47 protein-coding genes and 3 tRNA genes are annotated in these 57,671 nt (G+C 73.0%); 28 read left to right on the forward strand and 22 right to left on the reverse strand.

Annotated elements, in window-relative coordinates; translation table 11 throughout:
* Positions 1-86: 86 nt before the first annotated feature.
* The 3 genes from ABZY91_RS16055 to ABZY91_RS16065 all read right to left on the reverse strand — a co-directional run bounded on the left by ABZY91_RS16055 (position 87) and on the right by ABZY91_RS16065 (position 5,042).
* Complete coding sequence (locus ABZY91_RS16055; RefSeq protein ID WP_355402860.1) at positions 87-992, reverse strand: HAD family hydrolase; 906 nt, start codon at positions 990-992, stop codon at positions 87-89.
* 4 nt (positions 993-996) lie between these two features.
* Positions 997-3,597 (reverse strand): phosphoribosyltransferase, encoded by a 2,601-nt coding sequence (locus tag ABZY91_RS16060; RefSeq protein WP_355402862.1) that lies wholly within the window; start codon positions 3,595-3,597, stop codon positions 997-999.
* A 233-nt stretch (positions 3,598-3,830) separates the two neighbouring features.
* A complete protein-coding gene (locus tag ABZY91_RS16065) occupies positions 3,831-5,042 on the reverse strand; it encodes an HpcH/HpaI aldolase/citrate lyase family protein (RefSeq protein WP_355402864.1) in 1,212 nt (403 codons plus the stop codon).
* A gap of 343 nt (positions 5,043-5,385) precedes the next feature.
* Here ABZY91_RS16065 and ABZY91_RS16070 point away from each other — a divergent pair, with 343 nt between their 5' ends.
* The gene (locus ABZY91_RS16070) at positions 5,386-6,519 is read left to right on the forward strand and encodes a TerD family protein (protein ID WP_355402866.1); all 1,134 of its coding nucleotides are present in this window, start codon (positions 5,386-5,388) and stop codon (positions 6,517-6,519) included.
* Between the two features lie 186 nt (positions 6,520-6,705).
* Here ABZY91_RS16070 and ABZY91_RS16075 read toward each other — a convergent pair whose 3' ends face one another.
* Complete coding sequence (locus ABZY91_RS16075) at positions 6,706-7,446, reverse strand: Tellurium resistance (RefSeq protein ID WP_355402868.1); 741 nt, start codon at positions 7,444-7,446, stop codon at positions 6,706-6,708.
* 717 nt (positions 7,447-8,163) lie between these two features.
* On the opposite strand from ABZY91_RS16075, the gene ABZY91_RS16080 reads away from it, so the two are divergent.
* Positions 8,164-9,303, forward strand: coding sequence for a DUF2637 domain-containing protein (locus ABZY91_RS16080; RefSeq protein ID WP_355402870.1), 1,140 nt, complete (start codon positions 8,164-8,166; stop codon positions 9,301-9,303).
* 112 nt (positions 9,304-9,415) lie between these two features.
* Here the strand turns inward: ABZY91_RS16080 and ABZY91_RS16085 are convergent, their stop codons facing one another.
* The 5 genes from ABZY91_RS16085 to ABZY91_RS16105 form a co-directional block, all read right to left on the reverse strand.
* Positions 9,416-10,537 (reverse strand): DUF475 domain-containing protein, encoded by a 1,122-nt coding sequence (locus ABZY91_RS16085; protein ID WP_329878961.1) that lies wholly within the window; start codon positions 10,535-10,537, stop codon positions 9,416-9,418.
* 88 nt (positions 10,538-10,625) lie between these two features.
* Positions 10,626-11,201 (reverse strand): TerD family protein, encoded by a 576-nt coding sequence (locus ABZY91_RS16090; protein WP_329878962.1) that lies wholly within the window; start codon positions 11,199-11,201, stop codon positions 10,626-10,628.
* Between the two features lie 320 nt (positions 11,202-11,521).
* Positions 11,522-12,097: a TerD family protein gene (locus ABZY91_RS16095; protein ID WP_329878963.1), complete on the reverse strand. Its 576-nt coding sequence runs from the start codon at positions 12,095-12,097 to the stop codon at positions 11,522-11,524.
* A 335-nt stretch (positions 12,098-12,432) separates the two neighbouring features.
* On the reverse strand, positions 12,433-12,891 hold the full coding sequence (locus ABZY91_RS16100) for a peroxiredoxin (protein WP_355402872.1): 459 nt from the start codon (positions 12,889-12,891) through the stop codon (positions 12,433-12,435).
* A 231-nt stretch (positions 12,892-13,122) separates the two neighbouring features.
* Complete coding sequence (locus tag ABZY91_RS16105) at positions 13,123-13,560, reverse strand: DUF3052 domain-containing protein (RefSeq protein ID WP_329878965.1); 438 nt, start codon at positions 13,558-13,560, stop codon at positions 13,123-13,125.
* A gap of 516 nt (positions 13,561-14,076) precedes the next feature.
* On the opposite strand from ABZY91_RS16105, the gene aceE reads away from it, so the two are divergent.
* The 3 genes from aceE to ABZY91_RS16120 all read left to right on the forward strand — a co-directional run bounded on the left by aceE (position 14,077) and on the right by ABZY91_RS16120 (position 18,276).
* The gene (gene aceE, locus ABZY91_RS16110; protein WP_329878966.1) at positions 14,077-16,827 is read left to right on the forward strand and encodes a pyruvate dehydrogenase (acetyl-transferring), homodimeric type; all 2,751 of its coding nucleotides are present in this window, start codon (positions 14,077-14,079) and stop codon (positions 16,825-16,827) included.
* 156 nt (positions 16,828-16,983) lie between these two features.
* Entirely contained in the window at positions 16,984-17,424 is a 441-nt protein-coding gene (locus tag ABZY91_RS16115; protein WP_329878967.1) for a nitroreductase family deazaflavin-dependent oxidoreductase, read from the forward strand.
* 84 nt (positions 17,425-17,508) lie between these two features.
* Positions 17,509-18,276 (forward strand): hypothetical protein, encoded by a 768-nt coding sequence (locus ABZY91_RS16120; protein WP_355402874.1) that lies wholly within the window; start codon positions 17,509-17,511, stop codon positions 18,274-18,276.
* 68 nt (positions 18,277-18,344) lie between these two features.
* Here the strand turns inward: ABZY91_RS16120 and ABZY91_RS16125 are convergent, their stop codons facing one another.
* The 3 genes from ABZY91_RS16125 to ABZY91_RS16135 form a co-directional block, all read right to left on the reverse strand.
* A complete protein-coding gene (locus ABZY91_RS16125) occupies positions 18,345-18,803 on the reverse strand; it encodes a DNA-binding protein (protein ID WP_329951547.1) in 459 nt (152 codons plus the stop codon).
* Positions 18,785-19,033, reverse strand: a complete 249-nt coding sequence (locus ABZY91_RS16130; protein WP_329878970.1) for a hypothetical protein — start codon at positions 19,031-19,033, stop codon at positions 18,785-18,787. The genes ABZY91_RS16125 and ABZY91_RS16130 overlap by 19 nt, the downstream gene beginning before the upstream one ends.
* A gap of 119 nt (positions 19,034-19,152) precedes the next feature.
* On the reverse strand, positions 19,153-20,754 hold the full coding sequence (locus ABZY91_RS16135) for an MFS transporter (protein ID WP_355402876.1): 1,602 nt from the start codon (positions 20,752-20,754) through the stop codon (positions 19,153-19,155).
* Between the two features lie 217 nt (positions 20,755-20,971).
* Between ABZY91_RS16135 and ABZY91_RS16140 the strand changes: the two genes are divergently transcribed.
* The 9 genes from ABZY91_RS16140 (at position 20,972) to ABZY91_RS16180 (ending at position 33,156) form a co-directional block, all read left to right on the forward strand.
* Positions 20,972-21,673: a TetR family transcriptional regulator gene (locus ABZY91_RS16140; protein WP_355402878.1), complete on the forward strand. Its 702-nt coding sequence runs from the start codon at positions 20,972-20,974 to the stop codon at positions 21,671-21,673.
* Between the two features lie 152 nt (positions 21,674-21,825).
* Positions 21,826-23,154: a sensor histidine kinase gene (locus tag ABZY91_RS16145; RefSeq protein ID WP_355402880.1), complete on the forward strand. Its 1,329-nt coding sequence runs from the start codon at positions 21,826-21,828 to the stop codon at positions 23,152-23,154.
* A gap of 32 nt (positions 23,155-23,186) precedes the next feature.
* Entirely contained in the window at positions 23,187-23,861 is a 675-nt protein-coding gene (locus tag ABZY91_RS16150) for a response regulator transcription factor (RefSeq protein ID WP_329878974.1), read from the forward strand.
* A gap of 145 nt (positions 23,862-24,006) precedes the next feature.
* Positions 24,007-25,200: an alpha/beta hydrolase gene (locus ABZY91_RS16155; protein WP_355402882.1), complete on the forward strand. Its 1,194-nt coding sequence runs from the start codon at positions 24,007-24,009 to the stop codon at positions 25,198-25,200.
* Positions 25,201-25,358: 158 nt separating this feature from the next.
* Positions 25,359-26,594: an acyltransferase gene (locus ABZY91_RS16160; RefSeq protein ID WP_355402884.1), complete on the forward strand. Its 1,236-nt coding sequence runs from the start codon at positions 25,359-25,361 to the stop codon at positions 26,592-26,594.
* A gap of 335 nt (positions 26,595-26,929) precedes the next feature.
* A complete protein-coding gene (locus tag ABZY91_RS16165) occupies positions 26,930-28,867 on the forward strand; it encodes a galactose oxidase early set domain-containing protein (protein WP_355402886.1) in 1,938 nt (645 codons plus the stop codon).
* 39 nt (positions 28,868-28,906) lie between these two features.
* Complete coding sequence (locus tag ABZY91_RS16170; protein ID WP_355402888.1) at positions 28,907-31,267, forward strand: Dyp-type peroxidase; 2,361 nt, start codon at positions 28,907-28,909, stop codon at positions 31,265-31,267.
* A gap of 97 nt (positions 31,268-31,364) precedes the next feature.
* Positions 31,365-31,772 (forward strand): MmcQ/YjbR family DNA-binding protein, encoded by a 408-nt coding sequence (locus ABZY91_RS16175; protein ID WP_329878979.1) that lies wholly within the window; start codon positions 31,365-31,367, stop codon positions 31,770-31,772.
* Positions 31,773-31,944: 172 nt separating this feature from the next.
* On the forward strand, positions 31,945-33,156 hold the full coding sequence (locus tag ABZY91_RS16180) for an alpha/beta hydrolase (RefSeq protein ID WP_355402890.1): 1,212 nt from the start codon (positions 31,945-31,947) through the stop codon (positions 33,154-33,156).
* A 50-nt stretch (positions 33,157-33,206) separates the two neighbouring features.
* Here ABZY91_RS16180 and ABZY91_RS16185 read toward each other — a convergent pair whose 3' ends face one another.
* Positions 33,207-34,184 carry a WYL domain-containing protein gene (locus ABZY91_RS16185; RefSeq protein ID WP_329878981.1) on the reverse strand — a complete coding sequence of 326 codons (978 nt, stop codon included), beginning with the start codon at positions 34,182-34,184 and terminating at the stop codon, positions 33,207-33,209.
* 99 nt (positions 34,185-34,283) lie between these two features.
* Here ABZY91_RS16185 and ABZY91_RS16190 point away from each other — a divergent pair, with 99 nt between their 5' ends.
* The gene (locus ABZY91_RS16190) at positions 34,284-34,859 is read left to right on the forward strand and encodes a TIGR03086 family metal-binding protein (RefSeq protein ID WP_355402892.1); all 576 of its coding nucleotides are present in this window, start codon (positions 34,284-34,286) and stop codon (positions 34,857-34,859) included.
* An 85-nt stretch (positions 34,860-34,944) separates the two neighbouring features.
* Here the strand turns inward: ABZY91_RS16190 and ABZY91_RS16195 are convergent, their stop codons facing one another.
* Positions 34,945-35,406 (reverse strand): MerR family transcriptional regulator, encoded by a 462-nt coding sequence (locus ABZY91_RS16195; protein WP_355402894.1) that lies wholly within the window; start codon positions 35,404-35,406, stop codon positions 34,945-34,947.
* Positions 35,407-35,514: 108 nt separating this feature from the next.
* Between ABZY91_RS16195 and ABZY91_RS16200 the strand changes: the two genes are divergently transcribed.
* Complete coding sequence (locus ABZY91_RS16200; RefSeq protein ID WP_329951537.1) at positions 35,515-36,342, forward strand: serine hydrolase domain-containing protein; 828 nt, start codon at positions 35,515-35,517, stop codon at positions 36,340-36,342.
* Between the two features lie 59 nt (positions 36,343-36,401).
* Here the strand turns inward: ABZY91_RS16200 and ABZY91_RS16205 are convergent, their stop codons facing one another.
* The gene (locus tag ABZY91_RS16205; protein ID WP_329878985.1) at positions 36,402-37,178 is read right to left on the reverse strand and encodes a pirin family protein; all 777 of its coding nucleotides are present in this window, start codon (positions 37,176-37,178) and stop codon (positions 36,402-36,404) included.
* A gap of 264 nt (positions 37,179-37,442) precedes the next feature.
* Here ABZY91_RS16205 and ABZY91_RS16210 point away from each other — a divergent pair, with 264 nt between their 5' ends.
* From ABZY91_RS16210 to fabF, 5 genes are all read left to right on the forward strand, one after another.
* Complete coding sequence (locus ABZY91_RS16210; protein ID WP_329879032.1) at positions 37,443-38,639, forward strand: helix-turn-helix domain-containing protein; 1,197 nt, start codon at positions 37,443-37,445, stop codon at positions 38,637-38,639.
* Positions 38,640-38,729: 90 nt separating this feature from the next.
* Entirely contained in the window at positions 38,730-39,701 is a 972-nt protein-coding gene (locus tag ABZY91_RS16215) for an ACP S-malonyltransferase (RefSeq protein WP_329878986.1), read from the forward strand.
* Positions 39,698-40,732, forward strand: a complete 1,035-nt coding sequence (locus tag ABZY91_RS16220; RefSeq protein WP_355402897.1) for a beta-ketoacyl-ACP synthase III — start codon at positions 39,698-39,700, stop codon at positions 40,730-40,732. The genes ABZY91_RS16215 and ABZY91_RS16220 overlap by 4 nt, the downstream gene beginning before the upstream one ends.
* A 79-nt stretch (positions 40,733-40,811) precedes the next feature.
* On the forward strand, positions 40,812-41,054 hold the full coding sequence (locus tag ABZY91_RS16225; protein WP_030310143.1) for an acyl carrier protein: 243 nt from the start codon (positions 40,812-40,814) through the stop codon (positions 41,052-41,054).
* Between the two features lie 147 nt (positions 41,055-41,201).
* Positions 41,202-42,464: a beta-ketoacyl-ACP synthase II gene (gene fabF, locus ABZY91_RS16230; protein ID WP_329878988.1), complete on the forward strand. Its 1,263-nt coding sequence runs from the start codon at positions 41,202-41,204 to the stop codon at positions 42,462-42,464.
* 98 nt (positions 42,465-42,562) lie between these two features.
* Here the strand turns inward: fabF and ABZY91_RS16235 are convergent, their stop codons facing one another.
* Positions 42,563-43,057 carry a DUF3145 domain-containing protein gene (locus ABZY91_RS16235; protein ID WP_329878989.1) on the reverse strand — a complete coding sequence of 165 codons (495 nt, stop codon included), beginning with the start codon at positions 43,055-43,057 and terminating at the stop codon, positions 42,563-42,565.
* Positions 43,058-43,450: 393 nt separating this feature from the next.
* Positions 43,451-44,479: an NADP-dependent oxidoreductase gene (locus ABZY91_RS16240; protein WP_355402900.1), complete on the reverse strand. Its 1,029-nt coding sequence runs from the start codon at positions 44,477-44,479 to the stop codon at positions 43,451-43,453.
* A 90-nt stretch (positions 44,480-44,569) separates the two neighbouring features.
* Between ABZY91_RS16240 and ABZY91_RS16245 the strand changes: the two genes are divergently transcribed.
* Together ABZY91_RS16245 and ABZY91_RS16250 are read left to right on the forward strand one after the other, a co-directional pair.
* Positions 44,570-45,034, forward strand: a complete 465-nt coding sequence (locus ABZY91_RS16245) for a MarR family transcriptional regulator (protein ID WP_355402902.1) — start codon at positions 44,570-44,572, stop codon at positions 45,032-45,034.
* A 159-nt stretch (positions 45,035-45,193) separates the two neighbouring features.
* The gene (locus ABZY91_RS16250) at positions 45,194-46,744 is read left to right on the forward strand and encodes an LCP family protein (RefSeq protein ID WP_355402904.1); all 1,551 of its coding nucleotides are present in this window, start codon (positions 45,194-45,196) and stop codon (positions 46,742-46,744) included.
* A 12-nt stretch (positions 46,745-46,756) separates the two neighbouring features.
* On the opposite strand, the gene ABZY91_RS16255 is transcribed toward ABZY91_RS16250, so the two are convergent.
* Entirely contained in the window at positions 46,757-47,680 is a 924-nt protein-coding gene (locus ABZY91_RS16255) for a pyridoxal-phosphate dependent enzyme (RefSeq protein WP_355402906.1), read from the reverse strand.
* 320 nt (positions 47,681-48,000) lie between these two features.
* On the opposite strand from ABZY91_RS16255, the gene ABZY91_RS16260 reads away from it, so the two are divergent.
* Entirely contained in the window at positions 48,001-49,962 is a 1,962-nt protein-coding gene (locus ABZY91_RS16260) for a hypothetical protein (RefSeq protein ID WP_355402908.1), read from the forward strand.
* A gap of 59 nt (positions 49,963-50,021) precedes the next feature.
* On the opposite strand, the gene ABZY91_RS16265 is transcribed toward ABZY91_RS16260, so the two are convergent.
* The gene (locus tag ABZY91_RS16265) at positions 50,022-51,689 is read right to left on the reverse strand and encodes an IS1182 family transposase (protein WP_355402910.1); all 1,668 of its coding nucleotides are present in this window, start codon (positions 51,687-51,689) and stop codon (positions 50,022-50,024) included.
* A 391-nt stretch (positions 51,690-52,080) separates the two neighbouring features.
* Positions 52,081-52,154, reverse strand: a tRNA-Ile gene (locus ABZY91_RS16270).
* A gap of 333 nt (positions 52,155-52,487) precedes the next feature.
* On the opposite strand from ABZY91_RS16270, the gene ABZY91_RS16275 reads away from it, so the two are divergent.
* Positions 52,488-53,234 (forward strand): trypsin-like peptidase domain-containing protein, encoded by a 747-nt coding sequence (locus tag ABZY91_RS16275; RefSeq protein WP_329878995.1) that lies wholly within the window; start codon positions 52,488-52,490, stop codon positions 53,232-53,234.
* A 119-nt stretch (positions 53,235-53,353) separates the two neighbouring features.
* Here the strand turns inward: ABZY91_RS16275 and ABZY91_RS16280 are convergent.
* Positions 53,354-53,426: transfer RNA gene (locus ABZY91_RS16280), tRNA-Asn, on the reverse strand.
* A 56-nt stretch (positions 53,427-53,482) separates the two neighbouring features.
* Positions 53,483-53,555, reverse strand: a tRNA-Asn gene (locus ABZY91_RS16285).
* Positions 53,556-53,800: 245 nt separating this feature from the next.
* Here ABZY91_RS16285 and ABZY91_RS16290 point away from each other — a divergent pair.
* The 3 genes from ABZY91_RS16290 (at position 53,801) to ABZY91_RS16300 (ending at position 57,198) form a co-directional block, all read left to right on the forward strand.
* Positions 53,801-54,097 (forward strand): hypothetical protein, encoded by a 297-nt coding sequence (locus ABZY91_RS16290; protein ID WP_329879033.1) that lies wholly within the window; start codon positions 53,801-53,803, stop codon positions 54,095-54,097.
* A 156-nt stretch (positions 54,098-54,253) separates the two neighbouring features.
* Positions 54,254-55,687 (forward strand): FGGY family carbohydrate kinase, encoded by a 1,434-nt coding sequence (locus ABZY91_RS16295; protein ID WP_355402913.1) that lies wholly within the window; start codon positions 54,254-54,256, stop codon positions 55,685-55,687.
* A 107-nt stretch (positions 55,688-55,794) separates the two neighbouring features.
* Complete coding sequence (locus ABZY91_RS16300) at positions 55,795-57,198, forward strand: glutamate decarboxylase (RefSeq protein ID WP_355402915.1); 1,404 nt, start codon at positions 55,795-55,797, stop codon at positions 57,196-57,198.
* The last annotated feature ends 473 nt before the right edge of the window (positions 57,199-57,671 follow it).

Consider the following 57,671-nt stretch of genomic DNA (forward strand, 5'->3'; position numbering starts at 1 on the left):
GAACACCGCCTCTGACGCGCCCGGCGCCCCGGCGGCCCCTACGGTCGTAGGGGCCGCCGGGCCACCGGGCCGCCGGGGCGCCTCCGCTAGCGGACGGCGACCGGGACGAGGTCGTCCGCCTCGCCCCGGACGCGGGCCAGGAACCGTCGGACGATCTCCTCGCCGGCGGCCACCCCGACCTCGTCGAGGGCGGTGACACCGGGGGCCGTCCAACCGCTGTCGGCCAGCTCGCCGTGCCCGGGGCGCCAGGCGGCGTCGGCGGCGAGCAGCAGGTCGGCGTCCAGCAGGGAGTCACCGGCGGCGAGCACGGCGGGCCCGCCGTCCACACCGTCCACGCCGTCGACACCGGCCCGGCGCCGGACCTCGGCCAGGGCGGCGCTCTTGCTCAGCGGCACCGGCACCGCGTACACCTTGCGGCCCTGGAGCGAGACGCTCCAGCCGCGCTCGGCACACCAGCCGGTGAGCTCTTCCAGCCAGCCGACCGGCAGCTCGGCCCGCTCGACCACCAGGTACGCGAAGAGCTCGTCGGCGACCCGGCGCTTGTGCGTCCACTCCGGGTCGGCGCAGAGGGCCAGGTGCTCGACCACCTCGGCCAGCGGCGCCGCCCCGGCGGCCAGCCGGCCGGCCATCTCGGCCTCCCAGTCCTCGTCCGGCACGCCGTCGACGAGCAGCCGTCCGCCGTTGCTGCAGATCGCGTACGACGGGACCCAACCGGGCGTCGGGCCGGGCAGGTTGACCCGCTCGTACTGGGCCCGGGTGCGGGTGGTGGCGGGGACGAACAGGGCCTCCTGGGCCAGCTCCACCAGCAGTGCGGCGGCCTGCTCGGTCATGAAGGAGAGCGCCTTGCCGTCGTGCACCTCGACGGAGAGCAGGCGTGGCGCGAGCCGGTCGGGCACGTCCAGGGCGAGGGCGCGGTTGGAGTAGATCAGGGTGCGGTCGAGGTCGCTCGCGACCAGGAAGCCGCGGGGCAGCGAACCACGGGGGCTGCTCATCGGTTCAGGACTCCTTCACCAGGACGGCCGTGCCGGAGGCGCCGGTCGCTCCCCGGCTGTAGCGGGGGTGGATCAGGCCGACGCACGAGTACGGCAGGTCGTCGACCTCCTCGACGGGGACGCCGCGCTGGGCGGCGAGCAGGCGGACGTGGTCGAGGTCCGCGCCTGCGCCGCGGCGGGCCAGGACCCGCCAGGGGACGCGGCGCAGCATGACCCGGGTGGTCTCGCCGACGCCGGGCTTGACGAGGTTGATGTCGTCGATGCCGTACTCGGCGCTGATCCGTTCGACGGCGGCCCAGCCGGCCCAGTCGGGCGTGCGGTCCGCGGCGCGGTCGGTGTCGAGGAACCGGCCGGCCGCGGCGACGGCCTCGGCCCGGACGGCGTCGAAGTGGTCGGCGACGGTGTCCAGGAAGGCACCCGAGACGTCGGCGCCGGCCAGGTCGGTGTAGTGCTTGGCGCCGTGGAAGTCGTCCGGGCCGATCAGGTCGGTGCGCAGTACGGTGCGCGAGACGAGGCCGGAGACGGTCGAGTTGAGGCAGGCGGAGGGGATCAGGAAGTCGTCCCGGGTGCCGAAGGTGCGCACGCAGCGGCCGGGGTCGGCGAGGACGGCCAGCCCGGAGTCGAAGCCGCTGCCCGCCAGGGCCTCGTCGAGTTCGCGGGTGATCGCGCCCTTGCCGGTCCAGCCGTCGACGAAGACCACGTCGGAGGCCCGGTGGTGGGCGGCCAGGTACCGCAGGGCGACCGGGTCGATGCCGCGGCCCCGGACGATGGAGACGGCGTAGTGCGGGGCTTCGACGCCGTGTCCGGCGGCCAGCCAGCGGCGGATCAGGACGCCGACGGGCGTCCCGGCGCGGGCCAGGGAGGCGAGCACCAGACCCCGGCCGCGTTCGGCGACGAGCGTCTCGGCGACGGTGCCGACGGCGAGCGCGATCCGCCGGGCGGAGACCCGCAGCGCCTGGTGGAACAGCTCCTGGTACTCGGGGCTCGGCTGGTACTCGACCGGCAGTGACTCTGCGTAGTGGGCCCCGCCGCTCTGCACGGCCTCCTCCCGCTCCTCGGTGGGCGCCTCCAGCGCGACGCCGGAGAGGTCCTTGAGCAGCCAGGCCACCTCGTCGGCGCGGTAGGAGGAGAACGCCGGACCGTACAGCGGGCGCGGCAGCCGGGACTCCGGGGCGCCCGCCAGAGCACCCGCCACCGTGCAGCCCTCCGCCGCGCCGCCCTCCGCCGTGTCGCCCGGCCGGTGCGTGGGCAGGACGGCGAGCACCACCCGGTCGGTGACCCGTCGCAGCTGGCCGATCAGGGCGCGCTCGCCCTCGTGCAGTGCGGGGGTGTCGGCGACGTCGTCGACCACCAGGACGACGGTGGCGAAGCGGCGGGCCGGGTCGGCGCCGGGGGCGACGTTGTAGGCGTACCGCTCGCGCGAGGCGTCGTCGGCGGGGTCGTCGTGGGCGGGGAAGGCGAGCCGGGTGCGGATGGCGTAGCCGGGGTCGTCGACCGCGAGGACGGGCGAGCGGGTGGTGGTGGAGAAGTGGACCCGCCCGGCGCCGCCGGGGAGCCGTTCGGCGAGGGCGCCGGCCAGCCGCAGCGGCGTGTACATCAGCTCCTCGAAGCCGAGCACCAGCACCCGCCCGCCGCCGTCACCGGACGCACCGGCGCTGTCACCGTCACCGGACGCACCGGCGCTGTCACCGTCACCGGACCCACCGCCGTCGGACGCGCCGCCGCCGTCACCGGCCACGACGGCCGCCAGCTGCCGGCCCAGCTCCGGGAGCGCGGCGTCGAACCGGGCCCGGTGCTCGCGGGTGAAGCCGTGCCGGCCGCCCTCCGGCAGGCCGGCCGGCCAGGCGAGCTCGGCGCGGACCAGCGGGGCCGCGGGGGCGGGCGGCGGCTCGGGCGCCGGTCCGGCGTCGGCGATCAGCCGCTCGGCGCGGTCCAGGATGTCCTCGGGGAGCTCGACGCCGCCGCCGGCCAGGGCCACCAGGTCGAGCCGGGCACCGAGTTCGGCGGCGACGGAGGCGAGCCGCTGCCGGTCGGCGGCACCCCGCAGGTCGACCAGCGCGACCACCACGTAGTGGTCGCGCCGGTGGTGGGCGTGGAGCGCGCGGATGGTGTTGAGCGCGGTGGTGCCGGTGGAGAACTCGTCGTCCACCAGCACCAGCGGCCCGTCCCCGGCGAGCAACCGGGGGTCGGTGGGCAGCAGCAGGTGGGAGGTGGCGTGCGAGTGTTCCTCCTCGAAGCCGCCGACCGGATCGACGCCGGGCACCGGGCGGCGGGTGGAGTGCAGGTAGGGGGCGTCCAGGCCGTCGGCGACGCTGTGGCCGAGGCCCGTGGCGGTCTCGGCGTAGCCGAGCACGACGGCGCGCGCCGCGGCCTCGTCGCCGAGCAGCTCGCGGACCCGGCGGCCGAGGTCGAGCCCGGCGCCGTGGACCACGGCGGGAAGCTGCGGGACGTGCTTGCCGAGCACGGTGGAGACCAGCAGATGGGCCCGCTTGCGGTTCTCCCGCAGGGCGAGGCCGACCAGTTCGGGGAGCCGCTCGGAGCCGGTCAGGCCGACACCGGCCCGTTCGGCCACCCATCGGCCGGTCCACTCCTGCGGTGCTGCCACGAGACGTCCTGTCACTACGGGTCCTGCTTTCGGTGGTGCGGTTCACATCTGGACGAACGGCGACGGACTACGACGGACTACAGCGATCTAAGACGTTCTACGACGCTCCGCGACGCTCCACGAACGAGCAACGACGGACACCCGGGACGCGCCCCGGGGGCGAGCCGCCGCCGGAACGGGCGCGCACGACGGACGGGCCGCCCGAAGACGGCCCCGGCCCCGGGCGGCGGTCCTCACCGGCAGAGGCAGGCCGAGAGCAGCTCCGCGAAGCTGACGTCCTCCCGGGCCACGCCGAACACCTCCGCCCGAAGCAGCACCCGCTCGGCCCAGGCCCGGTGGGGCTTGGCCTCGTTCATCTTGTTGGTGTACGCCGAGCGCATCACCCCGCCCCCGCCGCGCTCCTGGTCGAGGATGTCCCGGGCGTCGCTGTACTCCTCGTGCGTGACCACCGAGAGGGCGTGCACGGCGGGCACGTGGCTGGGGTGGATGCAGGTCTTGCCGAGCAGGCCGTTGGCGCGGTCGAGCTCGATCTCGCGGATCAGCCCGTCGAGGTCGTGCTCGATGATCCGCTGCCGCACCGCCACCCCGGAGGGCTCGGCCTCGACGAACGGGGTGCGGCGCAACTGCGGCTTGAACATCCGTTCCTGGACGGGGAAGTACTCCCAGACCGGGCCGGTGACGGTGAACCCGGTGCCGTCGGCCCGGCCGAGCACGTTGACCACGTCCCCGATCACGGCGGCGACCAGGGCCACGTCGTACGCGGTCAGGTCGGGCGAGCGGCGCAGGCCGTACGCGGAGCAGAGGTCGGTGACTCCGAGCCGGACGGCGAGGACGCGCTCGCGGTACTTGTCGAGGAGCCGGGCTATGCCGAACAGCTGCTCCCGGCGGGTCTCCAGGTGGGCCAGTTCGGGCGACTCCAGGACCGGCATGGCGAACAGCCGCCGGCCGGTGGTCGCCTCGGCGGCGGCGAGCGCCTCCAGGAAGTCCCCGCCGGTCTCCTCGGTGAACTTCGGCAGGACGAATCCGGTGAGCAGGCCGACGGCCGGGCCGAGTCGGCCGACGAGGTCGGTGATCTGGGCGGGGGTTCGCACCCTGATGAAGAGGAGGGGCAGATCATGTGCGCAATCCGTGGAGATTTCACGGCCCGAAGCGGCCGCGGACACCTCCTCGAAGAGCTCCCCGAACCGGGCCACCAGGTTCGCCTCGGCGGCCGGCACCTCGTGGTCGGCGATCGCGTCCTCCAGGCAGAGGACCATCGAGACGACGCCCTGCGCGGCCTGCTTGCGGATGTCGGTCCGCAGCGTCGGCCGGGTCGCCGGACTGTAGAGCGTGGCGCCGAGTGCGGTCGCCAGGACGGCCGCGTCACTGTCCGGGGTGAACACCCTCGGCGATTCGAGAAAGAGCCGGTCGCGTACGTCGTCCGCGAGGTGGCCGAAGTGGCGCAAGGTGCTCTCCTCAGGGTTCGGCCGCCGGTCCGGCGGATGCGAGAACAGAACGCGGGACGGGACACGGGAGCAGTGGGCGGGGCGGTGCCGACACCCGGATGAACCGGCCCGGCAGCCGCGATGGTTCCCGGACGGGAACCGGCCCGATCCCCCTTGACCGGACCTCCGGACCCCTCGATCGTCCATCGTACGGACGCCGCCCGGTCGAATGCACTTCCGAAACATCGAATTCTCGGAAGGTTACCTTCCGCTTCACAAAGCGCAAGCGTTGGCAAAGTCCCACCGATCCGCCACCTCCGGTCACGTTGTCCGAAGGGGTGGCGAACAGGCAGGATGGTCGGCTATGACGCACGTGATGGCCAAGGGCGCCAACATCGCACTGCCGGTGGCGGCGGTCCGCGCCGTGCTGCGCTGGAGCGCCACGCCCGGTGCGCCGGACGTGGACGCCTCCGCACTCCTGCTCGGTACCGACGGCAAGGTCCGTTCGGACGCCGACTTCGTCTTCTACAACCAGCCGCGCCACCCGTCCGGCCTGGTGCGCCACCTGCCCAAGCAGCAGACCTCGGGCGGCACCGAGATCGCGGACACCGTCGAGGCCGACCTCGGCAAGCTGCCCGCCGAGGTCGAGCGGGTGGTGCTCGCCGGCTCCTCCGAGGGCGGGTCGTTCCGCTCGGTGAGCGGGCTGCGCCTGCTGCTCTTCGACGCGGGCGCCGGTGAGGGCGCGACCGCCATCGCCGAGTTCGCCATGGCCGACGGCGACGAGGTCACGGCGCTCGTCGCGGGCGAGCTGTACCGCCGGGGCGGCGTCTGGAAGTTCCGCGCCGTCGGGCAGGGCTACTCCACCGGGCTGATCGGTCTGGCCACCGACTTCGGCATCACCGTCGAGGACGAGGGCGACACCCAGGCCCCGGCCGGCGCGCCGGCGGCGGCCTCCCAGCCGCCCTCCCCGGTCGCCCCCGCCGTCGACCCGCGCGCCGCGCTGCCCGACCCCCGCCCTGCCCCGCGCCCCGAACCGGGCACGTTCACGCTGGCTCCCGCCGTGCCGCAGCCGTCGGCCGCAGCCGCTTCGGCGCCCACCGGCGTCCCGGCGAACACGCCCCCTCCGCCGGTCGCCCCGCCCACGGTGCCGCCGACGGCCCCGCCCGCCCCGACGGCGCCCCCGGCGCAGCAGCCGGGCGGTTACGGCTACCCGCAGCAGGCGGGCGGCTACGGCTACCCCCAGCCCGCCCAGCGCCCGGGGTACGGCTATCCGCAGCAGCAGCCGTACCCGCAGCAGCAGGCCGCCGGGTACGGCTACCCGCAGCAGGCCCAGCCCCCGCAGCAGGGCGGCTACGGCTACCCGCAGCCCAACACCGGCGCTCCGCAGTCCCAGCAGCAGCCGGCCCAGCAACAGCCTACCCAGCAGCCGGTGCAGCCGCAGGCCGCCCCCGAGGAGTTCGCGCTGCCGCCGCAGGGCCCGCAGTTCCAGCCCCGCTGACCCACCCCCCGCACGAGCACCCCGCCGCGCAACCACCCCGCCCGACCGCCGCACCGCCCGACCGCCGCACCGCGGCATCCGTCCGGCCGACCGGCAGGCCGCCCGCCCGACCGCCGCAGCACACCGGCTGCGGCGTCCGGGAGCGCACGGGCCCTCCAGGCGCCGCCCTACCGACCCCCGCGCCCCTCAGTCCGCCGTCGCCGACCCCTTGTACCCGCGCTGCCACTGCATCCCGAAGCCGTACAGCCGGTCGATGTCGGCCTGGAACCCGTTGACGTACCGCACCTCGCGGCGGACCGTCAGCGTATTGTCCCCGGTGTTCTCGATCAGCACCACCGCGCACGACCGCGCCGCCGAGGCCCGCTCCTCCAAGTGGATCTCGATCCGCGGCCCGGACTGCGGCACGATCGTCACCACCGCGTTGGCCTGTTCGAACGCCGGCGTGCCGTCGTAGATGTAGACGAAGATCAGCAGCCGCTTGAACTGGTCCTTCTTCTCCAGGTTGACGTACAGCGTCTCGCCGGACGGCGCCCCGTACTGGTCGTCGCCGCTGAGCTTGACGAACGGCGGGTGCTGGAGGTCCCCGAAGTAGCCGCCCAGCGGCTGCACCACGCCCCGGCTGCCGTCGGTCAGCTCGTACATGCAGGCCAGGTCGAGGTCCACGTTGACCTGCGTGTTCTGCGCCGTGTCCGGCTCCATCGGGCGGAGGATGCGCGGGTTCAGGAGCCTCCGGAGGGCGTCCCGGCCGGACGCCCGCGAAGCTCCTATCCGGGTGGTCCAGTGCAGGTTGACGTAGAGGTAGCCGGTGGTGGCAGCCGCACCGGTGATCGCGTGGTTCGGCTGCGACTTGGTGAGGGTGATCTTGTACTGCCCGCTCGTGTCGAGGCTGTTCCGCTCCCCGCGCAGGTACTCCCAAATCGAGGCCATGCCGTCCTCCCCCAGCCCCGTCAGTCGATCTGACGGGCCGCCGCTCCATGATCGGGCATCAGCCCGCCCCCGGGTACCTGAACTCCCTACCCACCGCCGGTTACCGGACACCGTCCGGACAGCGACCGGACGCCACCCGGACCCCGCCGGCCCGGCACCGGGCAGCCCACCGCCGCCGCGTCACCTCCCGTGGCCCGCAGCCGCCCCCACAGCCACCCCGAAGCCCCTTCGTGCACCATCGAGACAGCCCCCGGACCGCCCCCGGTCCGGCCCCCGACCGACTTCCGGGCCACCTCCCGAAACATCCTCCGACGCACATTCCGCCGCACTTTCCGAGGCACCTCCCGACGCACCCCGACCACCTTCCGCAACGCCTTCCGAACCACCTCCGCAGCCTCCACCGGGGCGCACGACCGGCCGTCACCCGGCGCTCCACGGCACGCCGAGGCACCACCGGAACGGCGTCCGACGGCCGCCGGAGGGCCACCCGACGGGCACCGGCGGGTCGATTGGCGGGGCGAAGCCACCCTCCCGTACCATGCGGCCACTTCGGACGCGATATCGTCTAGCCGCACAGGTGTCCCGCCCGTCCCTGCCCGGGCACGGCGGACGCCCGTCGACAACGACGCACCGTCAGGCCCGGTCCCGGGGACGAGCCCTGACCGCCTGTGTCGCACCGTGACCTGTCCCCTGCGGAAACCTGAGGCCCGACCCGCAATGAACCTGACCTCCATACAGCTGGTCTGGACCGTCATCGGCGGCGCAGCCCTGCTGTTCACAGCCATCCTGGTGGCGACGCTGCGCTTCAAGAACAACACCAAGAAGCAGGACTCGGGCGACTCCTGGGAGCGCAGCGAGGAGCGCCGCCGGCGCAAGGAGATGATCTACGGGATCTCCTCCTACGTCCTGCTGTTCTGCTGCGCCGGCGTCGCGGCCGCGCTCTCCTTCCACGGCCTGGTCGGCTTCGGCAAGGAGAACCTCGGCCTGTCGAACGGGTGGGAGTACCTCGTCCCGTTCGGCCTCGACGGTGCCGCGATGTTCTGCTCGGTGCTCGCCGTCCGCGAGGCCAGCCACGGTGACGCGGCGCTCGGCTCGCGTCTGCTGGTCTGGGTGTTCGCGATCGCCTCGGCCTGGTTCAACTGGGTGCACGCCCCGCGCGGCATCTCCCACGACGGCGCCCCGGAGTTCTTCTCCGGCATGTCGATCTCGGCCGCGATCCTCTTCGACCGCGCGCTGAAGCAGACCCGCAAGGCCGCGCTGCGCGAGCAGGGCCTGGTGCCGCGCCCGCTGCCGCAGATCCGGATCGTCCGCTGGCTGCGCGCGCCCCGCGAGACCTACGCCGCCTGGTCGCTGATGCTGCTGGAGAACGTCCGCAGCCTGGACGAGGCCGTCGAGGAGGTGCGCGAGGAGCGCCAGGCGAAGCTGGACGCCAAGGTGCGTGCCCGCAGCGCCGACCGTCGCGAGCGCGCCGAGCTGAAGGCCATCTCCCGCCAGGGCGGGATGCTCTCCCGGGGCCGCAGTGGCCGTCAGGTTCCCGCGCTCGCCGCTGCCGGAGACGGCCCGAGCACTACGGAGCCTGCCCTAGCCGCCGAGGCAGACGCTCTCTCCAAGTCCACCTCCTCCGCGCTGGAGCCCGCCTCGCTGAGCTCCTTCGACACCGGCCGCCGGACGCGCGCCGCCGTCGGCTCCTCGGCCTCGGCGTCGACGTCGTCCTCCGCCTCGCTGTCCTCCTCGTCCTCCTCGTCCTCCTACCGCAGCTCGACCATCGACCTGACGGCGGACGACGACACCCTGTCGATGCCCAAGCTGGACTCGCTGGAGCGCAAGCTGCGCGCCATCGAGCAGCAGCTCGGCTGAGACACCGCACCCGAGGGCCTGAGGGCCCGAGCCCCGGCCCGGGGCCTGAAGCCCGAAACGCCGGAACGGCCGCCCCCACTCCAGGGGGGCGGCCGTTCCGGCGTTTCGCGGGCTACTTGCCCGTACTCACGAGTTCCCGTTCCCCGTCGCTCCCGCCCCCGTCGCTCCCGCCCCCGGCGGACTCGCGGCGGTTGCGCAGGATGGACGACCCCAGGGCGAGGCCGATGAAGGCGACACCGATCAGGCCGGTGACGATCTCCGGGATGTGGTACTCGATGCCGACCATCAGGATCACGGCCAGCGCGCCGATCGCGTAGTGCGCGCCGTGCTCCAGGTAGACGTAGTCGTCCAGGGTGCCCTTGCGGACCAGGAAGACGGTCAGCGAGCGGATGTACATCGCGCCGATACCGAGGCCCAGGGTGATCTGGAAGATGTCGCTGGAGATGGCGAACGCACCGACCACGCCGTCGAAGGAGAACGACGCGTCGAGCACCTCCAGGTACATGAAGAGGAAGAACGCGGCCCTGCCGCCCACCTGGACGATGGACTTGCCGCCCTTCTCGGCGGCCTCCTCCTTCTCGACCTCCTCCTCCAGGCCCGACTCGAAGACCGAGGAGAGCCCGTTGACGGAGAGGTAGGTGACCAGGCCGAGCACCCCGGCGAGCAGCACCGTCTCGGCGTGCTCCCCGGCGAAGAAGTTGGACGCCAGCAGCAGGGTGACCAGGGCGACGACGGTGGAGAAGGCCTCCAGCTTGCCGACCTTCTCCAGCGGACGCTCGATCCAGGCCAGCCAGTTGTAGTCCTTCTCCTCGAAGATGAAGTCGAGGAAGATCATCAGCAGGAAGACGCCACCGAAGGCCGCGATGGCCGGGTTGGCCATTTCCAGGTACTGGGCGTAGGTGTGGCCCTCGTAGGTCTTGTCACTGTGCAGCGCGAGGTCGATGACCGTCGCCGGGTTGAGGTGCGCGGTGAGACCGACGACCAGCAGCGGGAAGATCAGCCGCATACCGAAGACGGCGATCAGCACGCCGATGGTGAGGAAGATCTTCTGCCAGTACGGGTTCATCCGCTTCAACACCGTGGCGTTGACCACCGCGTTGTCGAACGAGAGGGAGATCTCCAGGATGGAGAGGATCAGCACGATGCCGAATCCCTCGGCTCCCCAGAGCAGGCCGGCGGCGATCAGGCCTGCGATGGTGATCGCGAATGACCAGCCGAATGTGCGGAGGAACACGGGACTTGGTTACCTTTCGGGTTCATGGCGTCAAGGACGTCGGGTACGTCCGACACGGCGAATGCGTCGAACGCGACGATCGCGGCCTTTACTGTACGTTTACGCCGAAATCGAGGGCAATGCCCCGCAGGCCCGAGGCGTAGCCCTGACCCACCGCGCGGAACTTCCACTCGCCGGCGTACCGGTACAGCTCACCGAAGATCATCGCGGTCTCGCTGGACGCGTCCTCGGAGAGGTCGTAGCGGGCGATCTCCTGCCCGTCCAGGGAGTTGACCACCCGGATGTAGGCGTTGCGCACCTGGCCGAAGTTCTGCAGGCGCGAGTCGGCGTCGTAGATCGAGACCGGGAAGACCACCTTGTCGATCTGCGGCGGCACGAGGTCCAGATTGACCAGCACGACCTCGTCGTCGCCGTCGCCGTCACCGGTGAGGTTGTCACCGGTGTGCTCGACCGAGCCCTCGGGGCTCTTCAGGTTGTTGTAGAAGACGAAGTACTCGTCACCGACCACCCGACCGCCCGAGCAGAGCAGCGCGCTCGCGTCGAGGTCGAACGGCGCGCCGGTCGTGGACCGGGCGTCCCAGCCGAGACCGATCTGCACCTGTGTCAGATTCGGCGCGGCCTTCGTGAGCGAGACATTCCCACCCTTGGCGAGCGTGACACTCATGACTTGTCGTTCCTCCCTTGCCTCCCGGGGCGCATCTCAGGTCTATTCCCCCGCGACCCCGGCCGGCCCCTTCCGGCCGGCTGAACTTTCCTGAACTCCCATCCTTCCAGTGCGGCGGACCGGTTCGAAGCCGGGGCGCACGAAGCAGTCCGCGCGGCACCGGACACGGAACGCGCGCGGCTCCGGGAACGGAACGCGCGCGGCTTCGGACACGGAACGGCCCCGAACGCGAACGGCCGGGGCGGCCGCCGGTGCCCTCGCACCCGCGGCCGCCCCGGCCTGCGCTGTCCCGTCGGGGCCGTCACCGGCCCCGCCCCGGCTCAGACGTTGACGCCGAAGTCCTGGGCGATCCCGCGCAGGCCGGAGGCGTAGCCCTGGCCGATGGCGCGGAACTTCCACTCGACGCCGTTGCGGTAGAGCTCGCCGAAGACCATCGCCGTCTCGGTGGAGGCGTCCTCGGAGAGGTCGTACCGGGCCAGCTCCTTGTTGTCCGCCTGGTTCACCACGCGGATGAAGGCGTTGCGGACCTGGCCGAAGTTCTGCGTACGGTTCTCGGCGTCGTAGATCGAGACCGGGAAGACGATCTTCTCCACGTCGGCCGGCACGGTGGCCAGGTTGACCTTGATCTGCTCGTCGTCGCCCTCGCCCTCACCGGTGAGGTTGTCACCGGTGTGCTCGACGGAGCCGTCGGGGCTCTTCAGGTTGTTGAAGAAGACGAAGTTGCCGTCCAGGCCGACCCTGCCCTGGTCGTTGCAGAGCAGCGCACTGGCGTCCAGGTCGAAATCCGTGCCCGTGGTGGTGCGGACGTCCCAGCCAAGGCCGACGATCACGGCGGTCAGGCCCGGGGCCTCCTTGGTGAGCGAGACATTGCCGCCCTTGCTCAGGCTGACACCCACTTGTCCTCCAAGAGTCGGGAGGCACGCCCTGGTGCCCCCGTGGTGCGGTTCAAGGCTCCGGGGCGATTCACCGCCGGGCCTCTGACCAGCCAACGGACCGATCGTAGTGCCGGGTTCCCGTCCGCGTGAGCGAACGGGTCCGACATGGCCACCGAACCGCATCCGAGTCCGGTCCGCATCGCACGCGAAGCGCACCCGAAGCGGACCGCATCCGCGCCCCGAACCGGACCGGAACCGCCCCGGCCCCGCCCGAACCGCGCCCCCGAACCGCGCCGCACCTGCACCGCACCCGCACCGTGGCCCCGTCCGGCCCCGTCCGGCCCCGTCCGAGGGGCTCAGAGCGCGCCGAGGACCTTCAGGTACTCCTGCTCGTCACGGGCGTCCGGCAGGCCGTTCACGACGCTCCAGCGGACGACGCCGGCCTTGTCGATCACGAAGGTGCCCCGGACGGCGCAGCCCTTCTCCTCGTCGAAGACGCCGTAGGCGCGCGAGACCTCGCCGTGCGGCCAGAAGTCGGAGAGCAGCGGGAAGTCCAGACCCTCCTGGTCGGCGAAGATCCGCTGGCTGAACGGCGAGTCGTTGGAGAGGCCGAGGACCTGCACCTCGTCGTTCTGCAGGCGCGGCAGCTCCTTCTGGATCGCGCAGACCTCGCCGGTGCAGACGCCGGTGAAGGCGAACGGGTAGAACACCAGGACGACGTTCTTCTCGCCCCGGAAGTCGGAGAGCCGGACCAGCTCGCCGTGCTGGTTCTTCAGCTCGAAGTCCGGAGCCTCGGTGCCGATCTCGATGGCCATGGTGGGACCTTTCTGACGCGAAGGGGCCGCGCCCCGCGGGCGCGACGAGCGCCATCCTCGCATTCGTCGGTACCGGTTCGGCCGGACGGGTGACGGCCGCGCCGTCCGGGGCCACCGCTTTCGCCCTGGGCGAACAACCTGCTGGTCAGGGCCTCCGGCCGGAACGCCAAAAGGACCGGGCCCCGCCGGAGGATGCTCCGGCGGGGCCCGGTCGGGCCCGTCAGGGGGTGCTCAGCGCTTGCCAGGCCTGGCCGTGGACTTGGTTGCCAGGCGGGTCGCCGCCCAGTCCTTGGCGACCGCGATCGAGCTGGTCTGGGAAAGGCCTGCGGTCTTGGCCGCGTCGGCGATGTCCGAGGCCTCGATGTGGCCGTCCCGACCGGTCTTCGGGGTCAACAGCCAGATCAGGCCGCCCTCGGCCAGGTATTCCAGGGCGTCGACGAGGGAGTCGGTGAGGTCCCCGTCGTCGTCGCGGTGCCACAGCAGGACGGCGTCGGCGACGTCGTCGTAGTCCTCGTCGACGAGATCCGTACCGGTGATCTCCTCGATGCCCTCTCGGAGATCCTGGTCAGTGTCTTCGTCGAACCCCAGCTCCTGGATGATCTGGCCCTCATCGAAGCCAAGACGAGCTGCCGGGTTGGACTTGTCCGCGGGGTCCGCGGTCGCGCTCACGGGAATAACCTCCAGTATTCGGCTCGGCATCCATGCCGAGGCTGTGGCCGTAGTCCACACGGGAGCGGCGGTTCGCGCAAGTACCCGACCCCCGATCCCCTCCAAAGGTTGACGTGTCGCATGGGGACACGCCGTGCGATGTGTCGGGAATCACACCGATTTGCCCTTCTCTGCGTAGGACAAGGATGCTTCGGGTGGTCCCGGTCCACAGGCCGTACGCACGCCCGAGATGCGAACGGCATTCGGGTCCGCGCGTGCGCGGGCGTAGAGTCTCCTGTTGGCCCTCACCCCGGCCGTCCGCCATCGGACGGACGGGCAACCAGGTCGGACCACCTCTTTTCGTAACACCCGGAGGCGCGCGGCCCGGACGATGCTGTCCGAACCGCACACCTCCAGACCGCTCCTTCTGTCAGGGAGAGCGGTTACCGATCGGTAGAGATGACGGATCTCCGAGCGCGGTAGCACGATGGAGGCGGCGCGACACACCTCAGTTTCGACCGACAGTGAAGGAACAGCGTGGCTTCCGGATCCGATCGCAACCCGATCATCATTGGCGGCCTTCCGAGTCAGGTCCCGGACTTCGATCCCGAGGAGACCGCGGAATGGCTGGAGTCGCTCGATGCGGCCATCGACGAGCGGGGGCGCGAGCGTGCGCGCTACCTGATGCTGCGGCTGATCGAGCGCGCCCGCGAGAAGCGTGTCGCCGTGCCCGAGATGCGCAGCACGGACTACGTCAACACCATCGCCACCAAGGACGAGCCGTTCTTCCCCGGTAACGAGGAGATCGAGCGCAAGATCCTCAACGCGACCCGCTGGAACGCCGCGGTGATGGTCTCCCGGGCGCAGCGCCCGGGCATCGGCGTCGGTGGCCACATCGCCACCTTCGCCTCCTCCGCGTCGCTCTACGACGTCGGCTTCAACTACTTCTTCCGCGGCAAGGACGCCGAGGGCGAGTCGGGCGACCAGATCTTCTTCCAGGGCCACGCCTCCCCCGGCATCTACGCCCGGGCGTTCCTGCTGGACCGGCTCACCGAGCAGCAGCTCGACGCCTTCCGCCAGGAGAAGTCGAAGGCCCCGTACGGCCTCTCCAGCTACCCGCACCCGCGGCTGATGCCGGACTTCTGGGAGTTCCCGACCGTCTCGATGGGCCTCGGCCCGCTCGGCGCGATCTACCAGGCCCGGATGAACCGCTACCTGGAGCACCGCGGGATCAAGGACACCTCCGACTCGCAGGTCTACGCCTTCCTCGGCGACGGCGAGATGGACGAGCCCGAGTCGCTCGGTCAGCTGTCCCTGGCCGCCCGCGAGGGCCTGGACAACCTGACCTTCGTGGTCAACTGCAACCTGCAGCGCCTCGACGGCCCGGTCCGCGGCAACGGCAAGATCATCCAGGAGCTGGAGTCGCAGTTCCGCGGTGCCGGCTGGAACGTGATCAAGCTCGTCTGGGACCGCAGCTGGGACCCGCTGCTCGCGCAGGACCGCGACGGCGTCCTGGTCAACAAGCTGAACACCACGGTGGACGGCCAGTTCCAGACCTACGCGACCGAGTCCGGCGCGTACATCCGCGACAGCTTCTTCGGCGGCGACCTGCGGCTGCGCAAGATGGTCGAGTCGATGACCGACCAGCAGATCCAGCACCTGGGCCGTGGCGGCCACGACCACCGCAAGATCTACGCGGCGTTCAAGGCGGCCCGCGAGCACAAGGGCCAGCCGACGGTCATCCTCGCCCAGACCGTCAAGGGCTGGACGCTGGGCCCCAACTTCGAGGGCCGCAACGCCACCCACCAGATGAAGAAGCTGACGGTCGAGGACCTGAAGCGCTTCCGCGACCGGCTGCACCTGCCGATCACCGACAAGCAGCTCGAAGAGGGCTACCCGCCCTACTACCACCCGGGCCGCGACTCCGAAGAGATCCAGTACATGCACGACCGCCGCCAGGAGCTGGGCGGCTACGTGCCGACCCGCAAGGTGCGGCCGCGCAAGCTGGAGCTGCCGGGCGACGACGCGTACAAGGCGGTCAAGAAGGGCTCGGGCAACCAGACCATCGCCACCACCATGGCGTTCGTCCGGGTGCTCAAGGACCTCATGCGGGACAAGGGCATCGGCAACCGCTTCGTGCCGATCGCGCCCGACGAGTACCGCACCTTCGGCATGGACTCGCTGTTCCCGTCGGCGAAGATCTACAACCCGCTGGGCCAGACCTACGAGTCGGTCGACCGCGACCTGCTGCTCGCGTACAAGGAGTCGCCGACCGGGCAGATGCTGCACGACGGCATCTCCGAGGCCGGCTGCACCGCCTCGCTGATCGCCGCGGGTTCGGCCTACGCCACCCACGGCGAGCCGCTGATCCCGGTGTACGTCTTCTACTCGATGTTCGGGTTCCAGCGCACCGGCGACCAGTTCTGGCAGATGGCCGACCAGCTGGCCCGCGGCTTCGTGATCGGCGCCACCGCCGGCCGCACCACCCTGACCGGTGAGGGCCTGCAGCACGCCGACGGCCACTCGCACCTGCTGGCCTCGACCAACCCCGGCGTCGTCGCGTACGACCCGGCGTACGGCTTCGAGATCGCGCACATCGTCCAGGACGGTCTTCGTCGGATGTACGGCTCCAGCGCCGAACACCCGAACGGCGAGGACGTGTTCTACTACATGACCGTCTACAACGAGCCGATCAAGATGCCGGCCGAGCCGGAGAACGTCGACGTCGACGGCATCCTCAAGGGTCTGCACCGGTACGCGCCCGGCACCGCCGGCCAGATCCCGGCCCAGATCCTCGCCTCCGGCGTGGCCGTGCCGTGGGCCCTGGAGGCCCAGCGCATCCTCGCCGAGGAGTGGAACGTCAAGGCCGACGTCTGGTCCGCGACCTCCTGGAACGAGCTGCGCCGCGACGCGGTGGAGGCCGAGGAGTTCAACCTGCTGCACCCCGAGGAGCAGCAGCGCGTCCCGTACGTGACCCAGAAGCTCCAGGGCGCCGAGGGCCCGTTCGTCGCCGTGTCCGACTGGATGCGCGCGGTGCCGGACCAGATCGCCCGCTGGGTTCCGGGCCAGTACCAGTCGCTGGGCGCCGACGGCTTCGGCTTCGCCGACACCCGTGGCGCGGCCCGTCGCTTCTTCCACATCGACGCGCAGTCGGTCGTGCTGAGCGTGCTCACCGAGCTCGCCAAGCAGGGCAAGGTCGACCGCAGCGCGCTGAAGGACGCGATCGACCGCTACCAGCTGCTGGACGTGGCGGCGGCGGACCCGGGCGCCGCCGGCGGCGAGGCCTGAGTGCCTGACCGGTCCTGAGGGGCCGGCCCTCCCCACCCGGGGAGGGCCGGCCCCTCACGCTTTCCGCGTGATGCCGGTCACATCCGCTTGAACCTCACACCGGTGTCAGCTCCTAGGCTCGTCACGACGAACCGGACCAGTCCAGGAGGGTCTCCGATGAACGCCGTCCACCCCGAGCCCGCCGCCGGCGGCAACGACTACAACCGCCAGGTGATCGACGAGTTCCGCACTTCGGCGGGTACGGTCGGCGGCGACTTCGCCGGCAAGAACCTGCTGCTGCTCACCACGCGCGGCCGGCAGAGCGGCGAGCCGCGCACCACCCCGCTGGTCTACCTGCGCGACGGCGGGCGGGTGGTCGTCTTCGCCCTGAACGGCGGCGCCCCCGCCGACCCGCTCTGGTACCGCAACCTCGCGGCCGCCCCCGAGGTCACGGTCGAACTCGGCGCCGACCGCTTCGCGGCGCACGCCGTCCCGGTCGATCCGGACGATCACGAGGACCTCTGGGCCCGGCAGATCTCCGTCGAACCGCTCTTCGCCGACTTCCGGGCCCGCACCAGCCGCACCGTCCCCCTGGTGGAGCTCCGCCCCGCCGCCTGAGTTCCGGCCCCGGCTCCCTCTTAACCTTCCCGAGAGTCCCGCTTAAGGTGGGACCGCGGGAGGCAAGGGGAGGGGGCCGGTTCCGTGCGCACACCGAGGACGGGGGCCTTCCCCCTCGCGGTCCTGGTCGGGCTGACGGCGGGGGGCCTGGTCTGGCAGCTCTTACCGACCCCGGACGAACTCGGGCGGCCGTCGGTGGCCCTGCCCGCCCCGGACCGGCCGCCGACCGGTCTGCTGCCCGTTCCCGTTCCCGTGCCCGTGCCTTCGCCGGCGCCCGCGCCCGGCCCCGGGTCCGTGCCCCTGCCGCAGGATCCGGCGGGCCCGGTGGTCCCGGTGGGCCCGGTGGAACAAGCGCCGGAACCGCCCGGGTCCGACGGGGCCGGCAAGTCCGCCTCGACCGCTGCGCCCACCCGCCCGCTGAGCGCGGGCCTCGCCGACGCGCCGGCCGCCGCAGCGACCGCGACGCCGCCCGCCGCCCTCCCGAACACCTCGCCGACCGCTCCGGCCCCGCAGGCGCCGCGGGTCCCCGCGGCACCGACCGCCCCTCCGGCACCCCCGCCGCCCCCGGAGGCCCCGGCCACGGAGCCCGACACCGGGGCCTCCGGTCCGGAGGAGGCGTTCACCGTCGGGTCCTCCCCCGGGGTTCCCCCGCCCGCGGCCGTCCTCCCCCCGCCCGCACCGGCCCCCGGGGGCGGCGGCCATCACCTGGCGCCCGCCCCGCCGTCACTCGCTCCCGGCATCGCGCAGGTGCCCGAGGGCCAGGCCGAGGAGGAGTACTGGCGCGCCCAGGAGGAGGTCTGGGCGAAGGCCGAGGAGGCCTGGCGCCAGGCCGAGGCCGAACCGCCCTCCTGACCCCCGCCCCGGACACCCGAGCGGCCCCGGACTCGACGGAGTCCGGGGCCGCTCGTCGAGGGACGACGTCAGACGGTGATCACACGCGGCTCGTCGAGTCCGTCCACCTGGCCGGCGGCCTGGCACAGCTTGGGGATGTGCGAGGCGTCCGAGGTCACCAGCCGCACCGGAGGCTCGGACAGCGCGGCGGTGGCCACCACGAGCGCGTCGACCAGGCACTCATGCCCGTCCAGTCCGGAGGTGTCGAGCAGTTCACCGGCCGCCTCGATCACCCGCTCCGACACCGGGGCGATCGTGTACCGGGCCAGGAGGAACCTCAGCCGGTCACCCACGCGCCCGGTTCGGCGAACCTCCAGTGGCGTGACGGCACTGACGACCACCGGGGCCGAGTCCCGCTCGGCCGCGCCGATCAGCGCGGCCACGCGACTGTCGCGCTCGGCGTCCAGCGAAAGCGCCTGGGCGTCGAGCACTACCGTCCCGCAACGGCGCGGGGAGGCCTTGGCCCTGGTCAGGCGCTGGCGGCCCATGCTTCCTCCGCCCATTGCCGGTCGGCGTCGGTGATGTGGCCGTGGGCCTCGTTGTCCTCCACGACCTCACGCAACTTGGCCATCGCCACCCAGTGTTCAAGAGCCTCCGCCACCACTGCGGAGAACCCGTTCCTGTCCGTGCGCTGTTCCACCTCGGCGGCGAGATCGGCCGGGAGCGAGATCGACCGTCTGACGGCGAGGGGCGTTTCCGGAGTCAGTTCAGCAACCATGGGCGAAGGGTAACACCGCGCGTGTCAATAACTCAAAGTGTTCATGTGATCGCATGTAGTACACGTAAGCGACCCCGGGCTCGACGGAGTCCGGGGTCGCTCGGGCGTGCGGGGGTGGGTCAGATGTGCACGGCGGGGCCGGCGTCGGTGGAGCCGCGGCGGGTCAGGAGGCCCAGGAGCGCGGCGGCGAAGGCGACCACGGCCGCGACCGCGAAGGCGAGCGACATGCCGCTGACGAACGAGTCGTGGACGGCGCCGGCCATCGCGTCGACCGCCTGCTGGGGGGTGCCGGCCGGAGCGGGCGGGGCGATGCCGAGCTGGGCGGCCTGGTTGAGGCCCTCGGACTGGGCGGGGTCGACCGGGGGCAGCCCCGCCTTCGCCCAGTTGCCCGGCAGCACGTCGGTGACCTTGGCGGCCATCAGCGCGCCCAGCACCGCGGTGCCGAGACTTCCGCCGACCTGCATCGCGGACTGCTGGAGACCGCCGGCCACGCCGGAGAGCTCCATCGGGGCGTTGCCGACGATGACCTCGGTGGCGCCCACCATGACCGGGCTGATGCCCAGGCCCATCAGGACGAACCAGAGCGCCATCGCACCGTTGCCGGAGCCCGCGTCCAGGGTGGACATGCCGATCATCGCGGTGGTGGTGATCAGCATGCCGGCCACGATCGGGATGCGCGGTCCGAGCTTGCCGATCGCCACGCCGGCCACCGGCGAACCGATGATCATCATGCCGGTCATCGGCAGCAGGTGGACGCCGGCCTCGACGGGCGACATGCCGTGCACGTTCTGCAGGTAGAAGGTGACGAAGAAGATCGCACCGAAGAACGCGAAGGCCATCAGCACCATCAGCAGGGTGCCGGCCGACAGCGGCAGCGAGCGGAACAGGCTGAGCGGGATCAGCGGCTCCCGGGCCACCCGCTGCCAGAGCGCGAACAGCGTCATCAGCACGACGGCGCCGCCCAGGAAGAGCACGGTGGAGAGGTCGCCCCAGCCCCACTCGGGGGCCTTGATGATGCCGAAGACCAGCGCGAACATCGCCACCGAGAGCAGCACGATGCCGGGGACGTCGAAGGACCTGGCGGCGTTCTCGGCGCGGACGTCCTTGAGGATCCACAGGCCGAGGGCCAGCGCGATCAGGCCGACCGGGATGTTGATGAAGAACACCGACTCCCAGTTGACGTGCTCGACCAGCAGGCCGCCGACGATCGGGCCGGCCGCGGTGGAGGCGCCGATCACCCCGCCCCAGATGCCGATGGCCATGTTGAGCTTCTCGGCCGGGAAGGCCCCGCGCAGCAGGCCGAGCGCGGCCGGCTGGAGCAGCGCGCCGAACAGGCCCTGGAGGACGCGGAAGGCGATCACCGTCTGGATGTTCCCGGCGAATCCGATCGCCGCCGAGGTGGCGGCGAAGCCGACCGCGCCGACCAGGAAGGTGTTCTTGTGGCCGAACCGGTCACCGATCTTGCCTGCGGTGATCAGGAAGACCGCGAGGGCGAGCAGGTAACCGCTGGTGACCCACTGGATCTCGGAGGGGGCGGCCTTGAGGTCGGCCTGGATCACCGGGTTGGCGATCGCCACGATGGTGCCGTCCAGGGCGACCATCATCACGCCGACGGCGACGGTGAGCAGGGTCAGCCAGGGGTGCCCCTGGAGGCCCTTCCCGGCGGACGGCACGGGCGGCGGCGCGTCGGCCTTCGTGCTCTTGACGGCGGACTGGCTCATCTGGGCCCTCCGTGGGCTGGCTGGGGGCGGACGTGGGCGTGGCGCCCCGGCCCAACCCGTCCCCACGAGTGCCCGGCCCGACGGACGCCACTCCGGCAGATTATGTCAGCGACTGACATTCGGCAAACACTGACTTCTGGCTTCGGCTGACATTTGTCAGACCGATAGAGTTGGGCTTTACACCCCAGCCGCGTCACCGTCCGGAGGACACCCCGCCATGGCCGCTCAGCCCGCACTCCCCGCCACCGCCCGGGCCGGCCGGGCTCCCGGCGACCCGGAGCCGGAGCCCGGCCCGGGACTGCGCGAGCGCAAGAAACGGCGCACCCGGGACGCACTGATCGAGGCGGCCCACCAGCTCTTCCTCAGCCAGGGCTTCGCCCGGACCACCGTCGACGAGATCGCCGCCGCCGTCGACGTCTCGCAGCGCACCTTCTTCCGGTACTTCGCCAACAAGGACGAGGTCGCCCTCGCCGTCCTCGCCGACGCCGAGGACTACTTCATCGACCGGCTCCGGAACCGGCCCGCCGACGAGAACCCGCTGCAGGCACTGCGCGCCGCGATCGTCGAGTCCTGGCGCGAGCTCGGCTCCCCGGACCGCACCGGACCCGGCTCGGTGACCAGCGCGCTGGAGCTGATCCGGATGATCGAGGACACCCCCACCCTGCTCGCCGCGCACCTGCGCCGGGTCACCGACCAGGAACGGGTGGTCACCCGGGTGATCGCCGAGCGCGAGAACCTCGACCCCGCCGAGGACCTGCGGCCCGCCGTGATGGCAGCCGTCTTCGGCAGCGTGCTGCGCGCCGCCCACCTGTCCTGGACCGCCGACCAGGAGGTCGACGGCCCGGAGGGCATGATCGCCCTGATCGGCCGCCACTTCGACCAGCTCGGCCCCGCCCTGGCCGGCGACTGGCGGCACTGAGAACCGGCCCCGGCCGCACCGGGACCGCACCGGGACCGCACCGGGGTCGCACCTGGTCATACCGGGGTACTACTCCCGGCCCCGGCAGGGCCCGAAAGGTCTGCCCACGGTCCGACGACGGGCGGGTGGCGCGACTCCTAGGCTGGCCCGCGATGAAGACGCTCAGCAAGGCCTCCGCCCGGGCCCACGCCCTCCGCCTGCTCGGAACACTCCGGCACAACCTCAGCACGCCCACCGGCGGGCACACCCCCCTGCTCGGGGAATCCCCGCGCGCCTGGGTGCGACGGCTGCCGTACGTGGTCGCCCTCCTCCTCCAGGCCTCGCTGATCCCCACCGGCATCACCGTCCTGACCGGCTCCTACGACCTGGTCCTGCCCGTCGCCGCCGCACTCACCGTCGCCCAGACCGCCCCGCTGGTGCTGGCGGTCGCCCGGCCGCTGCCCGCCTGGTGGATCAGCGCGGGCGCCCTCGTCGCCACCGCCGCCGTCACCGCGCGCCACGACCACACCGGCGGCACCTGGCCGTGGACGGCGCCGATGATCCTGGCCTACCTCTTCCTGCTGATCGCGCTCGCCCTGCGGGAGAGCCGGGCCACCCTGGTCTCGGTCTGGGTCGCCACCGTGCTGCTCACCGGCCTCACCCTCACCCTCGGCCTGCCGCGCGGCGGCGACGGCACCACCGTGCTGCTGGTCGCGCTCAGCGGCGCCGTCCTGCTGCTCGGCTGGTCGGTCCGGGACCGGGCCGAGGCCCGGCGGCTGCTCGTCGTGCAGGAGCACATCAGCGAGGCCGAACGCGAACGGCGGACCCTGCTGGAGGAGCGCGCCCGGATCGCCCGGGAGCTGCACGACGTGGTCGCCCACCACATGTCGGTGATCGCCGTGCAGGCGGCCAGCGCGCCGTACCGGATACCCGGCGTCCCGGCCGACGCCGCCGAGGAGTTCACCGCGATCGCCGGCACCGCGCGCGAGTCGCTGGCGGAGATGCGACGGCTGCTCGGCGTGCTGCGCAGCGAGGATTCGGGCGCCGAGAGGGCGCCGCAGCCGGGTGTCGGCCAGCTCGTCCAGCTGGTCGAGACGGTCCGCCGGGCGGGGGTGGCGGCCGAGCTGACGGTCGACCCGGAACTCGCCGACGCGCTGCCGCCCGCCGTCGACCTCTCCGTCTACCGGATCGTCCAGGAGGCACTGGCCAACGTGGTCCGGCACGCCCCGGGCGCCGGCGCCTGGGTCTCGCTGACCGCCACGGACGCGTCCCTGCTGGTCACGGTGGTGAACGCGGCCCCGCCCGAGCGGGCGGAGTCGCTGGAGGCCTCGGTCGAGGGCACCGGCCAGGGACTGGTCGGGATGCGCGAGCGGGTCCGGCTGCTGGACGGCCGGCTGGACACCGGGCCGCTGCCGGACGGCGGCTTCAAGGTGGCCGCCGTCCTGCCCCTCGACGGCCTGACGGATACTCGGTCCGCCGGCACTGCGCCGGCCCAGCCGTAGGACCGGCTGCACGACGACCGGAAGAGCACCGCATGACCATCCGCGTGATCATCGTCGACGACCAGGCGATGGTGCGGGCGGGTTTCGCCGCCCTGCTCAACGCCCAGAGCGACATCGACGTGGTGGGCGACGCGGCGGACGGCGCGCAGGCCCTGGAGGTGACCGGCCGGACCCATCCCGACGTGGTGCTGATGGACGTCCGGATGCCCGTGATGGACGGGCTGGAGGCGGCCCGCCGCCTGCTCGCCCCGGCCGTGCCCGGCGCGCACCGCCCGAAGGTCCTGATGCTCACCACCTTCGACGTCGACGACTACGTCTACGAGGCGCTGCGGGCCGGGGCGAGCGGCTTCCTGCTGAAGGACGCGCCCCCGGCCGACCTGATCGCGGCCGTCCGGGTGGTCGCGGCCGGCGAGGCACTGCTCGCCCCCTCGGTGACCCGGCGGCTGATCGAGGACTTCGCCCGGACCAGGCCGGCCAAGCGCCGCGACCCGAAGCTGCGGCTCAACGGACTGACCCCGCGTGAGACCGAGGTACTGGAGCTGATCGCCCGCGGCCTCTCCAACCAGGAGATCGCCGCCCGGCTGGTGCTCGCCGAACAGACCGTCAAGACCCACATCGGCCGCATCCTGGCCAAGCTCGACCTGCGCGACCGCGCCCAGGCGGTCGTCCTCGCCTACGAGTCCGGCCTGGTGACGCCCGGCCAGTAGGGTCCGCCCCCGCCCCGTGGTGGGGAAAACCTCAGTGATACCCGGGTAGCACCCGGGAGTTGGCCCTGCGGAGTGACGTCCGCAGGGCCGTCGCGTTCCTACCGTCCTCCCCGTCGACGTCGAACGGACGAGGGAGAGAACGGACATGCGGCAGCAGCCAAGCCAGCAGCCCGGCCAGGGGCGTACCCGGCAGCGCGCCGAGCGGAGGCCCCGGCGGATCCGGCGGACGGTCGCCGCCGCCGGGCTGGCACTGGCCGCCGTCCTCGGCGCGGGCGGCTGGGCCGCCGCCGACGGCCAGCAGGCCGTGACCGGCCCCCCGCCCGGCACCGCCGCCTGGGTCGCGGACACCACGCTCGGACTCCGGCTGCCCGACCCGGCCACCGCCGCCCCGGCCGAGGTGGCCGCCTTCTTCGACCGGCTGCCGGCCGCGGCCCGGGAGTCGCTGACCGTCCGCCACCCGCTGGTGGTCGGCAACCTGGACGGCGCGCCGGTCCGGCTCCGCTACCGGGCCAACGAGGCGGCGCTCGCCGAGGAGCTCGGGCGTGAACTGGCCCGCGCCACCGACCCGTCGCTCACCCCGCAGGACCACACCGCCGCCCGGGAGCGCGCCGCGCGGTACCGCACGCTGCTCGACGGGGCGCGGGACGGCGGCCGCCGGTTCCTCGCCTTCGACCCGCGCGGCCGGGGCCAGATCGCCGAGGTGTACGGCGACCTGGCCACCGCCCCCCGGACGGCGGTCGTCGTCCCCGGCTCCGACATCGACCTGCGCACCTTCGACCGCGCCGGTGACCCGTACGGCACCCCGGCCGGCATGGCCCGAGCGCTGCACGGGGCGACCGGCGGGGGTACGGCCGTGATCGCCTGGGCCGGCTACACCACTCCGGTCGGGGTGGGCCCGGACGCCGCCACCGAGACGCTGGCCGAGGCCGGCGCCGGGCGGCTGGGCCGGCTGCTCGACGGACTCGCCGTCACCACCCGCCCGGACGCGCCGGCCACGGTGTTCTGCCACAGCTACGGCTCGGTGGTCTGCGGGCTGGCCCGGCCGGGCCCGGAACAGGCCTCGGGGGTGGTGGTCCTCGCCTCGCCGGGCCTGGGGGTCGACTCGGCCGCCGACCTCGACCCGCGGGTGCCGCTCTGGGCGGTCGAGCGGAACGACTCGGACTGGATCGGCCACGTGCCGTACGTCCGGTTCCTCGGTCTCGGTCACGGCGCCGATCCGACCGGGCCGGAATTCGGCGCCCGCCCGCTGCCGGCCACCGGCGCACACGGCCACACCGGCTACTTCGCGCCGGGCACCGCCTCGCTGGCCGCCTTCACCGCCGTCGCACTCGGCCGCTGACCCGGGCCGACCGCACCCGGCCGACCGCACCGGCCGCCGACCCCGGCCGCCGACCGCCGACCGCCGCCCGCACGTGCAACCGCACCGCCGCCGCCCGCACCCGGGCCGCCGCGCCGCCACCCCGCCCCTTCGCCACACCCGCGAACGGAGACCCCGTCATGCCCAGCCCGCTCACCGCCCTGCGCCGGGCCGCCCACCAGGTGGACACCCGCACCCCCGAGACCCGCGACCGGGCCCTCGACGGCCTGCGCGCCCTCGCCCTGCTCGCCGTACCGGTCGGCCACTGGCTGCTCGGCGGCTTCACCCTCTCCTCCGACGGCGCGCTGCACAACGCCAGCCCGCTCTCCTCCCCCGCGCTCGGGTTCTTCGCACCGGCCAGCTGGATGCTCCAGATGCTCGGCGTGTTCTTCCTGGTCGGCGGCCACTCCGCGGTGCACTCGCTGGAGCGGGCCCGCGCCAAGGGCGTGGGCAACGCCCGCTGGCTGCGCGGCCGGGCCGTCCGGCTGCTCCGCCCGGTGCTCGGGGTGACGGCCGTCTGGGCGCTGCTGATCCCGGTGCTGCGGCACCTCGGCGTCCCCGCCGACACCGTCCGGACCGGGTCGACGCTGGTGGTGCAGCCCCTCTGGTACATCGGCGTCTACCTGGGCCTGACCGCGCTCACCCCGCTCTGCGTGGCCGCCGCCCGGCGGCTGGGCGGCTGGTCGGCGGGCGTCCTCCTGGCCGCCGTCGCCGTGGTCGACCTGCTCCGGTACGGGCCGTGGGCCGAGGCGGTGCCGTCCTGGGTCGGGCTGCTGAACATCCTGCCGGGCTGGCTCTTCGGCTACCAGCTCGGTGTGCTCTGGGCGCGCGGCCGGCTGGGCCGTCCGGCCGGCCGTCTGCTGCTGCTCGGCGGCGGCGCGCTGTTCGCCGCGCTGCTGCTGTTCTGGCACTACCCGGCCAGCATGGTCGGGGTGCCGGGCGCCGAGCGGACCAACTCCCACCCGCCGTCCCTGCTGGTGCTGGCACTGGCCTCGGTGCAGTGCGGCGCCGCGGTGCTGCTGCGCGAGCGGCTCGGCCGGCTGCTGACCCGGCGTCCGCTGCTCTGGCTGCCGGTGGTGGCGGTCAACCTGTCGGCGATGACGATCTTCTGCTGGCACCAGAGCGCCATGCTGGCCGTCGCGGTGCCCGGCGCGGCCGTCCTGGGCGAGGTGCCGGGGCTGACCGTGGCGCCGGACTCGCTCGGCTGGGTGGCCGTCCGGCTGGCGCTGCTGCCACTGTTCGGGGCCGCGCTGATCGGGATCGGGTGGTTCACCCGGCGGTTCGACGGACCGTGGACGGCCTTCTCCCGGCCCGTCAAGGCGGTGGCCGGAGCAGGGGCGGCGTTCTTCGCCGCGTACGCGCTGGGCGTGGTCTGAACGCCCCGGCGGTCGGAGCGAGGGCGGGGCGTGGGCCGGGGCGGTCCACGCCCCGCTCGTGTGCCCGCCACCGCGCCGGACCGGTCGTTCCACGCCGTCCGGTGCCGCCCCGCGCCGGCCCGCTCCGCCCGCAGCCGACGCGCCGTCACCCACTTGCGACACGCACACGCCGAACGCAGTGCATCCGCATGCGAACCACCACGCACTGTGATGTTCTGTGACGGTCGGCGACCATTCGTGCGCCCGCGACCGCCACGGCCGTCCCCCCGCGCCGTTCGCCCCCGATGCCCCGCTGTCCCCCTCACTCCTTACCTCCCACGTTTTCGAGGAGTTCCATGTCCCTGTCCCCGCCGCGGCCCACCGGCCGGCCGCGGACCCGCCGGCGGCTCTGCGCCGCCGTCGCCACCGCCGTGGTCTGCGCGCTGACCACCGGCACCGTCCTGACCGCCGCCGGCCCGGCCGCCGCCCTGGTCGGCACCCACGGCTCCGGCCACCACGACCCGGCCGGCGCCGACGCCCCGGCCGGTACCGCCCCGCGCATCACCGACCCCCGCGTGCAGGCCGAACTGCGGGACGACGAGGTCGCCGCGCTCGGCCAGGAGCACGCCGAGGAGCACGCCGGTGCGCGGGCGGCCATGCGCGGCGTCGGCGAGTACCCGCAGACCACCCGCACCAACCGGCTCAAGGCCCTGACGGACTCCCAGGCAACCCTCAACGCCGCCTTCGACCCGGCCGTCTTCGGCGCCTTCAAGGCGTACTTCCCGTCCCCCGACTTCGCCGCCCACATCGCCATGCTGCCGACCGGCAAGGTGCTGCTGTTCTCCTTCGAACGGATCGAGACCAACCCGGAGAAGGAACCCGCCCCCACCCAGACCATCGGCAAGGAGAACGCCGGGCGCGCCTACCTCTGGGACCCGGCCAAGGGCTCCGGCGCCGATTCGTTCACCAAGGTCACCCCGCCGGTGATCGACATGCCGGACGGCCTCGGCGAGCTGCGCCCGGCGCCGTTCTTCTGCGCCGGCCACTCCTTCCTCCCCAACGGCATGCTCGGCGTCTTCGGCGGCAACCTCGGTGGGAACGGCGGCACCGGCGCCAAGCTGTCGCTGATCTTCGACCCCTGGACCGAGACCTGGACCCGCAACCCCGACATGTCGGTCGGCCGCTGGTACCCGTCGGTGGTCACCGGCGCGGACGGCCGGCAGCTGATCATGTCCGGCCAGTCCGAGCTGGGCTGGGGCACCCCGACACCGGTGGTCGAGCGGTTCCCGGCCAAGTCCTACCCGGTGCCCTCCCTCAAGACCGACACCCCGAGGAACACCCCGGTCGACCGCTTCAAGGCCGACGCCCCGTTCAGCCTGGACTACCCGCACCTGTTCTCGCTGCGCGACGGCAACGTCTACGCCTTCGGCCGCCACCCGGACGAGCAGTGGGTCTTCGACCCGGTCAACGAGACCCGCCGCGACCTCCTCGCCCGCCCGGACGGCCGCAAGCGCGGCTACGGCTCGGCCGTCCCCCTCCCCGGCGGCCCCAACGGCCCGGAGGCCACGCTGTTCCTCGGCGGCGACCGGGACAACCCGAGCACCCTGCGCTTCTCCAACGGCAACTGGACCGCCGAGAAGTCCCGCGCCTTCGGCCGCACCCAGGACGACACCCTGCTGCTCCCCAACGGCACGCTGCTGACGGTCAACGGCGCCTACGACATCCGCGACTACGGCAACGGCCCGTACAACCCGAACGCCGACCTCAAGTACCGGCAGACGGAACTGCGCGACGCCCAGGGCAACTGGAAGCTCGGCCCGGTCCAGCGGCTGCCGCGCGGCTACCACTCCAACGCCGTGGTGCTCCCGGACGGCCGCATCATGGTGACCGGCGACGAGCTCCAGCAGCTCGCCAACGACCCGGACATCACGGACAACATGAACGGCAGCATCGAGATCTACGAGCCCGCCTACCTCCACCAGGGCAACCGCCCGTCGATCGACCGGGCCCCGACCACGGCGGTCGGCTACGACAAGAACTTCCTCGTCACCACCACCACGCCCGGACTCGTCTCCAAGGCCGTGCTGCTCTCGCCCACCACCGCGACCCACTCGGTCAACACCAGCCAGCGCCACCTCGAACTGCGGGTCACCAGCCGGGCCGGCAACCGTCTGGAGCTCCAGGCCCCGCCGGACGCCAAGGCGGCGCCGCCCGGCTGGTACATGCTCTTCCTGCTCAACGACCAGGGCGTGCCCTCCGTCGCCAAGTGGGTGCAGCTCAGCTCCTCGGCCTGACCCGACGACCTCCCACGCGCGACGAGGAGAACAACCCCCATGACCACGGCAACGGATCTGAGACTTCGCGAGAGCGACGAGATCCAGGGCGACATCGTCGCCGGCTTCAAGAAGGACAACGTCACCCTGCTGTTCCTCAAGTTCGAGGACGCCGCCCGGGCCCGCGACTGGCTGCGCCGGCTCGCCCCGCAGATCGCCACCACCCGCCAGGTCGCCGGCTTCAACGCGGCCTTCAGCGAGGCCCGCAAGTCCTCGGGCGGCGACGACCCCCGGACGCTCCGGGCCACCTGGCTGGGCCTCAGCCTGACCTACGAGGGCATGCGTCAGCTCTCCGCGACCGACCCGTTCCCGCAAGGAGCGCCGCCCGGCACCGGCCTGGAGGCGTTCAAGGAGGGCTCGGCCAAGCGGGCCGGCGCGCTCGGCGACACCGGCGACAACTCCCCGGAGAACTGGCTGTTCGGGAACGGGAAGAGCCAGCCGGTGCACGCGGTGCTGACGATCGCCTCGGACACCGAGGAGGACCTGAGGACCACCGTCGAGGCGCAGCGCGAGGCCGCCGCCACCGACCGGATCGTGATCGTGTTCCAGCAGAACGCCCAGACCCTGAAGGGCAGCCGCCGCGGCAAGGAGCACTTCGGTTTCAAGGACGGCATCAGCGAGCCCGGCGTCCGCTTCTTCGACCAGCCCGACCCGAACCGGCCCGAGGAGGTCCAGGGACACCCGGGCACCCGGATCGTCCCGGCCGGCGAGTTCGTCGTCGGCGAGCAGCCGGCCCCCGGCAGCGCCACCGAGTTCCCCGAGTGGGCCCGCAACGGCTCCTTCCAGGTGGTCCGCCGGCTGTCCCAGGACGTGCCCGGCTGGTGGGCCCAGGTCTCGGTCAAGCTGAAGGAGCTCAAGCAGGCCAAGGCCGTCCCGGAGTCCGCCACCGCCGAGTGGCTGGCCGCCCGGCTGGTCGGCCGCTGGCGCTCCGGCGCGCCGGTCTGCAAGCACCAGGACCGGGACGTCCCGAACGACCCGGCGGCCTCGTCCGACAACGACTTCGACTTCCGGGACGACCTGGAGGGCCTGGCCACCCCGCTCTTCTCCCACCTGCGCAAGACCAGCCCGCGGGCCGGCCTGCAGGCGCCCGACCCGAGCGTGCCGCCGCTCGACGCCCGGGACCTGGACGGCCGGCGGATCATCCGGCGCGGCGCGCCGTACGGGTACCCGTTCGACCCGGCCTCCGAGGGCCCGGGCGGTCCGGACGACCCGCGCGGCCTGCTCTTCGTCTGCTACCAGGCCGACATCGCCCGGCAGTTCGAGTTCATCCAGGCCGACTGGATGGACCAGCCGGACTTCCCGCCCGGCCGCCACCCGGAGCCCGGCAAGGACCCGGTGACCCAGCAGGCCGACCAGGTCGACTTCGAGAGCCGCGGCTCGGACGGCGCGGTCAGGCACACGCCCCTGAGCTTCCAGCAGTTCGTCCAGACCCAGGGCTCGGTCTACGCCTTCGCGCCGTCGATCAGCACCCTGAAGGCGCTCTGCGACGGGCGGCTCACCGGCCAGGGCCAGCAGGGCCAGAACCAGGGCAGCACCCAGGGCCAGCAGGGCCAGGGCGGCACCCAGACCCAGTACCAGCAGGGCCAGCAGGGCGGCCAGACCTCCCCGCAGTCCGGCCGGGCGTACCCGTGCGACGAGATCGTCGCCGTCCCGGACCGGTGGCGGCGCGGCGGGCAGAGCGAGTTCTGGGTCTGCCACGGCGACCGGTACCGGAAGATCTCGGTCTCCGACGGCACCGGCGCCGACCGGGTGGTCAAGGGCGACGGCCGGCTGAGCGGCCACTCCTGTCTCCAGGGCATCGCCCGGCTCGACTGCGTGCTGCCGATGCCCGACCTGCAGAACCCCGGCGGCAAGAGCTGGTACTGGGTGTTCCACAGCAGCGGCGGACGCCAGCAGTACCGGGCCGTCTCGCTCACCTGCGGCAGCACCCACGCCGGCACGCTGGAGCGGCCGGACCGCGACCTCACCTCCTGGGGCTCGCTGAAGGGCGTCGGCCAGGTCGACTGCTTCCTCCCGGTGCCCGACCAGCAGCGGGTCAGCGGGAAGAGCTGGTACTGGGTGTTCCACACCACCGGCGGGCGCCAGCAGTACCGGCTGATCTCGGTGGCCGACGGCGCCGCGCACACCGACGTGCTGGAGCGCACCGACCGCGAACTCTCCCAGTGGGGCTCGCTGAACGGCGTCGGCAAGGTGGACTGCTTCCTCCCGGTGCCCGACCAGCAGCGGGTCGGCGGCAAGAGCGAGTACTGGGTGTTCCACGGCGACACCTACCGCCGGATCTCGGTGGCCGACGGCAGCGGCCACCCGGACCGCCTGGTCGGCGGCGACCGTTCCTGCTCCGGCTGGAACTCGCTGAGCTGACCCGGGCCGCCCCTCCCGGGCTGCCGTCCCGCCCGCCCCCCGGCGCCCACCCGGCGCCGGGGGGCGGACTGTCGTACCCCTGCCCTACTCTGCGGCCATGGTGACCTTCGACGAGTTCCGGGCGATGGCCCTCGCCCTGCCGCAGGCGACGCAGCAGCCCACGTGGGAGACCGAGACCCTCCGGGTGGACTCGAAGATCTTCGCGATGGGCTCCCCGGACGGCGACTCCGTCACCGTCAAGGCCTCCCGGGAGGACCAGGCCGAGCTGCTCGCCGCCGAGCCGGAGGTCTTCTCCAGCGCCCCGTACGTCGGGCGGCACGGCTGGGTGAGCGTCCGGCTGGACCTGGTCGACCGGGACGAGCTGCGGGACCTGCTGACCGAGGCCTGGCGGCGCGCCGCGCCCAAGCGGCTGGTCCGGGAGTTCGGCGCCGGGCCGGAGTCCGGACCGGCGGAGCCGGCGCGGGCGAAGGGGAGGCCGAAGTCGACGGGCGGGGGCGACGCATAGCCTGAACGAGTGACGCCCGTCCGGTCATCTCCGGTTCATGTGATCCATCCCACAGTTTAAGGTGCACCCACTCCTCTCCCGGGCCCCTAGGCTTGCGCTGGAAGTTGGCAGTCGTACCACCCTTCGGGCCCCGCCCGCGGATCGGTGACGGGACTCTCAGGGAGTTGAGGCGATGCGCCGTCGGCGGTGGAAGCATGTCCTGATCGGTGCCTTCGCGGGCTGCGCGGTACTCGCCGACGCGGGCGCGGCGGCAGCGCAAGCCGCTGCCGCCACCGAACAGTTGGCCATCTCCACACCACCGGCCGGCAGTCTCGCCTGGGTCGAGGACCACTCCTACGGGCACGACCTGCCCGACCCGGCCACCACCACTGCGGCCACCGCGGCCGAGTTCTTCGCCGGGCTCGGCCAGGCCGAGCTGAACCGGCTGGTCGCGGCGTACCCGCTGGTGGTCGGCAACTTCGACGGCGCCCCGCTCGCCCTGCGCTACCGGGCCAACCGGGTGGCACTGGCCGCCGAGCGCGACCGTGCCCGGGCCCGCGCCGCCGACCCGGACCTCGACTCCGACCTGCACGCGCTGGCGGTCTCCCGCGCCAACGACGTCGAGAGCCTGCTCGCCCCCGAGCGGCAGATCCTCGCCTTCGACCCGCGCGGCCGCGGCCTGCTGACCGAGGTCTGGGGCGACCTCGCCTCGGCCGACCGGGTCTCGGTGATCGTCCCCGGCTCGGACGCCGACCTCGGCCACTTCGACCAGGCGGTCGAGCCGCTCCGCTCCCCCGCCGGGATGGCCCGCGCGCTGTACGCGGAGGAGCACCGGCAGTCCCCGGGCGCCCGGACCGCGGTGGTCGCGTGGACCGGTTACGTCACGCCGTCCGGCCTCGGCCCGGACGCCGTCACCTCCCGGCTCGCCGACGTCGGGGCGCCGCGACTGCGGCGACTGCTCGCCGGGCTCCGGGAGACGACCCGGCCGGAGGCCCCGCCCGCGCTGTTCTGCCACTCCTACGGATCGGTGGTCTGCGGCACCGCCGCGCCCGACATCCCCCGGGCCGCCGCCTCACCCTCCGACACCTCCGGGATCACCGACGTCGTGGTGTTCGGCTCCCCCGGCATGGGTGTGGAGAGCACCTCGGAGCTGGGCGCCGGAGTGCACGTCTGGGCCACCCGCAACGAGAGCGACTGGATCGGCAACGTGCCGTACCTGGAGTTCGGCGGGCTCGGCCACGGCGCCGACCCGACCTCGGCGGACTTCGGCTCCGAGCACGTGTCCTCGGCCCGCTCAGCCGGTCACAACGGCTACTTCACCCCCGACACCGACAGCCTGCACAACTTCGCGGCCGTCGCGCTCGGCGACTACCAGAACGTGGTCCGCCCGACGGCCGGCGCCTGACGGCGGTCGGGGTGATCGCGGCCGGCGGGACGATCGCGGCCACGGGTCCGTCAGCGCGCGTCCACGTAGAGCCGGACCGCCTCCGCGGCCGCCCTCGCCATCTCCCGGCGGGCGGCCGGCGGGGAGAGCACCTCGGCGTCCGCGCCGAAGGCGAGCAGCGCACGGACGGCCGGCAGCGACTGGAAGCCCAGCCCGAGCTCGACCCAGTCCTCCGGCGCCCCGCCGCCGGACTCGGGCGGCGGGGCGGCCAGCCGCCCGCCGTGGATCCGGACGAACATGTCCAGCCGCCCGCGCCGCACCCGCACCGCGACCTTCACCTCCTTGGGCAGCCGCTCCACCTGCTCCCGCAGCACGCCCCAGACGTCGCCCAGGCCCAGCCCAGGACGGCGGCGCGCCGGCTCCTCGGAGGTCTCGGCGTACAGCACCCGGTCGGCCCGGAACAGCCGCGGCTCGCCCTGCAGATCGGCCACCAGGTACCAGACCGCGGCCTTGCTGACCAGGCCGTACGGGTCGACGGTGTACTCCACCGGCCCGGGGGTGCCGCTGTGCCGGTAGCGCAGCCGCAACCGGCGGTCGGCGAAGACGGCGTACTGCAGCTCGCCGAGATCGGGCCCGGGCGGGGCGCCGGCCTGCAGCCAGCGCGCCGGGTCGACCAGGATGCGTTCGCTGATCCGCTCGGCGCCCGGGCGGTGCGGGGCGGGCAGTGCGGCCATCACCTTGCGCAGGGCCGAACCGAGCGCGCCGTCCAGCCCGAGATCGCTGTGCGCACCCTGGGCGGACAGCACGAACAGGGCACGCGCCTCGTCGGCGGTCAGTCCGCTGACGTCGGTGCGGTAGCCGGGCAGCAGGCTGACGCCGCCGTGCCGGCCGCGCTCGGTGTAGACGGGGACGCCGGCCGTGGAGAGCGCCTCGACGTCGCGGTAGATGGTGCGGACCGACACCTCCAGCCGTTCGGCCAGTTCGGTGGCGGGCACCCGGCCGCGGGTCTGGAGCAGCAGCAGGATCGAGAGCAGGCGGTCGGCCTTCATGGCACGAGGATCGCAGAAATCCTGACGCCGGATGTCAGGTTTTACCGGGAGATTGCCTTCGAGACGAAAAACCCTCCGTACCGATGGAGTTGATCCCGCATGGACACCACCCAGGACCCGCGCCCGCTGTACCTGCTCGCCCTCGGTCAGCTGGAGAAGCTGATCGCCGAAGCCGGCCCGGAGACGCTCGACCGGCCCACCCCGTGCACCGAGTACGACCTGCGGACCCTGCTCGGCCACGTGGTCGGCGGTATCCACCGGTTCGCCTACCTCGGTGAGGGCGGGCGGTCCGAGGACGTCGCGGCGATGACCGGCGACCTGGCCGACGACGCCTGGCCGGCCGCCCTCGACCGGGCCCGGACCCGGGCGACCGCCGCGTGGGCCGAGGACGCCCGGCTGGACCGCTCGACCGCCGCGCCGTGGGGCGAGGTCCCGGGCCGGGCCGCGGTGGGCGGCTACATCCTGGAGACCGTCACCCACAGCTGGGACATCTCCCGGGCGCTCGGCAGCACCGTCCCGCTGGACGAGCGGCTGGCCGAGACCGCCCTGGCGATCGCCGAGGCCGTACTGCCGACCGGCCCGCGCGAGGGCGCCCCGTTCGGCCCGGACCTCCCCGCCCCGGCCGACGCCGATCCGTACACCCGCCTCGCGGCCTTCCTCGGCCGCGAGGTCTGAGCCGCCACCCGCCCCGGCACCCGTGCCAGCGCAGCTGAACCGGCGTACCCCGGGCCGACGGGCCCGGCCGACCGCCGGCCCCGGGCTACCGAACCGGGCCGCTCCCGGCGATCCGCCCGGCGTACAGGTCGATCTTGTGGTCGAGCACGGCCAGGGTCGCGTGCAGGTCCGCGACCTGCTGCCGCACCTCCTCCCGGTGGGCGAGCAGCAGGTCGCGCCGGTCCTCCAGGGTCCGGTCGCCCTCGCGGGCCAGCTCCACGTACCGCAGCATGTCGGCCACCGTCATGCCGGTCAGCCGCAGCCGGCCCAGGAAGGCCAGCCGGTGCAGGTCGGCGTCGTTGTAGCGGCGCTGCCCGGAGGCGGACCGGTCCACCGGGTCCAGCAGGCCGATCCGCTCGTACCAGCGCAGGGTGTGGGCGGTCAGCCCGCTGGCCGCCGCCACCTCGCCGATGGTGTGCCGGGGCGTACGGTCCGGCTCCCCGACCGGCGTGCGGAAGACGTCGGAGCAGGTGCGCGGATCGAGGTCGATCGGTGCGGGCACGGCCATGGTGGAACCCCCGGTGGCGGACGGTGCCGTCGGCGCCGACGGCCTGGACTGCACTCCGGCCAAGCCTGCCATCCCGGCGGCCCGGGCCTCCCCGTTAGAGTCGGGCCCATGGAGAGCTTGCGGAAGATCGAGGACTGGCCGGTGCCGAACGCGGCGGCGGCCGTGGTGCGGGGCGAGGACGGCGCGGTACTGGGCACGTACGGGCCGCAGGACCACCTGTTCCCGCTGGCGTCGGTGACCAAGCTGCTCACCTCGTACGCCGTGCTGGTCGCCGTCGAGGAGGGCGTCTTCGAGCTGGACGACCCGGCCGGGCCGGAGGGCTCGACCGTGCGTCACCTGCTGGCCCACACCTCGGGCCTGGCCTTCGACGAGCACAAGGTGATGGCCGAGCCCGGCAACCGCCGGCTCTACTCCAACGCCGGCTTCGACGTCCTGGCGCAGGCCCTCCAGCAGGCCGCCGGCATCGACTTCGGCCGGTACGCCGCGGAGGCCCTCTTCGAGCCGCTCGGCATGCGCTCGACGCTGATCAACACCGCCCACCGGGCGCCGGCCGGCGCCGGCGGGCTCTCCACCGCCGCCGACCTGGCCCTGTTCGCCGCCGAGCTCCAGTCGCCCAAGCTGCTGGACCCGTCCACGCTGGCCGCCGCCACCCGTGAGGTCGCCTTCCCGGGGACCAGCGGCGTGCTGCCCGGCTTCGGGCACCGGCGTCCGAACGACTGGGGCCTGGGCTTCGAGATCCGCGACGGCAAGGCCCCGCACTGGACCGGCACCGCCAACTCCCCGGCCACTTTCGGCCACTTCGGGCAGTCCGGCACCTTCCTCTGGGTCGACCCGGAGGCCGGCGTCTCCTGCCTCGCGCTCACCGACCGGGACTTCGGGCCGTGGGCCGCCGAGGTCTGGCCGGTGCTCAGCGACGCGGTGCTCGCCGAGCTCTAGGACCCGGACGGCCCCGGACGGGCCGGGCGGAGCCGCCCGCGCCCGCCCGCGCCCGCCCCTCAGCCGTACGAGACCGGCGAGTGCATCTCCCAGAGGAGCAGTTCGGCGCCGCTCTCGCCGGCCGTCGGCGCGGCGAAGGCGTCCCCGGTGATCCGCACGCTGTCGCCCGGCACCATCGAGCGGCCGCCGCCCTGCGGCCCGGGCACCGTGCGGTAGCCGAGCGAACCGGTCGTCAGGTGGGCGTACCGCCAGGCGGCGGCCGGGAGCTCGGGCAGCGGCTGCCACGGCCCTGCCGTCACCAGCCAGAGCGCGGCGTCGCCGCGCCGCAGCCGCAGCGCGTCCGTCCCGGCGTCCCGCGCCAGCCCGGAGGCGAGCAGCGTCAACCCGCCGGTGTCCGGTTCCACCCGGCGCAGCCCGTACGCCGGGGGCGCGTCGAAGGTGTCCGGCTGCAGCCACATCTGCACGAAGCGGACCGGGCCCCCGGCGCCGCCGACGTTCCGCTCGGTGTGGGTGACCCCGGAGCCCGCGCTCAGGTGCTGGACCATGCCGGGGCGGACCACGCCGCCGTGCCCCTCGGAGTCCCGGTGGGCCAGCGCACCCTCCAGCACCCAGGTGAGGATCTCGGTGTCCCGGTGCTTGTGCTCGTCGTACCCGGCACCGGGGGAGAGAAGTTCCTCGTTGCAGGCGAGCAGCGCGCCGAAGTGGGTGTTCCTCGGGTCGTAGTGCCCGGAGAACGAGAAGGCGTGCCTGGTCTCGACGCCCTCGGCGGGGGTGGAGACGTAGCGTTCGGCGGTCCGGCGCAGATCGGCGCGCGGACGGGCGGGAGCGTCGGTCACGGCCCCACCGTAGCGTGGTCCGGGGCGCGTTCCCGGGCGCTCCGGACGGGGTGCCGGCGCCGGTCGGCCCGCGACTGTGACGGTTGCCACCGTGCCGCTCCGCCGGGGGGCGTGCACAAGCAGTCACTCCGGTGAGGCAGTCTTGTCCTTGTGCCAGCCGCCTCCGCGAACTCCAAGAGCGATCCGACCGCCAAGCCCGACAAGAGCGGGAAGGCCCCGACGACCGGCGCCGGGAGGGACCGGCCCGGCCGGGCGGCCCCGCGCCTGACCGCGCAGGAGCGCCGGCTCGCCGCCGAACGTGCGGAGCGCCGCGTCGCGACCCTCAAGCGGCTGGAGAAGTCCTCGGGCAAGCTCGCCTCCGCCGCCATCGCGCGGATGGACGACCAGCTCGGCTGGTACCGGCGGATGCCGCCGGAGCACCGCTCCTGGATCGGCCTGGTCGCCCAGGCCGGCATCGCCGCCTTCACCGAGTGGTACCGCAAGCCGGAGGCCCCACAGGCGATCTCCACCGACGTCTTCGGCACCGCGCCGCGCGAGCTGACCAGGGCGATCACCCTGCGCCAGACGGTCGAGCTGATCCGCACCACGATCGAGGTGATGGAGGAGGCCATCGAGGAGGTCGCCTCCCCCGGCGACGAGGCGGACATGCGCGAGTCGGTTCTGGTCTACGCCCGGGAGATCGCCTTCGCGACCGCCCAGGTGTACGCCCAGGCCGCCGAGGCCCGGGGTGCCTGGGACGCCCGGCTGGAGGCGTTGGTGGTCAACTCGCTGCTCTCCGGGGACGCCGACGAGGGTGTGCTCTCGCGCGCCGCCGCGCTCGGCTGGGGCCAGCCGAGCCAGGTCCGGGTGGTGATGGGCTCGGCTCCGGACGGTGACAGCGAACTCGTGGTCGAGGCGATCCGCCGGGCCGCGCGCTACGCCAAGCTGCACGTGCTGACCGGGGTGCTGGGCAAGCGCCTGGTGGTGGTGGTCGGTGGCGACAAGGAGCCGGTGCACGCGGCCCGGGCGCTGATCGGCCAGTTCGCGGCCGGCCCGGTGGTGGTCGGCCCGACCGTGCCGGACCTGCTGTCGGCGACCCGCTCGGCCCACGCCGCCGCGGCCGGCCTGCGGGCCTGCCCGGCCTGGCCGGACGCACCGCGCCCGGTCCTGGCCGACGACCTGCTGCCGGAGCGGGCGCTGGCCGGCGACCAGGCGGCCCGCCAGCAGCTGGTGGAGGAGATCTACACACCGCTCGACGAAGCCGGGTCGGCACTCCTGGAGACCTTGAGTGTCTACCTGGAGCAGGCGTCCTCGCTGGAGGGCGCCGCCCGGATGCTCTTCGTCCACCCGAACACGGTGCGCTACCGGCTTCGACGTGTGACCGACGTCACGGGCTACGCTCCATCAGACGTTCGTTCGGCCTTCACCCTGCGTATCGCACTGGCGCTGGGGCGGCTCACGGCCTCGGGAGAGTCCGGCTGAGCCCGATGTAGGGACCTTACAATCCGGGATGCTTTTCTTCGTTACCGTCGCCTACCCGCCCCCGGGCGCTCGGCGAGAGAGGGTTGAACCGTGCTCGTAATCGTCGCCCCTGGACAGGGTGCCCAGACCCCCGGTTTCCTCAGCCCCTGGCTGGAGCTCGACGGTGTCGCCGACCGCCTCCGCGGCTGGTCGGAGGTCGCCGGGCTCGACCTGGTGCACGCCGGGACCGAGGCGTCCGCCGAGGAGATCAAGGACACCGCCGTCGCCCAGCCACTGCTGGTGGCCGCCGGCCTGGTGACCGCAGGCGTGCTGTTCCCGGACGGGGACACCGCCACCGCACAGGTCGGCGCGGTGGCCGGCCACAGCGTCGGTGAGATCACCGCCGCCGCCTTCGCCGGCGCGCTGACCCCCCACGACGCACTGACCTTCGTACGCGAACGCAGCCTCGCCATGGCCGAGGCCGCCGCGGCCGTCGAGACCGGGATGGCCGCCCTGCTGGGCGGTGACCCGGAGGTCGTCGCGGCCAAGCTGGCCGAACACGGCCTGACCGCGGCCAACAACAACGGCGGCGGCCAGATCGTCGCGGCCGGCACGCTGCCCCAGCTGGACGCCCTCCGGGCGGACCCGCCGGCCGGAGCGCGACTGGTCGCCCTCAAGGTGGCGGGCGCGTTCCACACCACGCACATGGCGCCGGGTGTCGAGCGGCTGGCCAAGCTGGCGCCGACCCTGCCGGTCGCCGACCCGGGGATCACGTACGTGTCCAACCAGGACGGCGAGGTCGTCGCGGCCGGCGACGAGCTGCTGCGCCGCCTGGTGTCGCAGGTCTCCAACCCGGTCCGCTGGGACCTCTGCATGGAGACCCTGCAGCAACTGGGCGCGACCGCCGTCATCGAGCTCGCCCCGGCGGGCACCCTCACCGGACTGGTCAAGCGCAACCTCAAGGGTGTGGCGTCGCTTGCCCTCAAGACCCCCGCCGACCTGGAGAAGGCCCACGCGCTCATCGCCGAGCACGCCGGCCCGGGCCGGGAGCACAGCGGTCAGGAGCAGGAGCAGCAGGCATGAGCAACACCCCCCAGATCCGTCCGACCACCGGTGCGCAGTACTCGCGCATCCACGGGGTCGGCGGCTACCGCCCGGTCCGGGTGATTCCCAACGCCGAGGTGCTGACCTGGATCGACTCCTCCGACGAGTGGATCCGCACCCGTAGCGGGATCGCCGAGCGCCGTTGGGCCGGCCCGGAGGAGAGCGTCGCCGAGATGTCGGTGCAGGCCGCCGGCAAGGCCATCGCCCAGGCCGGGATCTCCCCCGACCGGATCGGCGCCGTGGTCGTCGCGACCGTCTCGCACCTCAAGCAGACCCCGGCCGTCGCGACCGAGATCGCCGAGCGGCTCGGGTGCGGCACCGCCCCGGCCTTCGACATCTCGGCGGCCTGCGCCGGCTTCGGCTACGGTCTCGGCCTGGCGGACGGCATGGTCCGCGGCGGCAGCGCCGAGTACGTGCTGGTGATCGGCGTGGAGCGGCTCAGCGACCTGACCGACCAGTCGGACCGCTCGACCGCCTTCATCTTCGGTGACGGCGCCGGCGCCGCGGTCGTCGGCCCGTCCGACACGCCCGGCATCGGCAAGGTCATCTGGGGCTCCGACGGCTCGCAGAAGGACGTCATCTCGCAGACCCAGGCCTGGGACACCGCCTTCGCCAAGGAGGGGGCCGTCAACGGCGCGGGCGAGGAGATCAAGTGGCCGGCCCTCCGGATGGAGGGTCAGTCGGTCTTCCGCTGGGCGGTCTGGGAGATGGCCAAGGTGGCCCAGCAGGCGCTGGACGCCGCCGGGATCACCGCCGACCAGCTCGGCGCCTTCATCCCGCACCAGGCCAACATGCGTATCACCGACACCATGATCAAGACCCTGAAGCTCCCGGAGTCCGTGCCGGTCGCCCGCGACATCGCGGAGACCGGCAACACCTCCGCGGCCTCCATCCCCCTGGCGATGGAACGCATGCTGGAGAGCGGCGAGGCCCGTAGCGGCGACCTCGCACTGATCATCGGGTTCGGGGCGGGTCTCGTCTACGCCGCGGCAGTCGTTACGCTCCCCTAGGCGTTTTCGCCCGAACCATCCGCAAACCTGCGTCCGTCCGCCGGGCGGCCGCATTCAACACCGAAGAGGAGCAGCCAGTATGGCTACCAAGGACGAGGTCCTGGAAGGTCTCGCCGAGATCGTCAACGAGATCGCCGGCATCCCGACCGAGGACGTCGAGCTCGACAAGTCCTTCACCGATGACCTGGACGTCGACTCGCTGTCCATGGTCGAGGTCGTCGTGGCCGCCGAAGAGCGCTTCGACGTCAAGATCCCGGACGACGAGGTCAAGAACCTGAAGACCGTCGGCGACGCGGTGAACTACATCCTCACCAACGCCTGAGCGGTCGACTCGTTCGACGCCTGACATCGGCCGGCTCCCTCCGAGTCGGCCGACCCGCCGGCCGGGACGCCCCACCGGGGCGCCCGGCCGGGCTCACCTTCGGCCGCCGCCGACCGCCCCCCGCACGATGTGAGAGAAGAAGATCCAGTGACTGAAAACCGTACCGTGGTCGTCACGGGTATCGGCGCCTTCACGCCGCTGGGCGGCGACGCCGCCACCACGTGGGAGAACCTGGTCGCCGGGCGCTCCGGAGTGGCTGCCCTGACCGAGGAGTGGGCCGCCGACCTGCCCGTCCGGATCGCGGCGCGCACCGCCGTCGAGCCCGGTGAGATCCTCCCCCGCCCGCTGGCCCGCAAGCTGGACCGATCGGCGCAGTTCGCCCTGATCGCCGCCCGCGAGGCCTGGGCCGACGCCGGCTACGAGACCCCGGCCACCGACGAGTCGTCCAAGCTCGCCCCCGAGCGCCTGGGCGCGGTCATCGCCTCCGGCATCGGCGGCGTGACCACCCTCCTCGACCAGTACGACGTGCTGAAGGAGAAGGGCTCCCGCAAGGTCTCCCCGCACACCGTCCCGATGCTGATGCCCAACTCCCCGGCGGCCAACGTCGGCCTGGAGGTCGGCGCCCGCGCGGGTGTGCACACCCCCGTCTCCGCCTGCGCCTCCGGCGCCGAGGCGATCGGCTACGCGATCGAGATGATCCGCACCGGCCGCGCCGACGTCGTGGTGGCCGGCGGCACCGAGGCGGCGATCCACCCGCTGCCGATCGCCGCGTTCGCCAACATGATGGCGATGTCCAAGAGCAACGACGACCCCCAGCGCGCCTCGCGCCCGTACGACAAGGGCCGGGACGGCTTCGTGCTGGGCGAGGGCGCCGGCGTGGTCGTGCTGGAGTCGGTCGAGCACGCCGAGGCCCGCGGCGCCCGGATCTACTGCGAGGCGGTCGGCCAGGGCCTGTCCTCGGACGCCCACCACATCGCGCAGCCCGAGCCGACCGGCGCCGGGGTGGCCCGCGCGCTGGCCGACCTGTTCGAGCGCAACGACCTGGACAAGGCCGAGATCGTGCACGTCAACGCGCACGCCACCTCGACCCCGCAGGGTGACACCGCCGAGCTCAAGGCGCTCCGCAAGGAGCTGGGCGAGGACCTGAACCACATCGCCGTCTCGGCCACCAAGTCGATGACCGGTCACCTGCTGGGCGGCGCCGGCGGCATCGAGACCGTCGCCACCGTGCTGGCCCTGCACCACCGGCTCGCCCCGCCGACCATCAACGTCGACGAGCTGGACGACGACGTGGACGCGGACATCGTCCGCGACGAGCCCCGCAAGCTGCCCGAGGGCCGGATCGCCGCGCTGAACAACTCGTTCGGCTTCGGCGGCCACAACGTGGTGCTGGCCTTCCGCACCCGCTGACGCCCGGCACGTCGAAGGGGCCGGCACCCACCCGGTGGGTGCCGGCCCCTTCGGCACGACCGGTCGGCGTCCTCGGACGCCGGTTCGGCGACGGCGGCTCAGACCACCTGGTGCAGCCAGCGCACCGGGGCCCCCTCGCCGGCGTACCGGAAGGGTTCCAGCTCGTCGTCCCAGGGTTTGCCGAGCAGCATCGCGATCTCGGACTCCAGGTCCGCCCCCTCGCTGCGGGCTCGCAGCAGGACGGCGCGGAGCCGGTCCTCGGGGATCAGGATGTCCCCGTGGATGCCCGTGACGGCATGGAAGATGCCGAGCGAGGGCGTGCTGCTGTACCGCTCGCCCTCCGCCGTGGCGCAGGGCTCGCTGGTGACCTCGTACCGCATCAGCTGCCAGCCGCGCAGTGCGGAGGCGAGCTTCGAGGCCGTACCGGGCTCCCCCTGCCAGGAGAGCTCGGCGCGCCAGTGTCCGGGCGAGGCCGGCTGGCGGATCCAGTCCAGGTTCACCCGCACACCGAGCACCCCCGCGACGGCCCACTCGACGTGCGGGCACAGCGCGCGGGGCGCGGAGTGGACGTACAGGACTCCACGTGTCGTCACCGGGACCTCCAGGCTGTGGACGAGGGTCGCCTTCCCCAGCTGCCTCGCGTTCGTGCCTGCGGTTGATCCACAGTTACCCACGTTAGCCGACATTAAGCCACTAAATTGAGCAAAACGGACAGGCTTTCGCTCAATGCTAGTCGAATCCTCAACGAGGTCCACCCCTCGGTCGGATCTCTCCCCCGAACGGCCCCATCGCCAGGCGGGAACACCGTACCGCGCCGCCCCGCACCATGGATGACGCACTTTCGGATCAGGCCGGAATGCGGTAGTGCGGCCGGATCCCCTCCGCCGGGTACGCAAACCGCCCCGCGCGCCCGGCCGGGGTTCCGGCGGGCGACGGGGCGGTGCGGGGGCGGCGGGGTGCAGCCCCGGGCCGCGGCAGACGCGGCGTCAGGCGTCCAGCCGGACCACCATCTTGCCGGTGTTGGCGCCGCGCAGCAGGTCCAGGAACGCCTCGGCGGTGTGCTCGAAGCCGTCGACCACGGTCTCCTCGTGGCGCAGGCTCCCGTCCTTCAGCCAGCCGGCGACCTCGGCGACGAACTGCGGCTGCAGTGCCGCGTGGTCGCCCACCAGCATGCCCTCCAGGCGCAGCCGCTTGCCGATCACCAGCGCCAGGTTGCGCGGGGCGGCCGGGGCGGTGGTCTCGTTGTACTGGGCGATGGCGCCGCAGAGGACGGCCCGGCCGTGTGCGCCGAGCGCGCCGATCGCGGCCTCCAGGTGGTCACCGCCGACGTTGTCGAAGTAGAGGTCGATGCCGTCCGGGGCCGCCAGCGCGAGCTGCTCGCGGACCGGGGCGTCCTTGTAGTTGAAGGCGGCGTCGAAGCCGTACTCGTCGACCAGCTTGGTGACCTTCTCCGCCGAGCCGGCCGAGCCGACCACGAGCGAGGCGCCCTTGAGCCGGGCGATCTGGCCGACCATCGAGCCGACGGCGCCGGCCGCGCCGGAGACGAAGACCCGGTCGCCCTCCTTGAGGCCGCCGACCGCCAGCAGGCCCGCGTACGCGGTGAGGCCGGTCATGCCGAGGGTGCCGAGGTAGGCGGAGAGCGGCGCCGCGGCCGGGTCCACCTTGACCGCGCGCTGCGCGGGCAGGGTCGCGTACTCGCGCCAGCCGAGTCCGTGCAGCACGGCGTCGCCCGGGGCGAAGCCCTCCGCCTCGGAGGCGACCACGTAGCCGACGGCGCCACCGTCCATCGCCTCGCCCAGCCGGAACGGCGGGACGTAGGACTTGACGTCGTTCATCCGGCCCCGCATGTAGGGGTCGACCGACAGGAAGGCGTTGCGGACCAGGATCTCGCCCGGGCCCGGGCGCCGGACGGGCGCCTCGACCAGTGCGAAGTCGGTCGGGACCGGCCAGCCCTGGGGGCGGGCGGCGAGGTGCCATTCGCGGGCGGTGGCGGGCGCTTCCTGCTCGGCGGCCATCGAAATACTCCCTACATGAAAGGTTGAGTCAGTGAAGTAACAATGGACATGAAAGGTTCATGTTGTCAACTTTTCAGGTAGACTACGGGCATGGATACCAAGCCGACCCGGGTCGCCACGCCGCAGCCCGACGAGATCACCCGTGAGGTCGTCGACCTGATGGCCAATCTGGTCGCGCTCTTCCACCGCGAGTACGAGGAGGCCGCCGCCGCCCGCTCCCTCACCGGAGCGCAGGCCAAGGTCCTCGCGCTGCTGCGGCGCGGGCCGATGCCGATGCGCCAGATCGCCCAGACGCTCAGCTGCGAGCCGTCCAACATCACCGGCATCGTCGACCGGCTGGAGTCGCGCGGCTTCGTGACCAGGCAGGCCGACCTGCAGGACCGCCGGGTCAAGCTGGTCGCCGCCACCGACACCGGCGCCACCGCCTCCGAGGAGCTCCGCGAGTCGCTCAACTTCGCCCGCGAGCCGCTGGCGGCGCTCGCACCCGAGGAGCGGACCCAGCTGCGCGACCTGCTCAGCCGCATGCTCACGGGCGCCGCCGGCCCCGGTGCGTGAGGAGCATCACAGGCCAGGTGGCCGGTCCGGCTGAATTGGCGGCCGATCGGAGGTAACCGAACACTCCCCCGAAACGTCTAACTCTCGAAGACCAGACACGGCCCGTCCGGCGGACCGTGCGGGTGGGAACCGAGAACGGACAACAGGGGGACGGGGCGGATGAGCAGCAGCACGCGCCGGCGGCGCATCATACGGACGGCGATAGGACTCGCGGCCGTGCTGGTGCTGTCCGTGGCGGGCGCAGGCGCCTGGTTCTACCACCGGCTCGACACCAACATCACCACGTTCGACCCGGGCGGCGTCGCCACCGAGCGCCCGCCCGCACCCGTCCCCGCCACCCCGGGCGCCTCCGTCCCGGTCAACGTCCTGCTCCTCGGCTCGGACACCCGCAACGACGGCAACGCCGACCTCGGGGGCGGCGACGAGGGCGTCGGCCACTCCGACACCACGATCCTGCTGCACATCTACGCCGACCGGAAGCACGCCGTCGGGGTCTCCATACCCCGCGACGCCCTGGTGACCATCCCGTCCTGCCGGAAGCCCGACGGCAGCTGGACGACCGCGCGGACCAACCAGATGTTCAACGAGTCGTTCACCGTCGGCGCGTCCCCCAAGGGGAACCCGGCCTGCACGCAGAACACCGTCGAGGCCATGACCGGCCTGCGGATCGACCACACCATCGTGGTCGACTTCAAGGGCGTCGCCGCGATGACCGAGGCGATCAACGGCGTCGACGTCTGCATCCCCAACGACGTCAACTCGCACGACATCAAGCTCAGGAAGGGCATGCAGAAGATCTCCGGCCAGCCGGCCGTGGACTACCTGCGGGCCCGCTACGGCTTCGGCGACAACTCCGACATCGGGCGGATGAAGCGCCAGCAGGCCTTCCTCTCCTCGATGATCCGCAAGATCCAGGGCCTCGGCTTCTCCCTCCCCACCCTGCTCCCGCTGGCCGACGCGGCCACCCGCTCGCTCACCGTGGACGAGGGCCTGGGCACCGCGATGAAGCTGGTGGACTTCGCCCAGTCGCTGCAGCAGATCAAGCTCGCCGACATCACCTTCGTCACCGCCCCCTGGCGGTTCTCCACCGCGAAGCCGGGCCGGATCGACCTCGTCCACCCCGACGTGGACACCCTCTGGCAGCTGCTGCGGGAGGGCCGCACCCTGGACGGGCAGAGCACCGGCCAGGTCGCCGACACCTCGACCGCCGTGCCGTCCGACGCGTCGTCCCCCTCGGCCGCCGCGCCGACCGTCGCCCCCACACCCCTGACGCCCGAGCAGGCGGCCGTGCCGATCACCGTGATCAACGGCGTCGGCACCTCCGGGCTGGCCGGCCGGGGCTCCGAGACGATCCTCGGCAAGGGGTTCCGGAACGTCGCCCTCGGCGCCACCCAGGGCGGCCGGCTGCACACCGAGATCTCCTACGACCCGCCGTTCAAGGCCGCCGCCGAGCAGGTCGCCCAGCTCTTCCCGCAGGCCCGGCTGGTCGAGGAGCCCGGCTCCGAGGGGATCACCGTGATCCTCGGCCGCGACTACCGCCCGGCCGCCGGCCCGGCCGGCACCGCCCCGGGCGTTCCCGGAGTCCCGGGTGTCCCCGGCGGCGCGGCGGCGACCCCCTCCGCCCCGCTGCCGACCGGCGTCCCCACCGGCATAGCCGAGAACAGCCGCACCGCCGACATCGACCCCTGCTTCGACCTGACCTTCGGCTGAGCCGGACGAGCTCTAGGGTCCCTCCACCGGGTCGGGCAGCCCGGTGACCACGGCGGTCAGCCTGGTCCCGGGCGGGAAGGCACCGGCCGCCGCCAGGCCGTACAGGGCGGACAGCAGTTTGGCCACGTAGCGCCGCTCCAGGGCGACGCCGTGCCGCCGCTCGAAGCCGGCCGCGAACTCCTCCAGCGCGGCCGGCACCCGCCCGTACCCGCCCCCGTGGTGGTCGTGGTCGATCCGCCAGTCGGCGAACTCCCGCCCGTACGCCTCCCGGTGGAGCCGGGTCACCTCGTCCTCCAGGTAGCCGGCCCCGCCGCGCAGCACGGCCACGCCCAGCGCCCGAGCGCCCGGGGGCAGCCCGGCCGCGATCCCGGCCAGCGTGCCGCCGGTCCCGACCGGGCAGCAGACCACGTCCCGCTCCCCGAGGTCCGTCAGCTCCGCCGCGACCGCCGCCGCACCGCGGGCCGCCAGGGCGTTCGACCCGCCCTCGGGCAGCACCAGGCACGGCCCGAAGCGCCGTTGCAGGCCGGCCGCCACCACCGGGTCCGTCCCGCAGCGCCCGGCCGCCTCCCGGTACTCGGCCCGGGGCAGGAACACCAGCTCCATCCCGGCCGCCTCCGCGGCCCGCAGCGACCAGTTCCGCGGCGCGCGCGCCAGCTCCTCGCCCCGGACCAGCCCGACGCTCTCCAGTCCGAGCGCGCCGGCGGCCACCGCGGTCGCCCGCAGGTGCGTCGAGTAGGCACCGCCGAAGGTCAGCAGCCGGGTCTCGCCCCGCTCGGCCGCGGCCTCCAGGTTCGGCGTCAGCTTCCGCCACTTGTTCCCCGGCACCAGCGGATGCGCCAGGTCGTCCCGCTTGAGCCGAAGCTCCACGCCGACCCGCGCCAGCGCCTCGTCGGGACAATTCACGAGGGGTGTCGGCAGCTGTGCGGGTGCGAGCATCCGGTCAGGATACGAGGCCCTCCCGACCCCGCCTGGCAGGCCCATATCAAGGGGAGGTCAAAGGCGGAAAACAGCCCGTCCCCCGGGCACCCCCCGTGTGCTGCGCACACCCACCCATGATTCACACTAGTAGCGGTCGGGATATTCATACTGACCGCTCGATATTCTCAAGTTATCAGCATAATTGTGGGGGAAGCATGTCGATCGCGACACCCGTCAGATCCGCGGACATCCCGGAAAAGACGGGACAGGAAGCTGCCGGGCGGAGGCAGCTTCCCGTACTTCCGGGTGCCCCCCAGCTTCGCCTCGTCGCGGCGCTGGTGCTCCTTCCTCCGCTGTTCCACCTGGTCTCGGCCGACCTGCTGACCTTCGCGCTCGTCTGGTTCGCCGCCGCGTCGCTGATCCGCTCGCAGAGCACCGCCCTCGACCGGCTGATGATCTCCGGCGGCCTGCTGATCGGCTGGGCCTGCGCGCTCAGCCTGCTGACCAGTTACTGGCCCTGGGGCCTCCACCCGGTGGCCCTGGCCGAGGCCACCGCGATACCCCTGGCCGCCGTCGTGCTCGTGCAGGGCCCCCGGCCGGCCCGCCGGCGCGCCCCGCTCCGCGCCCTGCTCCGCCGACTGGTCCCCACCCGGGACTTCCCGCTGCTGCTCACCGTCGCCGCCGCGGGCGCGTTCCTGCTGTACCCGATCCTCCGCCGGGACGCCATCGACCGCCTGGCCACCATCATCACGGCGGAGGACCTCGCCCGGCACGCCGCGCTCTACGACACCATCCTCCGCCTGGGCGGCCTCACCTCCCTGCACCAGACCGAGGCCGCCGAGACCGTGACACTGGGCCTCGGCACCTACCCGCAGGGCAGCCACCTGACGATGGCGGTGCTCACCAGCTTCCTCCACGGCGGCACCGCCCGGGGCTCGGGGCTCGCCCAGATCTCGCTCTTCGTCGCCCTGTTCGCCGTCGTCACCGCCGGTCTCACCGCCGCCCTCCTCTGGGCCGTGCAGCGGGCCGCCGGCCCGGCGCTGCGCGGCTGGCGGGGCCTGGCCCTCGCCGTACCGATGGCCGTCTACCTGGTCGTCGCCGAGCTGCCCCGGATGCACGGCCGCGGCTTCCTGAGCGAGATCTTCGCCCTCGGGCTGCTCGCCCTGCTGGTCGCCCTGGCGATCCGGCCGCTCAGCCGGACCCGGGAACAGGTCGTGGCGCTCGGCGCCCTGGCGGTCGGCGTCTCCTTCGGCCACTACCTGCTGCTGCCGGTGGCCGCCACCACGGTGCTCGCCTGGGCCCTCGTGCACTGGCGCGGCTGGCGCCGCCACTGGCCCACCGTGCTGGCCACCTCCCTGGCGGCCGGCGCCCTCGTGCTGTTCCCCCCGTTCGTCAACGCCAAGTCGGCCGGTTCGGCGGACGTGCTCACCCTGCCGGGCGGCATCGGCCCGGTCGGCCGGCACCTGCTCCTGCCCGTCGTCGTGGCCGCCTTCGCGGCGCTGCTGACCCGGCGTTCGCTCGCCAACAAGCCCCGCCGGGTCGCCCTGATCACCCTCGCCTCGGTCTCGGCGCTCTGCTTCGGCGTGATGGAGTACCAGCTGATCACGGTCGGCTCGACCTCCTACTTCTACGAGAAGATGATCCACCAGCTGCTGGTGATCGGGGTGATCTGCTTCGGCGCCGCCCTGCTGCCGATGCTCGGCCGCCGGGTGATCGCCGGCCGGAGCGACCCGGCGGCGCCGGGTGCGCACCGGGCCCCCTCGGCCCGGTTCCGCCGCGGGCTGGCCGTGCTGACGGCCACGGGCTGCCTGGGCTTCACCGTCCTCAGCAACGCCAACCCCGAGGTCGGCCTGCAGGGCTGGCAGGGCAGCCCCGGACGGGCGCTGCTGCGCGGCGAGGGCTCCCGCCCCGGGATCGCCGAACGGGTCGCCGTGATCGCCGCCCACCACCCCCAGGACGGCCGGGTCGCGGTCTCGCTCGCCGGTACCCGCGCCTGGAACGAGCCGATCGAGGACTGGGGCTCGGCCGAGGACAACATCTGGCTCAGTGTGATGAACCGGAACCAGGGCCGCGCCTGGGAGCCCTGGGCCTGGTCGCTCACCCGCCGCAGTGCCGAGGAGATCGTGAAGTTCACCGAGGCGTCCGCCGCTCCCCTGCGGTTCTACGTCGACGACACCTCGCCGCTGGTCGCCGACCTCAAGGCGCTGTCGGCCGGCGGCAAGCACCCGGCCCTGGCGTTGTCCGTCCTCAAGCGTGACGGGCACGGCGCCCTGACCGTCCAGCCGGTCAAGCTCGGCTGAGCCGCGCGGACACCGCACCGAAGGCCGTGGGGCCGCCACCGGACACCGGATGCTGTTGGTTAATTCGCCCCGCTGGGTTTCGACTCGGCGGGGCGAAGCCGTGCGAAATGGCTGGTGCGGGTGCGGGCGCGGGGTGTTTCGGTGAGGTGGGCATCGATGCGGGCGAGGTTGATGGCGGCGCCGGTGAGTTGGTGCTGGAGGCTGGTCTTCGCGAGGCCCTGGTAGCGGGATCTACGCAGGCCGCAACGCTGGACACCTTGGGAGATGGTGCCCTCGATCCCGGCGCGGATCTTGTAACGGTCCTTCCAGGCGTCGGTGTGCTGTTCGGCGCGGGCGGCCTGGCGGGCGGCATACTCGTCGCGGGGCTGGAGGGTGAGCTCGCGGCGTTGAGCTTTCGGGGAGCTGGTGCAAGCGCGCAGGTCAGGGCAGGTGCGGCAGTCAGCGGGATTGAACCGGACCCGGATGACAGGCAGTCCGGTCTGCGAGCGGCGGGGATGCCACTGGGTGCTGGTGATCCCGTTCGGGCAGGTGGCCTGCCGATGGTCCCAGTCGAGGGTGAACGCGTCCCGCCGGAACAGAACGTTCTTTTGAAGACTGGTGTCGGTGGCCATGGGCCCGTGCAGCGCGACGCCGTGGTCACGGTCGGCCGCGAGTACCTGTGCGGCGTTGGGATAGCCGGCATCGACCCAATGCTCACCGGGTAGGCAGTCCCGCGCGGCGAGGGAAGCGTGAATCGCCCCGGCCATCACGCTGTCCGCAACGGTGGCATCGGTCGTGGCCACGTTCGTGATCAGGTTCGGGGCATCCGGCTCGCAGGTCTCGGTGAGATGGGCCTTGTATCCGTCCCACAGGATGTCGCGTTTCTTGCTGCCCCTGGCCTCGGGGTCATAGGGCGTGACCAGGCGCGTCGCGCCCGGCGGGCGGTCTTTTGGGTCCCGTCGCCTCACCTCGTCCCCGTCCTGACGGAAGTGCTGGACCCACATCCGTCGCAGGATCTCCACCTGCTCCAGCTCCCGCAGTCCGGCCGGTGCCTGGGGCGAGAAGACGGCCTCAAGCAGTCGCGTCCCGTCCGTGCCGATCCGTCGGCCGATCTCCTCCCGTTTGGTGGGGGCCTTGGGGAACCGGGAGTCCTCGGCCCGGGTGGCGTAGTGCCGGAACCAGTCCGGCTCGGCGATCTCCACCAGCCAGTCGGGGGCAGCCTGCGCGAGCGTGTTCAGTGCCGAGCGGAGCGTTTCCGCGACCATCTCCAGCCAGCACAGCTCCCGTGCCGCGCATTTCACATGTGTGGAGTCGGTGCGGGCCCGGCCAGTGGTCTTGAGCAGCCCCTTCTCCCGGGCCGCGTTCAAGATGCCGTCCAACACCCGCCTGCCCGCCTCCGCCTCGACCAGACGGTCCCGGAACTCCGACAACACCGAGAAGTCGAAGCCCGGATCAGTCAGTTCCAGCGCAAGGGCATATTTGAAGTCGATCCTTGCCCGCACCGCCTCGGCGGCCTGCCGGTCGGTGAGCCCCTCGACGAACTGCAACACCAGCACCAACGCCAGCCGTCCTGGTGACCAGGCGGGTTTCCCCCACACCGGGAAGAGGTCCGCGAACCCCTCGTCGGTGAACAGCACACCCAGCTCATCCCGCACCCGGATCGCCAGGCTCCCCTTCGGGAACGCGGCCTGCGCCACCCGCACCGTCTCCGCCGGAATCTCCCCCGGCCCCTTCGGCTGCATAGACATCGACACCCACCCCACACGACAACGTCGGCTCCCACGACCACAACCGGGTCATGGGAGCCGACGTCACGCACGGCCCCGAATTAACCAACAGCATCCGGACACCGGTGGCGGCCCCACGGCGTCGTGACGCCCGGACAGGGGCACGGAGGGCCGGAACCGGGCCGCAGGGCCGCGGACAGGCGGGCGCAGGCAGCCGGACGGCGGAGCATCGGAGCGCGGAGCGTCGGAGCGGGGCCGGAGGTACGGCGGCCGGGCGTCAACGCGCCCCCGGCGCGGACCTGTTCGAGTGATTCCCGGCCTGTCGGTGCGGTCGGCGGTGCCGCCGGTCACTAGAGTTCGTGCAGATGACCGCACCTGGTCAAACCCGGCACTCCGGGCGAAACGGCGAAGGTGGGGCGGGTGGGACTCGAACCCACGACCAAGGGATTATGAGTCCCCTGCTCTAACCGGCTGAGCTACCGCCCCGGTTCGCAGCACGCGACGGGTCACCCGGTCGCGGCAGCAGCAGACGGCCCCGAAAGGCCGTCCCGGGCAGCATAGCCGGTCGATCACCCGTGGTGCGCGCCGGGGGCGCACATGGGTGCGCGCAGTTCGACGGCGAAGCGGACGGGCCGACAGGCCCCCCGAACGGCGGGAACCGCCGGGACGACCGGCCCCCGACCGAAGGGGCCGGCGGGCGGATGACGGGGCGTGGGACGGCGACGGTGGCGCAGCCCGGCCCGGCCTGATAGATCTTCCTCACGAACGGCGGAACGCACGAACCTCGATGCCCGCCCCGAGGACGAGACGGAGCCCCCGATGGACTCCCGCCCGGTACGGCCCGCGCGCGCGGCCAGAACGGCCGCGACGGCCGCCCTGCTGCTCGCCGCAGCCATCGCCTGCGGCGGGAGCGGGCAGGAGCGGACGGCCGACGTGGCGCCGCCGAACCCGGCCGGGGACCGGGTCGGCACCCTCTCGATCCGCACCCCGCAGGGGCCCCGCGCGTGCACGGCGAGCGTGGTGCAGAGCCCCGGGCGCAATCTGCTGGTGACCGCCGCGCACTGCGTGCAGAGCCGCCGGATCGGCCTGCTGGACGGCCTGGTGTTCACCCCCGGCTACCGCAACGGGTACTCACCGTACGGGAGTTGGCCGGTGGAGTCGGTCACCGTCGATCCGCGCTGGGCGTACGACGACGATCCCGAGTACGACGTGGCGTTCGTCACCGTGCGGGCGGTCGGAGGCCGGGAGGTGGAGGACGCGGTCGGCGGCAACCCGCTCGGCACCGGCCAGGGCTTCGGGCTGGCGGTGTCGGTCACCGGCTACCCCAACGAGCAGGACGAGCCGATCACCTGTTCGGGCCTGACCAGCTCGCAGAGTCCCACCCAGGAGCGGTTCGACTGCGGCGGCTACACCGACGGCACCAGCGGCAGCCCGTGGGTCACCACGACCGGCCGGGTGATCGGCGTGATCGGCGGCTACCAGGAGGGCGGCGAGACGCCGGGCACCTCGTACAGCGTGACCTTCGACGACCGGGTCACCGAGCTGTACCGGCAGGCCACCGAGTGACACCGCTCACCCCGGCGGGAACGCCCGGGAACGCCCGGGAACGTGTCGGACAACACGAAGGCCCCCCGGTCTACCGAGGGGCCTTCGCTCTGAGCAGTCACCGGGCGGACCCGGTGAAGCTCCCGCAATTGGACTCGAACCAATAACCTGCCGATTAACAGTCGGCTGCTCTGCCAATTGAGCTATGCGGGATCGCGGTCCTTGCGCACCACGAACGGGACGACGACCCAGGAGGGCCGGCACCCGAGCTCCCCCAATTGGACTCGAACCAATAACCTGCCGATTAACAGTCGGCTGCTCTGCCAATTGAGCTATGGGGGATCAAGCTTCCGCTCCGGCCCCCGGTCTCCCGGGCTCCTCGGCGCTCGCTGCGGGACATACATTAGCGCACTCGGGGGGGTGGTCCGCCAATCGCTTTCCCCGGCAGCCCCGCCGGCGACCCCGCCCGGCGCGCCCGACGCGCGCCCGGCACACCGCGCGGGAGATGCTGGGGTCACCGACGGTTCACCGTCCCGACGGACGGGTAGGGCAATGCGGCAATGGCCGCCAGGAGAGGGTGGAATCCGATCATGTGGAAGCTGTCGTTCGGCGTCGGACTCGCGACGGGCTATGTCCTGGGCACGCGGGCCGGGCGCCGACGCTACGAGCAGATCGCCAGGATCACCCGGCAGGTCGCCCAGAACCCCAAGGTCCAGGGCGCGGCCGACAAGGCGAAGCAGCAGGCCGGCGCGGTCGCCGGAAAGGCCGCCGGGGCCGTCGCGGACAAGGTCGGCGACCGGCTCCCGAACGCCGTCACCGACCGGGTGCCGTACCTCAGCCGGCCCAAGGCCGAGGACGACAGCTGGGGCACCTCCCGGCCGTGAGACCGGCGGTCCGCGGGCCCGTGGACCCCACCCGTGACGGGTGGGTGACACGACGGTGACGGCCCGCCGTACGCCGCCTCCCGGACGCGGTACCGAACGGGCAACACTTCCCCGGTCGGGCCGCGTCCGGACGGCCGCTGAGGCATGATCTCGACTATGGCCATCGTCGCGGGGATAGACAGCTCGACGGGTCGCACCCGGATCGTCGCGTGTGACTCCGGGACCGGCGCGGTACTGCGGTCCGGCAAGGCACCCCACCCCGTACCGGACGACCCGGACGCCCGGCCCGGCGAGGCCGACCCGCAGATCTGGCTGCACTCGCTGGGCGACGCCGCCGCCGGCGGCCTCCTGGAGGGCGTCCGGGCGATCGGCGTCAGCGCGCAGCAGCACGGGATGATCGGCCTGGACGCCGGCGGGGTGCTGGTCCGGCCCGCCATCCTCTGGAACGACCCGCGCTCCAGCGGCGCCGCCGCCGCCCTGCTGGACGCGCTCGGCGGCCCGGCCGCCTGGACCGCCGCGATCGGCGCCGTCCCCGCCCCCAGCTACACCGTCGCCAAGCTGCGCTGGCTGGCCGAGTTCGAACCGGCCAACGCCCGGCGGATCGCCGAGGTGCTCCTGCCCCACGACTGGCTCGTCTGGCAACTGCTCGGCCACCCCAAGCGGCGCACCACCGACCGCGGTGACGCCTCCGGCACCGGCTACTGGTCCCCGATCAGCGGTGAGTACCGGCAGGACCTCGTGAAGCTCGCGCTCGGCCACGAGCTGCGGCTGCCGCACGTGCTCGACCCGGCCGAACCCGCCGGACACACCCCCGAGGGCCTGCTGATCTCGGCCGGCACCGGCGACAACATGGCCGCCGCGCTCGGGCTCGGCCTCGGCCCCGGCGACGCGGTGGTCTCGCTCGGCAGCGCCGGCACGATCTTCGCCGTGCACGAGCGGGCCGTGGTCGACGCCACCGGCCTGGTCTCCTCGTTCGCCGACGCCACCGGCCGCCACCTGCCGATGGTCGCCACCCTGAACGCCGCCCAGGTGCTCCGCTCCACCGCCGCCCTGCTCGGCTGCGACCTGGAGGGCCTCAGCGACCTGGCCCTGCAGTCCTCCCCCGGCGCGTACGGCCTGGTGCTGCTCCCCTACCTGGACGGCGAGCGGACGCCCGCGCTGCCGCACGCGGCCGGCACCCTGACCGGGCTGCGGGCCGAGTCGATGGCCCCCCGGCACCTGGCCCGGGCCGCCGTCGAGGGCATGCTCTGCAACAGCGCGGACGCCCTGGACGTACTGCGCGCGCAGGGCATCGAGGTGAAGCGGGTCTTCCTGCTCGGAGCGACCGGCCGGCTGCCCGCCGTCCGGCAGATCGCGCCGCAGCTGTTCGGCGTCCCCGTCGTCGTCCCGCCGCCCGGCGCGCACGCGGCCCGCGGCGCCGCCAGGCAGGCCGCCTGGGCGCTCGCCGGCACCCCCGAGCCGCCGCGCTGGGAGCTCCCGGAGGCCGTCACCGTCACCCCCGACGCCGAGCAGGACCTGCCGATCGGCTCGGGCGTGCGCCAGCAGTACCGGGCCGCCCGCGATCAGATCCACCCGGAGACGGCCGGCTGAGACGTCCCACCCCCGGGTGGTGGACCGCGGCGCGCGGATGCGCCGGCCCCGAGCCGGTGGCAGGTTGGGAGGGGACGCGGCCACCGGACGGAAGGGCGGCAGATCCCATGGCACTGCACAAGGGGGCCGGAGACGACCGCCGGCTGACCGTCAACCCGTTCGTCGGCGCCGCCGACCCGCTCGGCGGGATGGAACTGGCACCGCCGCTGCACCGGCTCTCCGACGGCCCCGTCCCCGCCGACACGGCGTACCAGCTGATCCACGACGAGCTGATGCTGGACGGCAACGCCCGGCTCAACCTGGCGACCTTCGTCACCACCTCGATGGAGGTCCAGGCCACCCGGCTGATGACCGAGTGCCTCGACAAGAACATGATCGACAAGGACGAGTACCCGCAGACCGCCGAACTGGAGCGGCGCTGCGTGGCGATCCTCGCCGACCTCTGGCACGCGCCCGACCCGGACACCGCCGTCGGCTGCTCCACCACCGGCTCCAGCGAGGCCTGCATGCTGGCCGGCCTCGCCCTCAAGCGCCGCTGGATGCGCCGCAACGCCGAGCGCTACGCGGCCGGTGCCCGGCCCAACCTCGTGATGGGCGTCAACGTCCAGGTCTGCTGGGAGAAGTTCTGCACCTTCTGGGAGGTCGAGGCCCGCACCGCCCCCATGGAGGGCGACCGCTTCCACCTCGGCGCCGAGCAGGCGGTGGCGCTCTGCGACGAGGACACCATCGGCGTGGTCGGCGTGCTCGGCTCGACCTTCGACGGCTCCTACGAACCGGTGGCCGAGATCTGCGCCGCCCTCGACGACCTCCAGCGGCGCACCGGCCTGGACGTCCCGGTCCACGTGGACGGCGCCTCCGGGGCCATGGTCGCCCCGTTCCTGGACGAGGACCTGACGTGGGACTTCCGGCTGCCCCGGGTCGCCTCGATCAACACCTCCGGCCACAAGTTCGGGCTGGTCTACCCCGGAGTCGGCTGGGCGCTCTGGCGCGACCACGAGGCGCTCCCCGAGGAGCTGGTGTTCCGGGTCAACTACCTGGGCGGCGAGATGCCGACCTTCGCGCTGAACTTCTCCCGGCCCGGTGCCGAGGTGATCGCGCAGTACTACACCTTCCTGCGGCTCGGCCGGGGCGGCTTCCGGGCCGTGCAGGGAGCCTGCCGGGAGGTGGCCACCTACCTGGCCGGGCGGATCGAGGCGCTCGGCGGCTTCCGGCTGCTGACCCGGGGCGACGAGCTGCCGGTCTTCGCCTTCACCACCACCGGTGACGTGCCGTTCGACGTCTTCGACGTGTCGCGGCGGCTGAGGGAGCGCGGCTGGCAGGTGCCCGCCTACACCTTCCCGGCGAACCGCGAGGACCTCTCGGTCCTGCGGGTGGTCTGCCGCAACGGGTTCTCCCGCGACCTCGCGGACCTGCTGCTCGGCGACCTCGAACGGCTGCTGCCGGAGCTGCGCAGCCAGCCGGTCCCGCTGAAGGAAATGGGAGTGCCGGTCCGGTCGGGCTTCCACCACTGACGGCCCCGCGCCGGCGGCGACGCAGGCGGCAGGCGGACGACGGACGTCAGGCGAACGACGGACGTCAGGCGCGACAGACGCGGTAGGCGGACGACGGAACGGTGCGCTCGGGCAAGCGCTCGACCCCGCGCAGGGGGTGAGTGTCGCGGCGGGGAGGGCTGCACTGAAGCATCCTCCCCGCCGCGCGTCCCTGCGGCCCGGGGCAGCCTCCCCCCGTGAGGCTGCCTCGTTCCGATGGGGGTCAGGGATCGCCGATCGTCCGGCTTGTGACGGACATGTCCGGACGAAGCGCCCGGACGGTGAATCGGACCGACCCGAGAACAATGCCCCACGGACACATGAATGTTCGAGCGTCAGCCGGGGTTGTGAGACACTTCCGTCCGTCTCAGCTCCAGGACCTGGGGTTTGGGACGCCGGGCCGCTGAGGTTGGAGACGCCGCTGACGTCGGGGGAGACGGACACGCCCGCCCACA

The sequence above is a fragment of the Kitasatospora sp. NPDC002965 genome (assembly GCF_040611255.1).
Lineage (GTDB): Bacteria > Actinomycetota > Actinomycetes > Streptomycetales > Streptomycetaceae > Kitasatospora.

Bases quoted from the DNA above. Each gene is read 5' to 3' on its own strand.
- ABZY91_RS16265 (WP_355402910.1), bottom strand. From the start codon at position 51,689: ATGTCTATGCAGCCGAAGGGGCCGGGGGAGATTCCGGCGGAGACGGTG.
- ABZY91_RS16275 (WP_329878995.1), top strand. From the start codon at position 52,488: ATGGACTCCCGCCCGGTACGGCCCGCGCGCGCGGCCAGAACGGCCGCG.
- ABZY91_RS16175 (WP_329878979.1), top strand. From the start codon at position 31,365: ATGGTGACCTTCGACGAGTTCCGGGCGATGGCCCTCGCCCTGCCGCAG.
- ABZY91_RS16190 (WP_355402892.1), top strand. From the start codon at position 34,284: ATGGACACCACCCAGGACCCGCGCCCGCTGTACCTGCTCGCCCTCGGT.
- ABZY91_RS16055 (WP_355402860.1), bottom strand. From the start codon at position 992: ATGAGCAGCCCCCGTGGTTCGCTGCCCCGCGGCTTCCTGGTCGCGAGC.
- ABZY91_RS16300 (WP_355402915.1), top strand. From the start codon at position 55,795: ATGGCACTGCACAAGGGGGCCGGAGACGACCGCCGGCTGACCGTCAAC.
- ABZY91_RS16115 (WP_329878967.1), top strand. From the start codon at position 16,984: ATGAACGCCGTCCACCCCGAGCCCGCCGCCGGCGGCAACGACTACAAC.
- ABZY91_RS16220 (WP_355402897.1), top strand. From the start codon at position 39,698: ATGAGCAACACCCCCCAGATCCGTCCGACCACCGGTGCGCAGTACTCG.
- ABZY91_RS16250 (WP_355402904.1), top strand. From the start codon at position 45,194: ATGAGCAGCAGCACGCGCCGGCGGCGCATCATACGGACGGCGATAGGA.
- ABZY91_RS16150 (WP_329878974.1), top strand. From the start codon at position 23,187: ATGACCATCCGCGTGATCATCGTCGACGACCAGGCGATGGTGCGGGCG.
- ABZY91_RS16245 (WP_355402902.1), top strand. From the start codon at position 44,570: ATGGATACCAAGCCGACCCGGGTCGCCACGCCGCAGCCCGACGAGATC.
- ABZY91_RS16225 (WP_030310143.1), top strand. From the start codon at position 40,812: ATGGCTACCAAGGACGAGGTCCTGGAAGGTCTCGCCGAGATCGTCAAC.
- ABZY91_RS16100 (WP_355402872.1), bottom strand. From the start codon at position 12,891: ATGGCCATCGAGATCGGCACCGAGGCTCCGGACTTCGAGCTGAAGAAC.
- ABZY91_RS16200 (WP_329951537.1), top strand. From the start codon at position 35,515: ATGGAGAGCTTGCGGAAGATCGAGGACTGGCCGGTGCCGAACGCGGCG.
- ABZY91_RS16165 (WP_355402886.1), top strand. From the start codon at position 26,930: ATGTCCCTGTCCCCGCCGCGGCCCACCGGCCGGCCGCGGACCCGCCGG.
- ABZY91_RS16130 (WP_329878970.1), bottom strand. From the start codon at position 19,033: ATGGTTGCTGAACTGACTCCGGAAACGCCCCTCGCCGTCAGACGGTCG.
- ABZY91_RS16070 (WP_355402866.1), top strand. From the start codon at position 5,386: ATGACGCACGTGATGGCCAAGGGCGCCAACATCGCACTGCCGGTGGCG.
- ABZY91_RS16140 (WP_355402878.1), top strand. From the start codon at position 20,972: ATGGCCGCTCAGCCCGCACTCCCCGCCACCGCCCGGGCCGGCCGGGCT.
- ABZY91_RS16160 (WP_355402884.1), top strand. From the start codon at position 25,359: ATGCCCAGCCCGCTCACCGCCCTGCGCCGGGCCGCCCACCAGGTGGAC.
- ABZY91_RS16255 (WP_355402906.1), bottom strand. From the start codon at position 47,680: ATGCTCGCACCCGCACAGCTGCCGACACCCCTCGTGAATTGTCCCGAC.
- ABZY91_RS16195 (WP_355402894.1), bottom strand. From the start codon at position 35,406: ATGGCCGTGCCCGCACCGATCGACCTCGATCCGCGCACCTGCTCCGAC.
- ABZY91_RS16145 (WP_355402880.1), top strand. From the start codon at position 21,826: ATGAAGACGCTCAGCAAGGCCTCCGCCCGGGCCCACGCCCTCCGCCTG.
- ABZY91_RS16155 (WP_355402882.1), top strand. From the start codon at position 24,007: ATGCGGCAGCAGCCAAGCCAGCAGCCCGGCCAGGGGCGTACCCGGCAG.
- ABZY91_RS16135 (WP_355402876.1), bottom strand. From the start codon at position 20,754: ATGAGCCAGTCCGCCGTCAAGAGCACGAAGGCCGACGCGCCGCCGCCC.
- ABZY91_RS16090 (WP_329878962.1), bottom strand. From the start codon at position 11,201: ATGAGTGTCACGCTCGCCAAGGGTGGGAATGTCTCGCTCACGAAGGCC.
- ABZY91_RS16125 (WP_329951547.1), bottom strand. From the start codon at position 18,803: ATGGGCCGCCAGCGCCTGACCAGGGCCAAGGCCTCCCCGCGCCGTTGC.
- ABZY91_RS16075 (WP_355402868.1), bottom strand. From the start codon at position 7,446: ATGGCCTCGATTTGGGAGTACCTGCGCGGGGAGCGGAACAGCCTCGAC.
- ABZY91_RS16185 (WP_329878981.1), bottom strand. From the start codon at position 34,184: ATGAAGGCCGACCGCCTGCTCTCGATCCTGCTGCTGCTCCAGACCCGC.
- ABZY91_RS16170 (WP_355402888.1), top strand. From the start codon at position 28,907: ATGACCACGGCAACGGATCTGAGACTTCGCGAGAGCGACGAGATCCAG.
- ABZY91_RS16180 (WP_355402890.1), top strand. From the start codon at position 31,945: ATGCGCCGTCGGCGGTGGAAGCATGTCCTGATCGGTGCCTTCGCGGGC.
- ABZY91_RS16295 (WP_355402913.1), top strand. From the start codon at position 54,254: ATGGCCATCGTCGCGGGGATAGACAGCTCGACGGGTCGCACCCGGATC.
- ABZY91_RS16080 (WP_355402870.1), top strand. From the start codon at position 8,164: ATGAACCTGACCTCCATACAGCTGGTCTGGACCGTCATCGGCGGCGCA.
- ABZY91_RS16240 (WP_355402900.1), bottom strand. From the start codon at position 44,479: ATGGCCGCCGAGCAGGAAGCGCCCGCCACCGCCCGCGAATGGCACCTC.